The sequence below is a fragment of the Aeromonas sp. 130281 genome (assembly GCF_056642115.1).
Genome location: NZ_JBWVQS010000006.1, coordinates 115,344 through 171,215, shown reverse-complemented (window position 1 = coordinate 171,215; position 55,872 = coordinate 115,344). Strand labels below are relative to the sequence as shown.

Below are 55,872 nucleotides of genomic sequence, written 5' to 3'. Positions count from 1 at the left end.
TCGGCATGATCATCGCCCTGCCGGCGGATCAGCTGGACAAGGCGCTGGCCCTGCTCAAGGCCGAAGGCGAGAACGCCTGGCACATAGGCCACATCGCCAAGGCGGCCGATGGCGAAGAGCAAGTCATCATAAAATGACCTCCCCCATGAAACGGATCCTGGTGCTGATCTCCGGCAACGGCAGCAACCTGCAGACCATTCTCGACCACTGCGCCAGCGGCAAGGTTGCCGGTGAGGTGGTCGGCGTCATCAGCAACAGGGCCGATGCCTATGGTCTGGTTCGCGCCAAAGAAGCCGGAGTGGCCACCGCCATCCTGGCCCAACAGCAGTTTGCCAGCCGGGAGGAGTATGACGTCGCCCTGCTCGCCCTGATGGCGGACTATCAGCCGGATCTGGTGGTGCTGGCCGGCTTTATGCGGATCCTGAGCGCCGATCTGGTGCGTCACTTCGCCGGGCGGATGATCAACATCCACCCCTCGTTGCTGCCGAAATACCAGGGGCTGCACACCCACCAGCGCGCCATCGACGATGGAGAGCGCGAGCACGGTGCCAGCGTCCACTTCGTCACCGAGGAGCTGGACGGCGGCCCTGTGATCCTCCAGGCTCGCGTCCCCATCTTCGAAGGGGACAGTGCCGACGAGGTGGCTGCCCGGGTCCAGGTTCAGGAGCACAGCATCTACCCCCTGGTGGTGCAGTGGTTCTGCGAGGGACGGCTCAAGATGCAGGAGGGCGCAGCCCTGCTGGATGACGTCCTGCTCGGCCCCGCGGGCTATGCCAGCGAGTAAGCAGACGTCTTGTCGAGATGTGAAAAAGGAGGCCGATGGCCTCCTTTTTGTTTCCTGAATTTTCCTACCACAAGCACAGGCTTAAACCTGTTCACGACCTGCAGCGAGAAACCGTCAACACGGTTACAAGCCGCCCAGGAACCGGAGTGTATGTGAATACATGAGCACTCTTTCCTGCACATAAGCGAGCAGCACATGAGCCTTGATCACGGTTTCGTAGCCAGATCGTGGACAGGTTTAGACCGGATTGTCGATATCGATAAAGGTCACCTCCAGCCCGTGCACGGTGGCAAGCCACTCCCCCAGCGCCTTGACGCCGTAACGTTCGGTGGCGTGGTGACCTGCTGCGTAGAAGTGCATCCCCATCTCGCGGGCGGTGTGGATGGTCTGCTCTGAAGCCTCACCGGAGATGAAGGCATCGATCCCCTGCTCCGCCGCCTGGTTGATATAGCTCTGGCCGCCGCCGGTGCACCAGGCCACTGAGCTGATGAGCTCGGGGCCGCTGTCTCCGCAATGGAGCGGCTCACGGCCGAGACGCTCGGCAATCAGTTTGGCAAAGTCGGCTCCGCTCATGGGGGTTTCCAGCTTGCCCACCATGGCCACGCTCTTGCTGTTCCAGGGTTCGAGACCACGGCGCACCTTGATGCCGAGCAGCCTGGCGAGCTGGGCGTTGTTACCCACCTCGGGGTGCACGTCCAGCGGCAGGTGGTAGGCAAACAGGTTGATGTCGTGGGTCAGCAAGGTCTTGAGGCGGCGCTGCTTCATGCCGGTGATCTGGGGTGGTTCCCCGCTCCAGAAGTAGCCGTGATGGACCAGGATGGCATCGGCATCCAGGGCCACAGCCGCATCGATCAGGGCCTGGCTGGCGGTGACGCCGGTGACCACCCGGCGAATGCGCTCGCGCCCCTCCACCTGCAGCCCGTTGGGACAGTAGTCCTTGATGGCGTGAGGCTCGAGCAGGTGGTTGAGCACGGTTTCCAGTTTGCGATGAGAGATCATAGGAGTCCCTTGTAAAGGCGCTGCTCCCCCTTGTCTGCGATCAGGCTCTTGTCTGCAGTCACAACGGGGCCCAGGCTCATGATGCCGAGGGTCCCATGATAATCGAGCCGGGCCGGCAAGGCCATGACACCGGCAATGGTGCTAGGCGGGCAGCTCTATGCCGGCGTCACGCATCTGGGCCAGCTTGTAGCGCAGGGTGCGCGGGCTGATGCCGAGCTTGTCGGCCACCTCCTTGCGGCTGCCGTTGCACTCCTGCAAGGTGTCCAGGATGATCTGGTGCTCCTGCTGCTTGAGCTCGCCGCCGAGCCCCTCCCCCGACAGACGCTCGAGGGGGCGCACCAGCTCCTCGTCCGTCTCCTCCAGGATCAGATGCTCGCAGCCGATGAGCCCCTCGGGGCAGAGGATCAGGGCCCGCTGCACCACGTTGTCCAGCTCGCGCACGTTGCCGGGCCAGGGGTGGGCCAGCAGGCGCTCGCGCGCCGCATCGGCCAGCTGCGGTGTCGGCAGCCCCTGCTGACTGGCATGGAGCGCCAGCAGGTGCTCCGCCAGGGGCAGTATGTCGCCGGGCCGCTCCCAGAGGGAGGTCCAGCGCAGGGGGAAGACGTTGAGACGGTAGTAGAGATCCTCGCGAAACAGGCCGTCCTGCACCGCTTTTTTCAGATCCCGGTTGCTGGTGGCGATGACCCGCACGTCCAGCGGGATCATCTTGCGGCTGCCGAGCCGCTCCACCTCTTTCTCCTGCAGCACCCGCAGCAGCTTGGCCTGCAGGCCGAGATCCATCTCGGTGATCTCGTCGAGCAGCAGGGTTCCTCCCTGGGCCTGCTCGAATTTGCCCGGGCACCCCTGCACGGCGCCGGTGAAGGCCCCCTTCTCGTAGCCGAACAGGGTCGCCTCCAGCATGTTCTCCGGAATGGCGGCGCAGTTGATGGCGACGAAGGCCTGCTCGGCCCGGCTGGAGTTGTCGTGGATGTAGCGGGCCAGCACCTCTTTGCCCGTCCCGCTCGGGCCTGTCACCATGACGGTGGCTTCGCTTCTGGCCACCCTAGTCGCCAGCTGGAACAGCTCGGCAGTCCTGGGATCGCCATAGACCACGGCGCGCTTCTCCACCTTCTGGGCCGGCACGTAACGGCTGACCTGGTTGAGCAGCACCTCGGGGGAGAAGGGCTTGGCCAGATAGTCGATGGCCCCCTCCCGCATGGCGCGCACGGCACCGTCGATGTTGGCGTAGGCGGTCATCAGGAGCACAGGCACCTGGGGATACTGCTGGCGGATGTTGGCCAGCAGGGTGAGGCCGTCCATGCCCCCCATCTGGATGTCGGAGATCACCATGTCGAAGCGCTGGCGAGAGAGCGCCAGCAGGGCCCGCTCGCCGCTGTCCACCTCGCGGCACTCGTAGCCGCCGAGCAGCAGGGTATCCACCAGCGCCTCGCGCAGGCCGTTGTCGTCTTCCACCACCAGAATACGGGCCTGGGTCATGCCACACCTCCAACCACGGGCCCGCAGGCCTGGCACCACAGGGACAAGATGGGATTCATGCTACACCTCCAAGCTGCACCGCTTGCTGATGCAGAGGGAACGACAAGGTAAAACAGGTCCCTTCTCCGGGCACCGAGGCCACGCTGACCTCCCCCTGATGGGCGCGCACCACGGATTGCACCACGGCAAGCCCGAGGCCCGTGCCCTGGGAGCGGGTGGTGAAGAAGGGTTCGAAGATCTGGTTGAGCAGCTGGGCAGGCATCCCCTTGCCATTGTCGAGGACGCGCATCTCCACCCGGTTGCCACTGCGCACCGCGCTCACCAGGAGCGAATCGGCCCCGGCCTGTCTGGCGTTGGCGATCAGGTTGTTGATGGCCCCGGCCAGGGCACTGCTGTTGGCGAGCAGGCAGAGATCCGGCTCCGGCGCCTCCATGTGCAGCGCGCAGCCCTGCTGCTGGCAGAAGGCCTCGGCACCGGCCTGCACCTCCGCCAGCAGCCCCTGTACCGAGACGGGGGCCACCACCTGGTTGTCGCCGTTGCGGGCAAACAGCAGTATGTCGTTTATCTGCTTCTCGAGATCCTGCAGCCGGGCCATCAACTTTTGCTGGAACTGGGTGCGGGATTCCGGTTTCAGGGTGCGGTTCGCGAGGTTGGCCGCATAGAGCATGGCGGCGGAGAGGGGGGTGCGGATCTGGTGTGCCAGAGAGGCCGCCATGTTGCCCAGGGCCGACAACCGCTTCATGTGGTTGACCCTGTCCTGCAACTGGCGGGTCTCGGTGAGATCCGTGATGAACACCAGCTGGCCGGGCTGATCCGGCAGCGGCTGGGTGGAGAGTTGCACCCGGCGACCGTCCCGCAGGGAGATCTCGTGACCATCGTCTTCTCTGGGCTGGAAACAGCGGGCGATGATCTGGCGCCAGGCCTGCCCCTCCAGCGGCTCCCCCAGCAGGGTCAGGGCGGCCGGGTTGGCGCGGGTGATCCGCCCCTCCCCATCGAGCAGCAGCACGCCGGTCGGCAGTGCCGTGAAGATGGCATAAAGCTGACTCACTTCGTGTGACTGGAGCGGATTGTCCTGCTGCGAGATTGTCATAAAGCTGACCTCAAACTGGCGATTGGGTCAGCTTATTCAATTTCCATGCCAGTAAATTATTTGTTATATATCAATGCCTTGGCTTTGGCCGTCAAAGCATTGACCTCAGTTGTCCTTGCTCATGCCGTATTTTTTCATCTTCTCCACCAGGGTGGTGCGGCGCATGCTCAGCAGGTCGGCGGCGCGGGCCACCACCCCGTCCTGGGACTCCAGCGCCTGACGGATCAGCTCCACCTCGAGATCCGCCAGCATCTCCTTGAGATTGAGCCCCTCCTGGGGCAGCTGCATGGGCAGCGGCGCAACAAGGCCCGGATCCAGCGCAGGAGGCGTCTGGAACACGGCGGCCAGGGCATCCCGCTCGTCCATCTCGGTGAGCCGCTCGTCCCTCGGCTCGCTTGGCAGCAGACGGTAGCGACCGGGCAAGTCCTCCACGTCGATGATCTGGTTCGGGTAGAGGATCAGCAGCCGCTCGATGAGGTTCGACAACTCCCGCACGTTGCCAGGCCAGGGGTACTGCATCAGGGACTCCATGGCCCGCTGGGTCAGGCGGATGATCCCCCTGTGCTGCTCCCCGTGGCGGTTGAGCAGCTCCTGCAGCAGCAAGGGGATGTCGTCGCAGCGCTCGCGCAGGGGCGGCGTCTCTATGGGGAAGACGTTGAGGCGATAGTAGAGATCCTCGCGAAAACCCTGGGTGCGGATCATCGCCTCCAGATCCCTGTGGGTCGCCGCTATGATGCGCACATCGGCCTGGATGGGCTTGCCGCCACCGACCCTGTCGAACAGCCGCTCCTGCAGCACCCGCAGCAGCTTGACCTGCATCGGCAGCGGCATGTCGCCGATCTCGTCGAGGAACAGGGTGCCCCCCTGGGCCAGCTCGAAGCGGCCGCGACGGGCGGCGATGGCGCCGGTGAAGGCCCCCTTCTCGTGGCCGAACAGCTCGCTCTCCAGGAGCTCAGCCGGAATGGCGCCGCAGTTGATGGGCACGAAGGGGCCCGAGCTTCGGGCAGAGAGCTCGTGAATGGCGCGGGCCACCACCTCCTTGCCGGTCCCGGACTCCCCCAGGATCAGCACGTTGGCGTCAGTCTGTGCTACCTGGCCTATGAGGCGGCGCACCTCCTGGATCCCCCGCCCCTTGCCCACCAGCAGTCGCAACAGGGTCTGGCCCTTGTCATGCACCTGCTGGCGGGGATGGAGGGAGATGAAGGCCTGACAGAAGTGCAGGTGGCGCGTCAGGGACTCATAGGTATAGGGCTCGTCGCTGCCACCGATGAAGTTGCTGTTGGGGTGATCGGCCTGCATCAGGGAGAGGAAGGGGATGCGGGGGAAGGCGGCCAGCAGCTCGCCGAGGGAGCGCTCCAGCAGCTTGCCCGTCAGTATCCCTTGCAGCGGGCCGGAAGATTCGATAGCCACATCCAGATCGGCTTCCACCACCTCCTGCCAGGGGATCCCCATGAAGGAGAGCACGGTCCCCAGTTGCTGACGCCGCTGTTCATCGGCATCAACGATCAACACCCCCATAGCCATCATATTTATCTTCCTTACACACCTGACGCCAAGTTATTGTTTTTTAAGTGCTTATGATAATGAGCCATGCACTGTGTTGTAGGGTGCACAAAGTGCCAAAATTCTGGCGGTTTGTCAAAACTTGTCGCGCTCGGCGCGGTCCGGGCGGGATGGGGATCACACTCGGACAGCCGCTGTCGGCCAGGCGCCCGGGGTGGAACGCGGTGCAGGAGAGGCAAGGCGCCGACCGCAGCCGGCGCCAGCGCGGGGATCAGTGCCTGGCCTGCTCCTGGGGGGCGGCGTAACGGCACTCGGGGAAACGGCTGCAGGCCAGGAACAGACGGCCGGCATGGGGACCCTTCTTCGCTTCCCGGGCCACCAGGGGCGCCGCGCAGCGGGGGCAATGGGGCACCGAGGCGGACGCTTCCTCCTCCTCTTCGTCCGGGCCGATGAAGGGGTTGTCCATCAGCACCGGCCCCTGCTCGTCAGGCTGAGGCGACTCGGCCTGTGGCGCCCTGGGCATGCGCCCCCCGTGGTGGGATGCACTCAAATCCACACCATCGAGCAGCAAGGGGTTGAAGGTCGGCTCGCGGCGCTCCCCCGGCAACAGATCCTCCACCGGGAGGCTCGTCTTGACCAGCAGGGGCAGCAACAGCTCGCGCAGCTCGTCGACCTGGTAATGGCTGCTGGCCGGGATCTGCAGCAGCGGCAGGCCGGCGCTGTCACAGGCGGACTTCAGGAAGAGATCCCGCACCTTGCGCTTCTGGTGGCGATGGGCGCTGTCATCGAGTTCCACGGCGCACAGGAAGGAGAGATCCGCCGGGTGGCAGAGCAGGTAGTCGAAGCGCTTGGTGCTGATCATGTCGAACGCCTGCTGCCACTTGCCCTTGCCCAGGCGCGCCTGCGGGGTCAGCACATCCGCCACCCTGACCTTGGCAAAGACCCGGGCCTGGTCGCCCACCGCTAAGTCCAGCACCCCGAGGAAGGCGCGCTCGGCGGGGCTGAACAGGGTCTCCTGCAGCTCATAGGGCTCGGCCTTGCCCCTCTTGCTCCTGCGCCAGAGGATCACCAGCAGGAGCAGCACCAACAACACGGATCCCGACACGACAAGGCTATTCATAAACACATACCCCGTTCACAAGACATATCCAGTTCATCAAACACGAAGGGGCAACACTCTACCACGGGGGAACCCCGGCAGGCAGAGCTGAAATCAACGCCGCTCCGGCATTCGCGTTTTTTCACTAAATTTGCGTGAGGCGGGCTTCATATGGCCTGTCGCAGCAGGCACAATGCTAGAGCCTATGGACGTTTCGGCGCACAGAGTCGCGGCCAGACGTCAATGACCCCACGCAGTCCCATTCAAGGAGAGCAGGATGCAAAAGCAATTGGTCGTCACCGTGATCGGCGCAGACAAGCCCGGCATCGTCGAGAGCCTGGCCGACACCATCACCCGGCAGCAGGGCAACTGGCTGGCCAGCTCCATGAGCGAACTGGCGGGGCAGTTTGCCGGCATTTTGCACGTCGCCGTGCCGGACGAACACTACCGCAGCCTGTGCGAGGCACTGGTGATGCTGCCGGGTCTCACCGTGAGCTTCGCCGAAGGCCAGCTCAGCCCCGAGCCCGCCAACCAGCTGATGCTGAGCGTCACCGGCAACGACAGGCCCGGCATAGTCCACGAGGTGGCCAGCATACTGCGCCAGCTCAACATCAACGTCGCCGACCTCACCACGGGGTGCGAGCCGGCCCCCCACTCCGGGGCCCCGCTCTTCTATGCCCATGCCCTGGTGGCCCTGCCGCCCCAGCTCGAACTCGACGATCTGATCACGGCGCTGGAGTCCCTCTCCGACGATCTGGTGGTCGACATCGATCACGATCTGACCGAATAACGCGGGTTGTCATAAATTTGTCATGGTTTGACGCCATAACTTCCGCGCAGACGCAACCTGAGTACAGAGGCACCAGATGAGCACCGACAGGCAGTATGAAGAGAAAGAGCTTAGCTGGCTCTCATTCAATGAACGGGTGTTGCAAGAGGCAATGGACAAGACGGTCCCCCTCATCGAGCGGGTCCGTTTTCTGGGGATCTTCTCCTCCAACCAGGATGAATTTTTCAAGGTACGGGTCTCGGACGTCAAGCGCCGCATCCTCATCAACGAGGTGCACGGTGGCGATGACGAGGCCAAGGTGTTGCTGCGCGCCATCCAGCAGAAGGTGATGGCGCTCGGCGAGGCGTTTGACAACACCTACAAGGAGTTGCTGATCGCCCTGGCCCGCCACAACATCTTCCTGGTCAACGAGAACCAGCTCTCAGAGGCGATCCAGCAGTGGCTGCGGGTCTTCTTCAAGGAGAAGGTGCTGCGTCACATCATCCCCATCCTCCTCAACAAGGAGGTCAACCCGGTCAAGTTCCTCAAAGACGAGCACACCTATCTCGCCATCGAGATGAAGAAGAACGGCCAGGTGATCCAGTACGCCCTGGTGGAGGTGCCGACCGACGATCTGCCCCGCTTCTTCCAGCTGCCGCCGGAGGGGACCCGCCGCAAGAAACAGATCATCATCCTGGACAACGTCATCCGCTTCTGTCTGGACGAGATCTTCAAGGGCTTCTTCGACTACGACGAGATAGCGGCCTATGCGGTCAAGCTGACCCGGGATGCGGAGTACGATCTCTCCGATCAGCTGGATCTGAGCCTGGTGGACAAGATGAGTGACGGCTTGAAGCAGCGCCTCACCGCCATGCCGGTGCGCTTCGTCTACGAGCGGGAGATGCCTGCCGCCATGATAAGCTTCCTGAAGCTCAAGCTGCAGATCAGCTCCTACGACGCCATCATGCCGGGCGGGCGCTATCACAACTTCAAGGATTTCATCGGCTTCCCCAACGTGGGGCGGGACTATCTGGAAAACCCCAAGCTGCCGGCCCTCGATTGCCGCGATTTCGATGGCTTCGTCAACGCCTTCGACGCCATCACCAAGCAGGACATACTGCTCTACTACCCCTATCACAAGTTCCACCACTTCACCGAGCTGGTGCGCCAGGCGGCGTTCGATCCGGCGGTCAGCGCCATTCGCATCAATATCTACCGGGTCGCCAAGAAGTCACGGATCATCCACTCCCTCATCGACGCCGCCAACAACGGCAAGAAGGTGACCGTAGTGGTGGAGCTGCGCGCCCGCTTCGACGAGGCGGCCAACATCGACTGGGCCAACATCCTGACCGATGCCGGGGTCAAGGTGGTGTTCGGGGTGCCCAGCCTCAAGATCCACTCCAAGCTCTGCCTCATCACCCGCCACGAAAATGGCGAGGCGGTGCGCTACGCCCATATCGGCACTGGCAACTTCAACGAGAAGACCGCCAAGATCTACACCGACTTCTCCCTGTTGACCCGCCACCCGGACATCACCGCCGAGGTGGAGGGGGTGTTCGAATACATCGAGTACCCCTATAAACGCTACAAATTCAACCACCTGCTGGTCTCCCCCATCAACAGCCGCCGCCAGCTCTATCGCCTCATCGACAACGAGCTGGCCAACGCCAAGGCGGGCCAGCCAAGCGGCATCACCCTCAAGATCAACAACCTGGTGGACAGAGACCTCATCAACCGCCTCTATGCCGCCGGTCAGGCCGGGGTGCCCATCCAGATGATCATCCGCGGCATGTGCGCCTTGCGTCCCGGGGTGCCGGATCTCAGCGACAACATCCAGGTCATCAGCATCATAGACCGCTTCCTCGAGCACCCACGGGTCATGGTGTTCCACAACAAGGGCAACCCCCAGCTGTTCATCTCCAGCGCCGACTGGATGAGCCGCAACATCGACGGCCGGATCGAGGTGGGCACCCCCATCTACGACGAGCGGCTGAAACAACGCATCCTGGACATCCTCGAGCTGCAGCTGAGCGACACCTGCAAGGCGCGGGTCATCGATGCCGATCAGAAGAACGAATACGTGAAGCGGGGCAACCGCCGCAAGGTTCGCTCCCAAGTTGCGATTTACGACTATCTCAAACGTATCGAGTCAAACAATGGACAATAGTCTGTACGCCGCTGTCGATCTGGGGTCGAACAGCTTCCACATGGTCATCGCCCGCCTCAACGAGGGGCGGATGCAGATCGTCGATCGCATCAAGGAGCGGGTTCGCCTCGCCGAGGGGATGGATGAGCAGCGCCGCATGTCGGCGGAGGCCATGGCCCGGGGGCTCGACTGCCTCGCCCTGTTCGCCGAGCGCCTCACCAACATCAAGCCGGATCAGATCCGCATCGCCGGCACCTACACCCTTCGCCGCGCCAGCAACGCCCGGGATTTCGTGCGCGAGGCGGCCGAGGTGCTCAACCACCCCATCGAGATCATCAGCGGCCAGGAAGAGGCGCGCCTCATCTATCAGGGGGTCGCCCATACCCAGCACATCGAAGGCCAGGTGCTGGTGGTGGACATCGGCGGCGGCAGCACCGAGCTGATTATTGGCGAGGGCTTCGAACACAAGGCCCTCACCAGCCGCAAGATGGGCTGCGTCAGCTTCACCCAGAGCTTCTTTGCCAACGGCAAGCTGAGCGAGAAGGCCTTCAACAGCGCCGTGCTGGAGGCGCAGCACCAGCTCGCCCCCATCATCAACCAGTACCGCAAGCTGGGCTGGCAGAGCTGCCTCGGCAGCTCGGGCTCCATTCGCACCGTGCGCGACGTCTTGCAGGGGGAGGAGTGGACGGATGGCGCCATCACCCTGACGGGTCTGGAGCGGCTGAAAGAAGAGATGCTCAGGCACAAGCGGGTCGACCAGCTCAAACTCGCCGGCCTCACCGAGGAGCGCCAGGGAGTCTTTGCCGCCGCCGTGGCCATACTGCTCGGGCTCTTCACCTCATTGCCCATCGAGCGGATGGAGTACTCCGACGGCGCCCTGCGCGAGGGGCTGCTCTACGAGTTCGAGGAGCGGCTGCAGCACCACGACATTCGCGAGCGCACCGCGCTGGCCCTCAGCTCCCACTACCACATCGACAAGCGCCAGGCCACCCGGGTGGAGCGGAGCGTCCTCGATCTGTTCGATGCCCTGAGCGACCCCTGGGAGATGCCCATCGAGCCCTATCGCGCCATTCTCGGCTGGGCGGCGCGGCTGCACGAAATCGGTCTGGCCATCAACTACAGCGGCATCCATCGCCACTCCGCCTACATCCTGCAGAACACGGATCTGCCCGGTTTCAACCAGGACGATCAGGCCCTGCTGGCGGCCCTGGTGCGCTTCCAGCGCAAGGGGCTCAAGCTCTCCGAGCTGCCCGCCCTGCCCAACCACGACGAGCAGACGGTGCTGCGCTGCATCCGCATCCTGCGCCTCGCGGTGGCGGCCCACCACAGGCGCCAGGACAACCTGTTGCCGGAGTGGCGGGTGCAGGCCGCCGGGGATCAGCTGGTGGTCACCCTGCCCACCGACTGGTGCGAGGAGAACCGCCTGCTGATCCAGAACCTGGAGAAGGAGCACCGCTATTGCCAGGAGCAGGGCTGGCCCCTGCTGTTCCAGCTCGGGTGATCGTTCACCTCAAACGAAAGAAGGCAGCCGATGGCTGCCTTCTTGCTTTCTGTCGTTGTCACTGCAGCTCGGGCAGCAGCCACTTGGCGATTTCGAAATAGATGATGAGGCCGGTACCATCCACCAGGGTGGAGATGAAGGGGGCAGAGACCACGGCCGGATCGATGCGCAGGCGACGCAGCACCATGGGGATGATGGAGGCGACCGCGGCGCTCCAGAGCACGATGGCAATGATGGTCAGGGTGACCACCATGCCGATCTGGGGACCCACCCCCAGGCTCCAGGCCCGTACCCAGGCGGCCAACGCAATGGCGGCCGAGATAAGCAGACCGGTGGAGAGCTCCTTTCTCAGCACCGTGCCGAGGTTCTTCAGGCTCACCTCCCCCACCGCCATGGCCCGCACTATGGTGGTGGTGATCTGGGTGCCGCTGTTGCCGCCAGTGCCGATGAGCAGGGGGATGAAGAAGGCCAGGGCGATGGCCGCCTCCAGCTGCTCCTCGAAGGCCCGCAGCACTGTCCCCGTGTAGGCCTCCGCCACGAACAGGATCAGCAGCCAGCCCACCCGCTTGCGCCACAGCTGCCAGGGAGTGGCCTGCAGATAGGGGGTATCCAGGGGGGATGAGCCCCCCTGCAACTCCGCATCCTCGGTGGATTCGAGCTCCAGGATGTCGGCGGCGTCATCCACGTGGAAGACCCCCACCAGGCGCCCCTGATCCTCCACCGGCAGGGTCGAGATGTCGCGATCGATCAGCAGGCGGGCGGCCAGCTCCTGATCCGCCCGGGCGTTGATCCGCACCGCCTCCCGCTCCATCAGCTCGCTCACCGGTCGCAGGGGATCGGCGATGAGCAGGGACTTGAGGGAGACGCTGCCGAGCAGGCGCCGCTCGCCGTCGACCACATAGAGGTGCTGAAACAGCTGGGCCTTGTCCCAGGCGTCGTGGATCCGCCGCTTGGCGCTCTCCACCGTGGTGCCCTGGTCGACGGCCAGGTATTCGTGGCGCATGTTGGCACCGACCGACTCGCTCGGCCAATCGAGCAGGGCATCGTAGATGGCCTGCGCCTGGGTCGGGAAGCGGGCCAGCAGCCTGGTGCGATCCTGGGCACCCAGCTTGCGCAGGATGGCCACCATATCGCGCCGGGGAATGGCCTCCTGCAGCACGCCCACTATGCTGCCATGCAGGCGCAGCAGCAGCTGGCCCGCGCTCTCCGCCGACAGGGAGGCGAGCAGGGCGGCTCCTCGCGGCGCAGGGAGAGTATCGAAGACGCAGTTGAGCTCTTCCGGGCGCAGGGTCAGCAGTTGATCGGCCCGCTGCACCGGGTCCAGGTTGTGGTCGAGCCAGCCCTGCAGGGCGGCGAGATCGAGCAGTTGATGACGGTTGAGCAGGGTGTGTGTTTTCTTCATCACAGATATCCTCATGTGATTTCAGGCAGGGCCTGAAGGCAACCGGCTCGCACCGGTCGCTGTCGACAAGAAAACAGCAATTTGATTGACGAGTAACAGGCAGGAAATGACGCCGTCCGGCGTGTTTTCATCCCCACGTACCAGCTTTAGCACTGCATAACGTATCCGGCATGCCGGAAGCCACTTGGGTTGACACCTTAATCCGATGAAAACTGTCCTGATCTTGGGCGTCTCTGGACGTCGTGAGATCAGTGGCCTGTGTTTATGCAGGAGCCTCGCCTAACGAGATGCTGCGAAAAATGCGCGCCACCTGGGTGGTGCGGGCGGCATCATCTGTCCGGGGCCTCCCCGAGTCAAGGCCATTGGGCTCCTGGCAACGGGTTGTTACAAATTGGGCGGGAAGCGGGCCGCCCATGAAAAGAACGCTCCCCCGGGCCTGGGCCACGGGGGAGCGGGCGATCAACGGGTAGATATCAGCGGATATAGTCGAACAGGGTCAGCTTGCTTATCTTGCTGAAGGCGAGCTGGGAGGCGCTCATGGCCGCGTCCTCCTTGGAGAGCGCCGCAATCACCTCGTACATGTCCGCCTCGGAGACCTTGGCCCTCGCCTGCTGGTTCAGGGTGCTGAGCCCGTCGTTCGACCCCATCACCTGCTCCAGGCTGTTCATCCGGCCACCCAGCTCGCCGAGCCCCCTGTCTATCTTGGTCCTGGCGTTGTTCATGTGGGTGGTGGCATCCGCCACCGCCAGCTGGAAGCCGTCAGCCGAGAGGCTGGGGTCGCGCAGGGCGGTGAGGAAGTCGGACATGCCGTTGAGCACGCTGTCGTTCTTCGGCTTGTCCAGCACGAAGGTCTGATCCGCCCCCCCTGCCGGCAGGTCCAGGGTCAGCTCCAGCCCGTTGAAGGTGATCTTGTTGCCCGCGCTGTAACCCCCGTTTTGCACGACTGTGCCGCCGCTGTCCGTGATCTCATAAGTATCCGGCGGGCCCACCTGAGTGCTCACGGTGAACGAATTGCTGGCAAGAGACGAGTCGTAGTTGTTGCGATAGAAGCTCTCGAAGTTCCCCTGATCCCCCACCCCCACCTTGATGTTGGCGCTGGTGCCACTGGCGGTGCGCCGGGTCGCCACCATCTCGAACAGATCGAAACCGGAGTCATTGGCCGGGATCTGCACCGTGGAGGAGACCTGGATGCTGCGCTGCCCGGTGTCCCCCTGGAATACATAGTTGCCGCTCGCATCTTTCACGAAGGGCTGGGTCTTGCTCTGGTTGCCGCCGAAGATGAACTCCCCCTGGGAGTTCTTGCTGTTCATCAGATCGAACATCTGCTTCTGCAGCCCCTCCAGTTCGCTCGCGATGGCGTTGCGCTCCTCCGAGCCCATGGCCGAGCTGTTGGCCTTCTGGATCAGGGTCTGGGCGCTCAGCATGGCGTTGTTGAGGGAGGTGAGCACAGTCTCCTCGTGACCCAGGCTGTTCTCCAGCAGGCTGCCGTTGACGCCGTACTGCTTGAAGAGATCGATCTCCTTGGTCAGCGCCAGCTTCTGGCTCATGCCGGAGGGGTCCTCCCCCGCCCGGGAGAACTTGTCCCCCGAGATCAGCTGCTCATAGGCGGTATTCTGGCGCTCGCTCACCTTGCTCATGGAGGACAGGTTGCGGTCATAGATCATGTTGGTGGTGATGCGCATGACTTACCTCACGGAAGACAACAGGGTATCGAAGATGGTCTTGGCGGTATTGACTATCTGGGCCGAGGCGGCATAGGACTGCTGGAAGCGGATGAGGTTGGCCGCTTCCTCCTCCAGATTGACCCCGGAGACGCTCTCGAAGATGGCGGTGCTCTGGGTCAGCTTGGCCTCATTGGCCTGCAGCAGCGTCTTGGCCTGGCTGGCCTTGTTGCCCACCCCGGTCACCAGGGCGCTGTAGGCGTCGTTGAAGGTCATCTTGTCGTTGCTGGTGGCGGCGTTGTTGTTCTTGCGCACCAGCTCCTTGTTCTGCAGCTCCGCCAGCGCCAGCCCGTTGCCGTTGTCGGCAAAGCCGTCCTTGTTGTAGCTCAGGGTGAAGCTGTCGCTGGCCTCCACCTTGCCGGTGATGCTGAAGTCGTAGCCCGGGGTCAGGGCCGGTACTATGGGTGTGCCCAGCGGCAGCTCGAGGGCGGACATCAGGTTCTGCCCCTTGGTGGAGGCGGGGGCCACCCCGAGCAGGTTGTTGTTCTTGTCATAGACCTCGTAGTTGCCGCTGCCGTCGATCTTGATGACCTGGGGAGCGCTCGGGTCCAGGGTATTGGTGCCAAAGCCCGACCCCGTGCCTGTGTTGTAGACGCTGTTGACCTTGATCTCGCCCGAGCCCAGGTTCTGGGAATGCTTGTCCGCCTTGATGGGGGATGCCAGCGCAATGTCTTCCGGCCTGGTGGCGGCCTGCGCCATGCCTGCGGCGGCGTGCTTGGTGGGTTGCAGCACTATCTTGTCGCCCCCGACCGGGGTGCCGGACAGGTCGATCTCGATGCCGTGCCCGGCCACCTCGAACTTGGCGGGGGGCGTGGCGCCGGTCGCCACCGAAGTCCGCTGGCCTGAGCCGTCGATGGAGAAGACCTCATAATCGGTGCCGTTGTTGAACTGCACTTCGTAATCGAAGGTGGTCACTTCCGAGCCCTTGCCGGGCACGAAGTTGACGCTGGCCGCCCCGCTGCCCTGGTTGCCGGCATAGGGGAGCCCCTGGCTCCCCTTGAGGGAGAAGAGATCCCCTCCCAGCTCGTTGTCCAGATCCATGCCGAGGCGGTTCTGCTGGTTCATGGCATCGGCCATGGCGACTGCCAGCTGGCCCAGCTCCCGCTTGGCGGGCTCCAGATCGTTGCGCGCCGTGAAGAGGCCGCCGATGGCGCCCCCCAGATCCTTGTCATTGATGTTGGCCTGGTTGGCCCCCAGGGTGAGCTGCAGCCTCGCATCCCGGGAGTCCGGGCTGCCCGGCACCACCTTGAACTGGGCCACGCCGCCGTCCAGCACCAGGGAGTGCCCCGTGCTCATGTTGACCAGCATGCTGCCGTTGGGCTGGGTCACGGTGCGGATCTCCATCTTCTCGGAGAGCTGGCGGATCGCCTCGTCACGCTGATCGAACAGCATCAGGTTCTCTTCCGGCGAGCCCTGGGTGCGCACTATGGCCTGGTTCAGATCGTTGATGCTGTTGAGCAAGCTGTTCACCCTGTCCGTCTCGTCCCCTATGGTGGCGTTGATGGTGTCGCTCTGCTTGTCGAGCTGGGCGGAGAGGGTGTGGAAGCGATCCACCATGCCGCTGAGCTCGCTCAGGGTGGTCTTGCGCCCCCCCACTTCCGCCGGCGATTCGTTGGCGGTGTGGAAGGCCTTGAAGTAGGAGGTGATGGTGGTGCCCACGCTGTTGCTGGCATCCCCCAGCAGGCTGTCGAGCTGGAACAGCTGATCGTAGCGCGAGCCTGCGGCATGGTAGGCGGAGGTATCCCGGCGCACCTCAGCCTGGGCGTAGGCGTTGATGACCCGCTCGCTCACCATGTCGCCCGTGCCCAATCCGACGGAATTGGTGTATATCAGGGTGCGTTCACGTACATAGCCCTGGCTGTTGACGTTCACTATGTTGTTACTGGTGGTCTGCAGCAGTCGCTGCTGGGCCAATACACCCGAAGTCCCGATTCCAAGCAGATCGCTTGCCATAGCTTACAGCTCCATCTCTGTGTTCCTGGTCGCAGCGTTGCCGGGCATCGAGTAGCCGGCGATGGCATCACTGCGCAACACTTGTTTAAGTTTGCTGGCGTACTGGGGATCGGTGGCATAACCGGCCTGCTGCAGCGCCTCGAAATAGCGATCCGGGCTGTCCACCTTGGCCAGCGCCCCCTTGTAGCGACTCCCCGAGGTCAGGAAGTCCACATAGTCGTTGAAGCTCTCTTCAAACGACTCGTAGGAGCGGAACGCCGCCTTCTGGCGCGACGCCACCCCTTGCTCGTACTCCAGGGTGCTCACCACGGCCTTGGGTCCTTCCCAGCGGGGATCGGCCTTGATGCCGAACAGGTTGTGGCTCATCTGCCCCTCCCCGTCCTTGATCACCCGCTTGCCCCAGCCGCTCTCAAGGGCGGCCTGGGCCACCAGCACCGCCGGGCTCAGTCCCAGCTTGTCCGCCGCCTTCTTGGCCAGCGGCATCAGGCGCTCGACGAACTCCTCCGGACTGTCGAACACCTTGGCGCTCTCATCCAGGGCCGAGGCCCGCGGGCTGCTGCCCATGGGCGGCACGGTGCGATGGGGGCGTCTGGGCAGGTTCAACGGAGACTCGGCCCCATTCAGTCCACCCTTCATCTCGCTCTTCATTTCGTTATCAGCAAAATCTTTGCCAACTTTGGAAGCGGCGATCAGATCGTTGGAGGCGCTGGGGGCTTCATAGGGCTTGTAGACCCGCTCGGTGCGCTGGGGCAGCTTGAGCACCCGCCCGTCGTTATGGGTGAAGGTCTTCTCGGGGGAGAACTGCTTGGCCACCATCTCGGCGATGCCAAGGCCCCCCTTGCTCGACATGTCGGAGACCCGCTGCTCGTCCAGCATCCCCTCGTAGAACTGGGTGTAACTGCTGTTCATAGGGTTATCTTGGGTCAGCACCGAGTTGGCCTGGCGCATGCCCTTGAACAGGGTCTGGGTGAAGATGGACTCGAACTGGCGGGCTGCCGCCATCAGCGCCTCTTGCTTCCCTTCCTTGCTGTGGCTCATCTGGCGCAGCTTGTCCAGATTCTGAACGTCCTGCACCATGCCAAGATTGATACCACTCTGGGTGTCGAACTCTGCCATAACCTTCCTCTTTGCCGCCCGTGGCAACCTCTTGCCGCTCAAGAAATGACTGTTTTACCTGTTGGCTCTCCGGGCTGGCTGCTGCGCCAGCCCGGAGATTCGCCGAGACAGCCCGTTACAAGATGACCAGCTGCCCCTGAATGGCGCCCGCCTGCTGCAGGGCCTCCAGGATCGCCATCAGATCCCCCGGCGCTATCCCCACCTGATTCACCGCCCGCACCAGGTCATCCAGGGTCGCCCCGGTGTCGAGCTTGAACATACGCCCCGGATCCTGCTGCACGTTGATGGTGGAGTTGTTGGTGACCGCGGTCTCGCCCCCCGCCAGCGGATTGGGCTGGGAGACCTGCTGATTCTCGGCGATGGTGACCGTCAGGCCCCCATGGCTGATGGCGGCGGGCCTCAGCTTGACCTCGCTGCCGATGACGATGGTGCCGGTGCGCGAGTTGACGATGATCTTGGCGGACTCGGTGGCCGGATCCACTTCCAGGTTTTCGATGGTCGCAAGGTAGGCGACCCGCTGACTCGGATCCCGCGGCGCGAATACCTTGATGGAGGTGGCGTCCAGGGCCTGGGCCGTGTTGGGGCCCACCAGATCATTGACCACGTCTGCCACCCGGCGGGCCGTGGTGAAGTCGGGCCGGTTCAGGTTGAAGGTGATGGTGTCCCCCTGGGAGAAGGAGTTCGGCACTTCACGCTCCACGGTCGCCCCGTTGGCGATGCGCCCCACTGTGGGGGTATTGACCACCACCTTGGAGCCATCCGCCCCCTCGGCCCCGAGACCACCGACCACCAGGCTGCCCTGGGCCACCGCATAGACGCGGCCATCCAGCCCCTTGAGGAAGGTCTGGAGCAGGGTGCCGCCCCGCAGGCTCTTCGCCTCGCCGATGGCGGAGACGGTGACGTCTATGGTCTGGCCCGGCTTGGAGAAGGGGGGCAGATCGGCGTGGATGGCCACGGGCGCCACGTCCTTGATCTTGGGCTTGATGTTGTCCGGCACCTTGATGCCGAAGTTGTTGAGCATGGTCCTGAAGGTCTGCTCGGTGAAGGCGTTGTTCTTCTCGCCCGTCCCGGGCAGGCCCACCACCAGACCGTAGCCGATCAACTGGTTGCTGCGCACCCCTTCCACCGAGCTGAGATCCTTGATGCGGGAGGCGTGCGCCAGCCCGAGCGGCAAGATACAGCACAGCAGGCCAAGCAAACGGAGTCGGTTCATGACATCTCCTGACTAAACCATTCCGGCCCCGGGTCGTCACTGACGACCCGGGGCCCGAGTATTAAATGGGCCACCAGGGGCCGTTGAAGAAGCTGGTCAGCCACCCCTGTTCCTGGGTGTTGGCCAGATCGCCGGTGCCGCCGTAATGGATGCGCGCATTGGCGACCCGCTGGGACGAGACGCTGTTCTCCGAACTCACGTCCTCCGGGCGCACCAGGCCGGTGATGCGAATGTATTCGTTGCCGTTGTTGAGCATGATCCACTTCTCGCCGCGCACCAGCAGGTTGCCATTCGGCAATACCTTGACCACGCTGACCGAGATGTTGCCCTGCAGGCTGTTGCTCTGATCCGCCTTGGCCTGGCCCTTGAACGCACTGCTCTGGCCGATGGAGGCCGACAAGTCATAGGGGCTCGCCGTCACCGGCACCCCGCCCAGGGTCACGGGCTCCAGCTCCATCTTGTTGTCCTTGCCGCTCTGGGTATTGGCCTTCTTCGACGCCGAGGTCGACTCCGCCAGCTCTATGGTGATGATGTCACCCACTCGATGGGCCTTGATGTCCGAGTAGATGCCGTTGACCTGCTCGGGCTGGAAGATGGCCCCGGTCGGGCGCACCGACACCGGCTCCGACTCGCCATACACGGGGGCAAATTCGGGGTCGTCGGGTCTGGCGGTATTGGGGGTGCTGGTACAGCCTGCCAGTGTCAGCAGGCCCAGCATCCATAGGGCTTTCATCATGGCTCTCCTTTCATCAGGTCCGCTGGGTCAGGAAGGACATCATGGAGTCTACTGCCGAGATGACCTTGGAGTTCATCTCGTAGACCCGCTGGGCCTGGATCAGATTCACCAGCTCCTCGGTCACGTTGACGTTGGAGGTCTCCAGCATGCCCTGCTTGATCACCCCCAGTCCGTCCGCACCTGCCGTCCCCTGGATGGGGGCGCCGCTCGACTGGGTCTCGAGGAACAAGTTCTCCCCCATGGGTTGCAGGCCGGTCGGGTTGACGAAGTCGGTGGTGTTGATCTGGCCCACCACCTGGGACTGGCCATCCCCCTTGAGCTGAACGGAGACCTGACCATCCTCCCCCACGGTCACGCTCTGGGCGTTCTCGGGGATCTGGATCTCCGGCTGCAGCGGGTAGCCGTTGCCCGGGGTGACTATGGTGCCCTCGTCATTGAGGGTGAACTGGCCGTTGCGGGTGTAAGCCGCGCTGCCGTCCGGCAGCTGGATCTCGAAGTAGCCGCGGCCGCTTATCATCAAGTCTAGGGAGTTGTCCGTGGTCTGGACGTTGCCCTGGCTGTGGTTTTTCTGGGTGGCGACCACCTTGGCCCCCGCCCCCAGCATCAGGCCGGAGGGCAGCTCGGTATCCGCCGAGGAGCGGCCACCTGGCTGGTTGATGTTCTGATAGAGCAGATCCTCGAAGATGGCGCGGGCCTTCTTGTAGCCTACGGTGCTGGCGTTCGCCAGGTTGTTCGAGGTGACCGAAATGTTGGTCTGCTGGGCATCGAGGCCGGTCTTGCTGATCCAGAGTGCAGGATTCATTTAATACTCCTTGATTAGCTGATACGCAGCAGCTGGGTTTGGGCCTCGTCATTCTCCTCGGCGGTCTTCATGATCTTGACCTGAGTTTCGAACTGACGCTGCAAACGAATAAGGTTGGTCATCTCGTCGACCACATTGACGTTGCTCCCCTCGAGGGAGCCAGCCAGCAGGCCGACCTCGGCAGAGGCGGCTTCCTGCTGGCCATCCTTGCGGCGAAACAGGCCATCCTGCCCCTTCTCCACCGCATCGCTCGGGGGATTGACCAGCTTGATGCGCTGGAAATCCTCTGGCAGGTTGGCGGCGGCTCCCTCGGGACGGCCGCTGATGGTGCCATCCCGGTTGATCTCTATCTTCTCCATGGGCAGGGGCAGCACTATGGGCTGGCCTGCGTCATCCACCACGTTGAGCCCGGTGGAGGTCTGCAGATTGCCGGTGGCATTGAGCTGCAGGTTGCCCATGCGGGTATAGGCCTCTGCCCCATTGGGATCCTGCACCGCAATCCAGCCCGGGCCGTCGACGGCGACGTCAAGATCCCGCCCCGTGGTCTGCAGCAGACCGTGCTGCAGGTTCTGACCCGGCCGCTCCGTCATGGCAAACACCCGGGACGGCAGCCCTTCGCCAAACGCCTGCATGCTGCGCGCCTGCTCGAAGTCAGACTTGAAGCCGATGGTGTTGGCGTTGGCCAGGTTGTTGCCACGCACAGCCAAGCTGTTCATGTTCTCCTTGGCCCCGGACATGGCGATATAAAGCAGGTGATCCATGGGATCCTCCGTCAAACAGATGACTCTCGCAGGACAACTGCAAATTGAGTGCCAAGAGATATGGGAAGGGTGAAACAGCGGAGGAAAAAGCGACACATCGGAAACGACAAGGGGCGCATGAGCGCCCCTTGTCACCGCGATAATCCTTAGCGGATCTGCAGTATGTTCTGCTGCAGTGAGCTGTTCACTTCCAGGGAGCGGGAGTTCGCCTGGAAGTTGCGCTGGGCGGTGATGAGGTCCACCAGCTCTGTGGTCAAGTCCACGTTGGACTGCTCCAGGGCCGACGACTTGATGGAGCCGAAGGTGCCGGAGTTCGGAGTGCCCGGCAGGGCATCGCCGGAGAGCAGGGACTGGCGCCAGGAGGTGTCCCCCACCTGGGTCAGACCCTGGGAGTTGGCGAACTTGGCCATGGCCACCATGGCCACCTTGACGGTGGTGGCGTTGCTGTAGGTCGCCGAGACTATGCCGTCCGCCCCGATCTCGACCTTGGTCAACCGGCCGACGGTAGAGCCATCCTGGGTCAATTTGTTGACCTCGAACGGCGAGGCGTACTGGGTCACTGTGCCGAGCTTGAGCTCGATCTCCTGGGTGCCATCGGCGCCATTGGTGATGATACCGGCGCCCGGGGTGCCCAGCGGCTCGGTCTTGATGATGGCCGGCGTGGTGGGGGTCTGCATCTTGCCGGAGGCATCGAAGGTGACGCGGGCGCTCAGGGGGGCCTGGCTGACGCCGGTCGCCATGGTGGTGGCAGTGCCGCCCACGACGTCGATGGGCTTGTCCCCTTCATACATGTACATGCGCCAGGCCGTCGGGCTCGCAGGCTGGGTCAGGTTCGCGGGATCCGCCTCCTTGACGAAGTACTGGGTGATGGTGTGCGGCTCCCCCAGGGAGTCGTAGACCACGACGGAAGTAGAGGAGGAGTAGGTGCTCGAATCCTTGGGATCGAACTTGGAGGCATCGGCGGCGCCATTGCCCGCCGCCAGCGGCGAGGCGGTGGACGGCAGGTTGAAGCTGGCCTCTATCTTGGAGGTCTGGACCGGCTCGCCGGCCCTGTCCGGGATCTGGATGGGCTTGGTGGCGTTGATGCTCACCGCCTTGGGGGTGCCGTCGGCGTTGATCTCGTACCCCTGCAGGTAACCGCCGGAGTTGCTGACCATGTAGCTGCTTTCGTTGAGCTTGAAGGCGCCTGAGCGGGTGTAGCTGCGATCCAGGTTGGTCAGGCCATCGGAAGTCACGAAGAAGCCGTTGCCCTGGATGGCGAGATCCAGCGCGTTGTTGGTGAATTGCAGCGCCCCCTGGTGGAACTGCTGCGCCACCGCCCCCGTCGCCACCCCGTTGCCGACCTGGGTCTTGGCGTTGACGAAGATGGAGTTGGCGTAGACGTCGGCGAACTCGGCGCGAGACTCCTTGAAGCCGGTGGTGTTGACGTTGGCAATGTTGTTCGCGGTGACGTTCAGGTCTTTTTGAGCCGCATTGATGCCGCTGAGGGCATTGTTGAATGACATGTCTTTCTCCTTAGATCACTGCGTTAGAGGTCGAGGTCGGCGTCGTGGTCGACTTGCCGTTCGTCCCGCCAATTTCCAATACATCGGTCAGATAGATGCCACCCAGTCCCTTGAGCTTGAGGGTGCTGGGGTTGGTGCTGGTACCCAGCGTGACGCTCTCCACCTTGGCATAGGTGAGGGCCGGCACGCTCTCGGACTTGCCATTGACGGTGGCGTGCGCCTCTATCGAATACTTCCCGCTCTTGGCGGCATTGCCCGACTTGTCCTTGCCATCCCACTCGAAGGCCACGTTCCCCTTCTGATCCCCTTCGATGGAGAACTCCTTGATCACCTGACCGCTTTCGTCCTTCACCGTCACCTTGACGTTGCTGCCACCGTCCCCGGTGGCGATGACGCCGGAGAGGGTGCTCCCCTTCTCCAGATAACCGGTGTTGGAGGGAATGAGCACGTTCTGGCCCACCAGGGCCGAGGCCTGCAGCGCCTGGCTGGAAGTCATCAGGCTGTTGAGGCTCTCCATCTGGGTGGAGAGGCTGCTGATCCCCTGGGACGTCGACATCGAGGTCATCTGGGAGAGCATCTGGGCGTTGTCCACCGGCTTGAACGGATCCTGGTAGGAGAGCTGCATGGTCAGCAGCTTCAGGAAGGACTCCTGATCCAGCTCCTTCTTCTGGGTCGTGGTGTTGGTGGTATTGGTCTGGGCGGACGACGTCCGGTTGACCCCCAGCAGGCTGTCATAGGTATCTGCCACTTAGGATTCCCCCTCTGTCCGGGTTTGCCGGGCGCCGTACGGGTCGAACCCATGGTCGCGGCCATGCAGGCCGTCACTGATCACTGTCATCCGGGTTCACCTCTATCAGGACTTGCCGAGGCCGAGCGTCTGCTGCAGCATCTTCTTCGCCGCATCCGCCACCTGGACGTTGGTCTGGTAACTGCGCGACGCCGCTATCATGTCCGCCATCTCCTCCACCATGTTGACGTTGGGCTTGAAGATGAAGCCATCCTTGTCCGCCATGGGGTGGTTGGGGTTGTACTCCTTGAGCAGCGGCGCATCGCTCTCGACTATGCCCTTCACATCCACCCCCACCGAGGCCTGCTTGTCCGACATGGCCTGATCCAGCTGGGCGGCAAAGACTGGCCGCCTGGCATGGTAAGTTTTTTCCACGCTGGAGCTGACGCTGTCGGCGTTGGCCATGTTGCTGGCCACCGTATTGAGGCGGACGGACTGCGCGCTCATGGCAGAGCCTGCAATGTCAAAGACCTTGAACAAACTCATTACTGATCTCCTTTCAACGCCTTGAGCAGGCCGCTTATCTTGCCATTCATGAATTCGAGGGAGGCCTGGTACTCGAGGCTGTTGCGCAGGAACTCGCTGCGCTCCTGCTGCACATCCACCGTATTGCCGTCACCTGTATCCGGTTGCAGGGGGTTGCGATACTGGGTCGACCCGGGGGCATCCATCTGCAAGGCGAAATGCTTCTCGCTGGTGGTGGACAGCCCGAACCCTTGCTGGCTCTGGGCATCCTGCAACGCCTGGGAGAAGTTGATGTCACGGGCCTTGAAGCCCGGCGTATCCGCGTTGGCGATGTTGCTCGATAGCACCTCCGCACGCTTGGCGCGAACGCTCAGCGTGTACTGGTGAACACCGAATGCCTTGTCGAATGAAATTGCCATAGCGCACCTCCTGCTTCACGAATGTTTAGCAAGAGGTGTGCCAAAGAGGGACGAGGGGAGAGTTATTTGACCTTGTAGACGATGCCGGGGTTGCAGCGGATCATCTCGAACTTGTCGGTGAGGCCCGCCAGGGACTCCGAGGCCCCCAGCATCAGATAGCCGCCAGGATTGAGGCTGCTGGCAAACTGGTTGAGGATCTTGGACTTCACCTCTGGCGCAAAGTAGATGAGCACGTTGCGACAGAAGATGATGTCAAACTTGCCGAGCAGGCTGTAGCTCTCCAGCAGGTTCAGGGGCCGGAAGCTGGTCAATTTTCTGACACGCTCCGATACCCGCATCTTGTTGTCGCCGCAGGGCTCAAAGAACAGCCGCTTGCGCTCGGGTGACAGGCCGCGAGCCAGTGCCAAGCTGTCATAGACCCCCTCCTTGCACTGGTTGAGCATGGTGCTGGAGATGTCGGTCCCCACTATCTGCACCCCGCCCGGCAAGGTGCCGGGGCGTTTGACCTGCTGCTCCAGCGCCGTCATGGCGATGGAGTAAGGCTCCTGCCCGGAGGAGGAGGCAGCAGACCAGATCTTGATGGGACGACCACTCTTGCCGAGCTCCGGGAAGATCTTGTCACTCAGCAGCTGGAACGGGTAGGTATCGCGAAACCACAGGGTTTCATTGGTGGTCATGGCATCGACCACGGCCATCTTGAGCTCCCGCTCGCGCACGTTCATCGCCCGGGTCACCAGTTCAGACAGACTCTCGATACCAAACTGAGTCATCAAGGGCGACAGACGGCTCTTGACCAGATACTGTTTGTTGTCACCCAGCACTATGCCGCTCTGCTGCGCCAGAAAATTGCTGAATTGCCTGTATAAGTCGTCCGAAAGTGTCTTCATGCAGTTGTTCTTCTTTATTAGAGGGCGCCTTGTACGGCCTTGGCCAACTCATCAGGCTGGAATTTGGCTATGAAGTTGTTCGCACCAACTTTCTGCACCATGGCCTGATTGAACACCCCACTGAGGGATGTGTGCAGGATAACATGCAAATCCTTGAGGTTGGGATTGTTGCGGATCTCGGCGGTGAAGGTGTAGCCATCCATCTCCGGCATCTCGATGTCGGAGATGACCAGGGCAATCTGATCGAGGATGGGGCCCTGCTTGGCCATCTCCAGCAACATGTTGAGGGCCTCCCGTCCATCCTTGGCCAGCACGCACTGCACCCCGATGGCCTCCAGCGCCCGCTGTACCTGCTTGCGCGCCACCGAAGAGTCGTCGGCGACCAGCACAGGACGGCCGTGGGGGTTGCGCTCCACGCTGGCTTCCACCAGCTCGGCACTCACCTCGGTGGAGACCGGCGAGATCTCGTTGAGAATGCGCTCCACGTCCAGGATCTCCACCAGCTCGCCATCCACCTCGGTCACCGCCGTCATGTAGTTGATGCGACCGGCGCCCTTGGGGGGTGGCAGGATGGACTCCCAGTTCATGTTGATGATGCGCTCGACCGAATGGACCAGGAACCCCTGAACGGATCTGTTGTACTCGGAGATGATGATGAAGCACTTGGAGATGTCCTGGATGGGGCGCTTGCCCATCGCCATGCTGAGATCGATCACCGAGATGGTCTGGCCGCGAATGTGCGCCACACCGCGAATGCAGGAGTTGAGCTTGGGCATGACGGTCAAGGGAGGGCACTGCAGCACCTCACGTACCTTGAATACGTTGATGCCAAATCTTTGACGTCCGTTGAGACGAAACAGCAGCAGCTCCAACCGGTTTTGTCCCACCAGCTGGGTCCGTTGGTTGACCGAGTCCAGAATACTCGCCATAAACACTCCCTAAAAAACGCTTGGCACTGATCGTGCATGTTGTGTGTGCATGCACATTGGCTTGCATCAGACTATCGATGTCTCGACAACCGAAATCTGCAGCAAGCATAGTTAACTGCGATGGTGTACGTGAACAACTTATCGACCGGTAAGCAAAAATGATTAATAGACTTTTCCTCATCTTACTGCCGTTTTGCAGCCTCTCTCACGCCATGGCATCCGAGGTGACCGACTATCTGCAGGAGCAGGCACAGACATTCGTCCTCGACCAGCTGGATGTCCCCCTCGATGCCCAGGCCGAGGTGACCGCCGGTACCATAGATGAGCGCCTCCCCCTGAATCACTGCGAAGAGGGGCTGACTATCTCCCTCCCGGCCAAGATGGAGATACGCCGCAACACCACCGTCTACCTCAAGTGCGAGGGAGACAAACCCTGGGATCTCTATCTCCCGGTGCGGGTCAGCATCCAGAAACCCTATGTGACCGTCGCGGCTCCCGTGGCCAAGGGGGACATACTGAGCGAGTCCATGCTGACCCTGGCCTACCAGGATCAGACCCTGATCCGCGGTGACTATCTCACCGACCCCGCCGCCCTCATCGGGGTGCGCAGCAAGCGTGAACTCAAGCCGGGCCAGCCAATCAGGCTGACTCAGGTCTGCGTGGTCTGCAAGGGGGACCAGGTCACTCTGAGTGCGGAAAACAGCAGCATGCAGATCAAAACCATGGCCCGAGCCTTGCAAGATGGCAGCTTCGGAGACATGATCAGGCTCGTCAACATTCGTTCGGGCAGAGCGGTGCAGGGCCAGGTGAGTGCCGTCGGCTCTGTGGTGGTCACATTCTGACTGTTTTATTAATGCAGCAATTTTTTTCTAAAGTTCTGACCGCCGTCACCGATAAACAGGTAAGCGAACAGCAAAGCAGACGAAGGTAAACCGTATGGCTATCAACAATATCAACAACTTGGCAAACAGCCGGTTGCAAAACAGTGGGACCAGTCAAGGTGTAGCCACCAAGTCCGCGACCTCTGCCGAGAGCAATCGTGCGGCGACCGTCAAGACCGACTCTGTCTCCTTGACCAGTGAGGCGCAGCAATTGCAACAGATGCAGAAGACCCTCAACACCGCCTCCACCGGTAACGAGAGCCGCGTCGAAAGCCTGAAGAAGGCCGTGGCCAGTGGGGAATACAAGGTCAACAGCGAAGCCGTGGCCAGGAAGATGTTCAGCTTCGAAGCGGATCTGGACAAACGGCTGGGATGATGGAACTGCCTTCGCTGCTGCACGCCCAGGACGACAACCTCTCCCAGATGCAAGGTTTGCTGGCAGAGGAGTTTGACCTGCTCAAGGCACACCGGGCCCTGGCCTTGCCGGCGCTGGCCGAGCGCAAGCAGCAACTGCTTGAGGCCATCGAGACCCTGGACAAGACATTGGCCGAGCTGCCCGATCTGCAGCAACAACTCGGCGCCTTCCCGACCCAGGTACAGGCCCTGCAAGCCAAGCTGGAAGCCTGTCAGGAGCAGAACAACCTCAATGGTCGGCTGCTCGAGCTCAGCATCATCTCCAATCGCCGCCTGGCGAGCTTTCTCAGCAAGCTCAGAGACAGCAACTCCCTGACCTATGACGCCAAGGGCAATACCCGCTCCGGCACCCGCTCCCTGGGTATCAAGGCCTAATCCTCTCTCCTTCCTTCTCTTGATGCCCGGCAGTCAGAGCACCAGTTCCATCAGCCTTGCCCCGTCGCGGCAGGCATGAATGCTCATGACGCCATCCTCATACCGGCCATAGCTGGCCGCCCATTCTCCCCTCGGAAAACAGATGGAGCCCGGGTTCACCAGCACCAGTTCCCCTTCTTGCCGCGCTTCTCGTCGCAATACGGGCAGATGGGTATGGCCGCTGATGAAGAGGCTGCCCGCCGGCAAGGGCACCGCCTCGGGATCATAGAGATGACCATGGCTGACGAACCAGCGCCGCCCGTCCACCAGCAACTGATTGTAGGGGGCCGTGATGGGGAAGTGCAGCAGCATCTGATCCACCTCGGAATCGCAGTTGCCCCGCACCGCCATGATCCGGGGGGCCAGCTGGTTGAGCCGCGCCGCCACGGCGGCAGGCTCATAACCCGCCGGCACCGGATTGCGCGGGCCGTGGTTGAGCAGATCCCCCAGCAACAGATAGTGATCCGGCTGCCAGGGGGCAAGCTGCGCCAGCACCTGCTCCAGGGCAGGCAGGCTGCCGTGCAGATCGGAAATGATGGCTATCTTCATCGCACACTCCTCATGGCTGGCTGAAGTAGAGATCCTTGGTGGCGATGGCCCCCTTCAGGTTGCTGCTCGGCAGACCGCGCAGGGCGGGGTCCACCAGCCTCATCTGGTTGTAGTGATAGACGGGGATGACGGGCATCTCCTCCATCAGCAGTTGCTCGGCCTTGCGGTAGAGCCCGGTTCGGGCGGCGCCATCCAGAGAGTCAGCGGCCTGTTGCAACAGGCCGTCGAAGGCCGGGTTGCAGTAGCCGCTCTCGTTCTGGGGATCCTGACAGCGGAAACTGCCCAGCATGGACGAGGGCTCGACATAGTCACCAAACAAGAAGGAGCGGGCCAGCATGAAGTCACCGCTGTCCTTGGCCACCTGATAGGCATTCCACTCCATGTTGTTGAGGGTGACCTCCACCCCCAGCGGCTTCCACATGGCCGCGACCGCCAGGGCCAGCTTCTTGTGGTTCTCAGAGGTGTTGTAGGTCAGCGTCAGCTTGAGGGGGTGGGCACTGTTGTAGCCCGCCTCCGTCAGCAGGGCGGCGGCCCTGGCCAGACGGGTCGGCATGTCCTCCAGGGCCAGCGCAGAGCCCAGCTCTTCGTAATCCGGCATGCCGGGCAGCAGGGACCAGGCCGGCCGCTCCCCCTGGCCGCTCACCTTCTCGGTCAGCAGGCGGCGATCCATGGCCATGGAGAGCGCCTGACGCACCCGCACATCCTGCAGCTCGGGACGGCGCAGGTTGAAGGTATAGAGGTAGGTCCCCAGCAGCGGCAGGCCCCAGATCCGCTCCGGGGTCTCTTCCATGGTCTTCTGGTAATACTCCAGCGCCACCTTGTTGGTGAGCTGGATCTCCCCCGCCTCGTAGCGCAGCCGCTCCGCGTGCTGGGAAGCCAGGGGCAGATAGGTTACCCGCTGGATCCGGGTGTGGGCATCATCCCAGTACTGGGGGTTGCGCTCGGCTTCGATGCGCTCGTTCGGCACCCAGTTCACCAGCCGGTAGGGGCCGTTGCTGACCAGCTTGCCAGGCTGGGTCCACTGCTTGCCAAACTGGGTGATGGCCCGCTCGTTGACCGGCACGAAGGGGCGCTGGCTGATGAGCTGCAGGAAGTAGGGCACGGGCCGCTCCAGGGTCACCTTGAGGATCTGATCGCTCTCGGCCTCCACCCCCAGGGCATCGAGATCGAGGGCACCGGCATAGATGGACTGGGCATTGTTGATGCCGGTCGCCAGCAAGAGACCGGCGGAGGGCGAGGCCTGCGCCGGGCTCAGCAGACGCCGCCAGGCGTAGACGAAATCCCGCGCGGTGAGTGGCTCGCCGTTGGACCACTTGAGCTGCGGACGCAGGAAGAAGCGCCACACCAGGCCATCCTCGCGCGTTTCCCAGCGCTGGGCCTGGGCCGGCACTATCCTGCCCTGCCCATCCTCGCTGACCAGCCCCTCGAACAAGTCCACCAGTACCACCTCCCCCGGGAAACCGGAGCGGATCTGGGCAGGGTCGAGGGACTCGGGTTCGGCGCCGTTGCCCTTGACCAGGGTCTGTCTGTCAGAGAGCGCAGGCTGCTGCACCACTGTGGTCGCCTGCAACGGCGGCGCCAGCATCAGTCCGAGCAGCATGGGAGAGAGCCAGCGACGGGCTGGCCGGGCGGCGAAACGGTAAAGCATGAGATCAACCTCGTTCAATTCACTTTATTTCAAGAAGGGGGAAGGCCGGCGGCGCGCCTTAAAACGAATGCATGATGCCGCGCTTGTTATCCCCGAAGACGCCCCGTATTGTATCGGGCTTGCCCGGCAGATGGAGTCTTTCGGGCTATTTTTTTCAGGGGATTTTTCCCAACTGTCAGCCATGAGTGCGCAAGACCGCCTGACGGTCCCCTCGACTCGCCTCGCATGAAGGTCAGTCAGGGCGCCATGGCGCTCGATGCAGGCATCAGCCCGGCTGATTTCTACCGTTTCAGGGGTCTTTATGGGGTATGAGTGGCTGGCGCTGGCTGCCGCCAGTTTATGGGCCGTCGCCGCCCTGATTTCCGTCAAACCGGCACGCCATCTGGGGGCCTTTGCCTACAGCCGCTGGCGGATGTTTCTGGTCAGCCTGATGCTGGCCAGCGCCAGCCTGGTCACGGGGGGCTGGCAGAGCCTCACCCAGAGCGCCCTGCCACTGCTGACGTTGTCGGGGCTCATCGGCATCTTCGTCGGTGACACCGCGCTATTTGCCTGCATGAACCGGCTGGGGCCCAGGCGCAGCGGCTTGCTGTTCTCCTGCCACGCGCTCTTCTCCGCCCTGCTCGGGCTCTGGCTGTTTGGCGAACAACTCGGTGGCTGGCGTCTGGTGGGGGCCTTGCTGGTACTGGCGGGGGTCATGCTCGCCATCCTGTTCGGCCGCCGTGGCAACCCGCAGCAGGCGCAACAGCACAACGAGTGGGAACAGGTGCGCGGCCACCTCGGAGTCGGCATCGCGCTCGGCCTGACCGCGGCCCTGTGTCAGAGCCTGGGAGCCATCATCGCCAAGCCGGTGATGATGGCTGGCAACGTGGACGCGGTGAGCGCCTCCGGCATCCGCATGGGGAGCGCCCTGCTGGCGCACTGTGCCCTGCGGGTGCTGAGGGTGCCCCTGGCCATGCCGCACAACCCCATCAATCGCCAGGTGCTTGGCATGATAGGCATCAACGGCTTCCTGGCGATGGCCCTGGGGATGACGCTCATCCTGGTGGCCCTGCGCCAGGGGGACGTGGGCATGGTGGCCATCCTCTCCTCCACCACCCCGGTCATACTGCTGCCCCTGCTGTGGTGGCACTCGGGGGTGCGCCCTGCCCTGCCCGCCTGGGCCGGCGCCCTGCTGGCCACCCTGGGCACGGCCCTGGTACTGGGAGCGGGGTCAGTCGGGGGTTGATGCTGGGCTTCGCTCAGCGCCAACCTGCGCCCAATCCTCAGGATCGTCCGAATACGCTTCGCTATTCGAACCTACCAAATTCAATTGGTTCTGCCGGTTCGATTAGCCGCGTCGCGGCGTAATCGGACGCGGTAACCTCATTGCGAACCTTCGCCGTCGGATGGCGTGATTAAAACTGGGCCACTTCCTCGGCGGTCAGCTCCCGGTATTCCCCCGGTGCCAGCTCGTCGTCCAGGCCGAGCGCCCCGATCCGCTCCCGATGCAGCCCTATCACCTTGTTGCCGATGGCGGCAAACATCCGCTTCACCTGGTGGTACTTGCCCTCGTGAATGGTCAACCTGGCCTCGCACTCCCCCAGGATCTCCAGCTGGGCGGGACGGGTCTTGTCGGTCTCGTTGCGCAGGTAGACACCGTCTTCAAACAGCGAGATGGCATCCTCGCTCACGGGGTCGGCCAGCCAGACATGATAGGTCTTGGCACACTCGTGCCGCGGCGAGGTGATGCGGTGGGACCACTTGCCGTCGTCGGTGATCAGCACCAGGCCTGTGGTGTCGAGATCGAGCCGGCCCACCACGTGCAGCTTGCCCATGGCGGGCTCATCCAGCAGGTGGAAGACGGTAGCGTGATCGGGATCCTCGTTGGAGCAGACGTAGCCTTCCGGCTTGTGCAGCATGAAGTAGCGATTCTGCTGATTCAGGGTCAAAGTCACGCCATCAAACTCGATCAGGCTCTGCTCATTGATGTGGAAGGCGGGCTGCTTGACCAGGATACCGTCCACCATCACCTCCCCCTGACGGATCAGCTTGCCCGCCTGGGAACGGGTCAAATCGGAGCAATCGCAAAGAAATTTATCGAGCCGCATGCACAAAACCTCGGAATCCAACGTTATCAAGGGGCGTCATTATATAGGCCGGCCCCCACAACGCCAGCACTAAGGGAGAAGTTAGGCAGATGGCGCCTGACGCCATGATGTGCCAGTGATAGACTGCCGACAGAGCGCCGACAACACGCATAATAATAATCCCAGGAAGCCACCATGAAGCCGACTCAGCCTCATCCCGTCATCCCCGTCAACCAGTTGCAACCTGGCATGTACGTGATAGCCATCGCCAGCCAGACCGGCGCCATGGAAATCGCCCAGACGGGGCTGGTGACCAACCGTCAGCAGGTGGATGCGCTGATCCGGCGCGGCGTGCTGACGGTGCGGGTGGATCTCGCCCGCAGCAAACTGCCCGGGATCGAGCAGGTCGTCTCCCCGAGCCCAGCCCAAAGCGCCGGCTCGGCGCGTCCCGCAGGCAGTGGCGAAGGGCGCGAGCTCAAGATCCGCCGTCTCTATCAGGAGGCGCGCGAGCTGCAGGGCAAGTTCATTCGCCACCTCAAGGCCGGGGAACCCATCGACATCACCCCGCTGGCGGCGGTCGCCGAGGAGATGGTGGACACCATGTTCACCCATGGCGACGCCATGCTCTGTCTGGCGCGGATCCGGGCCAAGGATGCCTACCTGATGGAACACTCCATGAACGTGGCCATACTGCTCGCCAACTTCGGCCGTTATCTGGGGCTTGAGCGCAGCGTGCTCAAGGAGCTGACCCTGGGTGGCCTGCTCCACGACGTGGGCAAGATCATGACCCCGGACGAGGTGCTCAACAAGCCGGGCAAGCTGACCGACGAGGAGTTTGGCGTGATGCGCCAGCACGTGGTGCACAGCTACGACATCCTCAGCAATACCGCCGGCATCACCCCCACCATGCTGGAGGTGGCCGCCAACCACCACGAGCGCCTCGATGGCACCGGCTATCCGCAGCGGCTCAAGGGGGATCAGCTCTCCCTCTACACCCGCATGAGTGGCATCGTCGATGTCTACGATGCGGTGACGGCAGACAGGGTCTACAAGCAGGGGATGCAGCCGACCCAGGCGTTTCGCATCCTGCTCAAAGGCATCAACCAGCACTTTGATGCCGAGCTGGTCACCAAGTTCATCAAGTGCATGGGGGTCTATCCGGTGGGCACCCTGGTGCAGCTCTCCAACCAGCGGCTGGCGGTCGTGATGCAGCGCAACGAACAGCAGCCGCTCAAGCCGCTGGTCAAGGTGATCTATCACGCCACCCAGCGCCACTACCTCGAGGTACAGTGGCTGGATCTAGCCAGAAACGGGGGGCAGGAGAGCATAGAGAGCACGGTCGATCCCAAGGAGTTTGGCATCAACCTGGCCAACTTCGTCTAGCGAACCTGGGACTCCGGTGCCTGCTCGCGGCAATAACGGAGGAGGAACTCCTCATCCAGCGGGGAGAGATCGAAGCGGACGCAGGCCTCCTCGATGGCCCGGATGTCGTGTTCATGGTGTTCGCTGAGCCAGCGTACGGCGCGGCGCAGATCCTCACCATGGGGCAGCAGGGTATGGTCGCTCATGGGATACCTCCGGTAGACAGCAAGGCGGCCAGCGAAGGTGGCCACCTCTTCCAAGTCTAGTCGGTCAATCCCCATCACCCGCGCCTCTTCACCCTCCCCCATGTATCACTACGGTAAGGCAATCAGCGGCCGAAGGCGCGCTGCCAATCCTGATCAAACTTCACCAGCGCCGCATCCACCGCAGGCACGTTCAGCAGCTGCTCCGCCACATCGAGCGGTAGGGTGATGGATTGACAACCGGCCAGCAGGCAGTCAAGGGCCTGACGGGGAGTGCGGAATGACGCCGCCAGCACCTTGCTGTTCGGTGCATGCAGCTCAAGCAGCTGTTGCAGCTCCTGCACGGTGGCAATGCCATCACCCCCCTGGGCATCCAGCCGGTTCACATAGGGAGCGACATATTCTACGCCCGCCACCGCCGCCAGCCAGCCTTGCAACGGGGTATAGACAGCTGTCCCCAGGGTCGGCACGCCGTTGGCGGTCAGGCTCTTGATGGCTGCCAGCCCCTCTGCGCATACCGGGATCTTGATCACCAGATCCGGGTCCAGCTCACGCAGGGCAAATGCCTCGCGCACCATCTCGGTTTCGGTTTTGGCCATCACCTGGGCAAACAGTCGCGCCTTGGGTCCCAGCACGTCGCGCAGGGCGGGCAGCAGCTCGTAGAGCGGCAATCCCCCGGCGGCAGTAATGGAAGGATTGGTGGTAACACCGGCCAACGGCAGGATCCGTGACCAGCGACGCACTGCCGCCACATCGGCGGTATCGAGATACAGCTCCATCTCTAACTCCTTAATGGGATGTTCAATATGTCGCCATTCTAGCGATAAAACATCTGCAAATTACTTGATCGAAATCAAACCAACATTCGAATGAAAGCAAATAGAATGAAAAACAAAAGGAGGCGGTATGATTTTCGACCTGCAACGATATTCAACTCACGATGGCCCCGGCATTCGCACCCTGGTATTTCTCAAGGGGTGTTCGCTGGCCTGTCTGTGGTGTCAAAACCCGGAGAGCCGCTCTCCCAAGCCGGACATCTTACTCGACCGGCGCCAATGCATTGAGGGATGCCAGCTCTGCAGCCAGACCTGTCCGGCAATCTTGCGTGACAGCGAGGGGATCCAGCTCACCCGTTCAGCCCTCAAGGCCGAAGATATGGAACGGCTGCGCGGTCTCTGCCCGAGCGAAGCGCTGCAGGTGTGCGGCCGGGATGAAACCCTGGATACCCTGATGGACACCATACTGCGGGATCGCCCCTTCTTCGAGCGCAGCGGCGGTGGCGTCACCCTCTCCGGTGGCGAGCCGTTTATGCAGCCCGACTTTGCCGCCGCCCTGCTGGCCCGCTGCAAGGCACAAGGGCTGCACACCGCGGTCGAGAGCTGCCTCCATGTGCCCTGGCACCAGATTGAGTCAAGCCTCCCCTCACTGGATCTGGTACTGGCGGATCTCAAACACGTGGATAAAGAGCGTTTCTTCCACTGGACCCGCGGCAAGGTGGAGCTGCCCATCGCGAACCTCAAACGCCTCGCCGAGCACGGCGTGCCGATGCAGATCCGGGTGCCGCTCATTCCCGGCTTCAATGCCGACCGCGAATCGATCGAAGCCATCACCGACACCGCCGCCAGCCTCGGCACTGTGCAGGAGATCCACTTCCTCCCCTACCACACCTTGGGGATGGGCAAATATGCCCTGCTGGATCTGCCCTATCAGGCGCCGGACACACCGCTCGACGACCCCGATTTACTCCGCTTTGCCCACGCATACGCCCAACGTCAGGGGCTGACCCCTGTGACCAGAGGATAAGATCATGACCCAGCTCGACCTCAATACCCTCAGCCCGCGGATCCGCGCCCATAAAGAGAGCCTGATCCACATCGTTCAGCCACCGGTTTGCACCGAGCGTGCCCGCCACTACACCGAGGCCTATCAGGCTCATCTCGCCCGCCCGCTACCGGTGCGCCGCGCCCTGGCACTGGCTCATCACCTCAAGCAGCGCACCATCTGGATCAAGCACGACGAGCTTATCGTCGGCAATCAGGCCAGTCAGGTGCGGGCGGCACCGCTGTTTCCCGAATACACGGTGAGCTGGATTGAGAAGGAGATCGACGAGCTGGCAGACCGCCCCGGTGCCGGTTTTGCGATCAGCGAAACCGACAAGGAGGTCATCCACGCCCTCACCCCCTTCTGGCGCGGCCAGACGGTGCAGGATCGCTGCTTCGGCCTCTTTACCGATGAGCAGAAAGCACTGCTGGAGAGCGGCATTATCAAGGCAGAGGGCAACATGACCTCGGGGGATGCCCACCTCGCGGTCAACTATGAGGAGCTGCTCACGCTGGGTCTCGATGGCTTCAAGGCCAAGGTGGCCGAGCGGCGCAGTCGGCTGGATCTGGCGGACTGGGCCGATCTGCAGCGCGAGCAGTTCCTGCACGCCGTCGCCATCACCCTGGAGGCGGTCAGCGATCACATCGGGCGCTACGCCACTCTCGCCAGCAATATGGCCCGTGACATGGCCACGCAGGAGTCGCGCCCCGAGCGCCAAAGCGAGCTTGAAACCATCGCACTCAACTGCGCCCACATCGCCCACCAGCCCCCCGAGACCTTCTGGCAGGCGCTGCAACTCTGCTACTTTATCCAGCTCATTCTGCAGATCGAATCCAACGGCCACTCGGTGTCGTTTGGCCGGATGGATCAATATCTCTACCCCTGGTATCGCCGCGAGGTGGAGCTGTCGGAATCTCTGCCTCGGACGCGCGCCATCGAACTGTTGCAAGGGTGCTGGCTCAAGCTGCTGGAGGTGAACAAGATCCGCTCCGGCACCCACTCCAAGGCCTCAGCCGGCAGCCCGCTCTATCAAAACGTCACCATTGGCGGCCAGAACTGGCGGGATGGCAAGGCCCATGACGCGGTCAACGGCCTCTCCTACGCGATTCTGGAGTCCTGCGGCCAGCTGTGCTCTACCCAGCCCAACCTCTCGGTGCGCTACCACGCCGGGATGAGCGAGGATTTCCTCGACGCCTGCATTCAGGTGATCCGCTGCGGCTTTGGCATGCCCGCCTTCAACAACGACGAGGTGGTGATCCCCGAGTTCATCAAGCTCGGGGTGAGCGTGGAGGATGCCCACCACTACGCCGCCATCGGTTGCATCGAGACCGCCGTGCCCGGCAAGTGGGGCTACCGCTGCACCGGCATGAGCTTTATCAACTTCGCCCGCATCCTGCTGGCCTCCCTCGATGGCGGCCGCGATGCCACCACCGGCAAGGTGTTCCTGCCCCAGCCCCAATCGCTGCGAGACGGGAGCTTTGGCAACTTTGACGAGGTGATGGCCCGCTGGGATGAGCAGGTGCGCTACTTCACCCGCAAATCCATCGAAATCGACTGCGTGGTCGACAGCGTGCTGGAGGCGCAGGCCCACGACATCCTCTGCAGCACTCTGGTAGATGACTGCATCGAGCGCGGCAAGACCATCAAGGAGGGGGGCGCCGTCTATGACTGGGTCTCCGGTCTGCAGGTGGGGATCGCCAACCTGGGCAACAGTCTGGCTGCCCTGAAGAAACTGGTGTTCGAACAGGGTGCGGTGGATCAGCACGAGCTGGCCGCCGCCCTGGAGCAAGACTTTGCCGGGCTGGCGGGGGAGCAGCTACGTCAGCGCCTCACCAACGCCGCCCCCAAATATGGCAACGATCTGGACGAGGTAGATATGCTGCTGGTGCAGGCCTACCAGAGCTACATCGACGAGCTCAAGGGGCTGCACAACACCCGCTTCGGGCGCGGCCCCATCGGCGGTACCTACTATGCCGGCACCTCCTCCATCTCAGCCAACGTGCCGTTCGGTGCCGCCACCATGGCCACCCCGGATGGTCGCCGTGCCCGCACGCCGCTGGCGGAAGGGGCCAGCCCCTCCTCGGGGTCGGATCGTCTCGGCCCAACGGCGGTGTTCAACTCCATCGGCAAGCTGCCCACGGCGGCGATCCTCGGCGGGGTGCTGCTCAACCAGAAGCTGAGTCCGGCCAGCCTTGAGAACGAGCGGGACAAAACCAAGCTGATGAGCCTGCTGCGCACCTTCTTCGAGGTGCACAAGGGGTGGCACGTCCAGTACAACATCGTCTCGCGCGAAACCCTGCTGGCGGCCAAGGCCAATCCGGATCAGTACCGGGATCTGGTGGTACGGGTGGCCGGCTATTCGGCCTTCTTCACCGCCTTATCCCCGGATGCGCAAGATGATATCATCGCCCGCACCGAGCACAGTCTCTGACGGGGCGCGCCCCATGGCGCCCGTGACGTCATATGATTGGCAAGCCACCCCACGGGTGGCTTGCCGCTATCCACCACCTTGCATGCGAGCACACCATGAATCCACGCCACCAACTGATCCTCACCCTGGTCCATCAGGCCCGCAAGATGAGCGTGGCCGAGCTGTCACGGCACACAGGGGTGTCAGAGGTGACGGTGCGCAACGACCTCACCGCGCTGGAGAAACAGGGGCTGCTCAGACGGGTGCACGGCTCGGCCATGGCGCTGGAGACCGATGATCCGGATGCCCGGATGAACATCAACTACCTGCTCAAGGAGCGCCTCGCCGAGCGGGCCGCCCAGCTGGTGGAAGATGGCGAGACTGTCTTTATCGAAGGGGGCAGCGCCAACGCCATGCTGGCGCGCCACCTCGCCCTGCACAAGCGGGTCACCATCATCACCATCAGCAGCTATATCGCCCATCTGCTCAAGGACACCCCGGCCCAGGTGGTGCTGCTCGGCGGCCTGTTCCAGCATCAGAGCGAAAGCGTGGTGGGGCCGCTGACGCGCCTCTGTATCGAGCAGGTGCACTTCTCCAAGGCCTTCATCGGGGTCGACGGTTTTCACCCCGAGGTGGGCTTTACCGGCCGCGACATGATGCGGGCCGACGTGGTCAACAGCGTGCTGGCCAAGGGGGTGACCAATGTGGTCATCACCGACAGCAGCAAATTTGGCGCCATCCACCCCAGCCAGCTGGGTGCCCCGGGCCAGATCGGCGTGCTGGTCACCGACGATGCCCTGCCCGCCCCCATGCGGGCAGCTATCGCGGCCAAGGGGATCACCCTGCACTGCGTTGCAGCCTGAACCTGTCATTGCGGCTCGCCGCCTGGACCCGCCCCAGCCTCCCCCCGCTTGCGACTTGACGCCAGCCACCCTGTCGAGGGTATGCTCGTTTCCTTCCGGCGCCATCTCATGGCCCTGCCTCTCACACAAGGACGCTGTATGCAAGCCAAGGACAAGTGTCTGGCCGCCCTGGTCATTCTCTGCTGGGGACTCAACTTCGTGGCGATCAAGTGGGGGCTGGAGGGCATACCGCCGCTGCTGCTGGGGGCGCTGCGCTTCGTCGGCGTTGTCTTCCCCGCCATCTTGCTGGTGCCCAGGCCCGCCATGCCCTGGCGCTGGCTGCTGGCCTATGGCGGCGCCATCAGCCTGGGGCAGTTCGCCTTCCTGTTCTGCGCCATGAAGTTCGGCATGCCGGCGGGCATGGCCTCCCTGGTGCTGCAATCCCAGGTGGTGTTCACCCTGCTGTTCGCCATGATCTGGCTGGGGGAGCGCTGGCAGCCCCACCACTGGGTAGCGCTGCCGCTGGCGGGGGCCGGCCTCTATCTCATCGCCACCCATGGCGAAGGCAACCTGACCCTGCTCGGCTTCGTGCTGACCCTGTGCGCCGCCGCCTGCTGGGGCCTTGGCAACGTCATCAATCGCCAGATTGGGCTGCGTTACCAGACCGCTCTGCCGAGCCTTATCGCCTGGGGCGGCCTGGTGCCCATACTGCCCTTCTTCGCGCTCTCCTGGTTGTTCGAGGGGCCCGATGTCATTGCCACCAGCCTGCTCAACTTCAGCTGGCAGGGGCTCTTGTGCGTGCTCTATCTCTCGCTGGTCGCCACCTGGCTTGGCTATGGCCTCTGGGGACGGCTGCTGATGCGCTATCCGGTGGCCCAGGTGGCGCCACTCTCCCTGCTGGTGCCCTGCGTCGGCATGGTGGCGGCCGCCCTGCTGCTCGATGAGCACCCCACGTCCCTGCAGTGGCTGGGATCCGGCCTGGTGCTGCTCGGCTTCGTGGTCCATCTGCTGGGCGGAAAAATGAGGCTGTTCAAGGCACAAGCCGAGCATTGACCTCGATGGGGAAACTTCCCATGATGAGACAGGCCCTCACGGGCCCCACAGCTTGACCCGGCAGGACGCCAACCATCAGGAGAGCAAGGACATGCTGCACAGTTCACCCTCGGTCATCCCCGCTTTGCCCCGTGTCATGCGAGCCGCGGCCATGATGCTCCCCCTCTGCTGGAGCGCCTTCGGCTGGAGCGCCACCCTGCCGGCAGATCTCAAGTGGGAGAGCAACGACACAGACCCCGTCTATGCCGATCCAGAGGCCAAACGGGGCGGCACCTTCCGTGACTTCATGTCGAGCTTCCCGCTCACCTTGCGCAAGTACGGGCCCGACTCCAACGGCGGCTTCGCCGGTTACGTCCGTGAAACCAATCTGCCCCTGCTCGCCACCCATCCGGTGACCGGCAATCCCATTCCCATGCTGGCCAGCGCATGGGCCTTCGGCGCCGATCACAAGACCCTCTATTTTCGCCTCAACCCCAAGGCGCGCTGGTCGGACGGCCAGCCCGTCACCGCCGATGACTGGCTCTTTACCCTCAAGATGATGCGCAGCAAGGAGATCAATGATCCCTGGTACAACAACTACTACAGCACCCAGATAAGCGAGGTGACCAGGTTCGACGATCACACCCTCGCCATCACCAGCGGCACCGAGAAGAGCCGGGAGGATTTGCTGGAATCCCTGCCGTTCAGCCCGGAGCCGAGCCATGCCATCAAGCTCACGGCCAACTGGGTCAAGGAGTACAACTGGAAGGTGCTGCCGGTCACCGGCGCCTACCAGATTGGCGAGCTGAAGAAGGGCAAGTCGGTCACCTTCAACCGGGTCAAGGATTGGTGGGGTGACGGGGAGCGCTATTTCCAGCACCGCTTCAACCCGGACCGGATAGAGATCAAGGTGCTCAGGGATCAGAACATCGCCTGGCAGCACTTCCTGCGCGGCGATCTCGACACCTTCCCGCTGGTCATGCCCAACTGGTGGCATGACAAGAGCAAGACAGCCGAGTTCGAGAAGGGCTATATCGAGCGGCTCTGGTTCTACAACCAGACCCCGCAGTCCCCCATGGGGCTTTACCTCAACACCGCAGACCCGCTGCTCAAGGATATCAATGTGCGGCTCGGCATCCAGTACGCCCTCGCCCTCGACAAGATGATCGCCACCCTGCTGCGGGGGGACTACCAGCGCCTCAACAGCTACGGCTCGGGCCAGGGGGCCTTTACCAACACCGACATCAAGGCACGCCCCTTCGATCCCAGGCTCGCACGGGACTACTTCGCCAAGGCGGGCTTCACCAAGACGGGGCCGGATGGCATCTTGCAAAACGACAAGGGCCAGCCCCTTTCCCTCAGCATCACCTACACCACGGCCGAGCATGCCCAGCGCCTGACCCTGCTGCGGGAAGAGGCGAAGAAGGCGGGTCTCAATCTGGAGCTGAACCTGATGGATGCCTCAGCCGGCTTCAAATCCATGCTGGAGAAGAAGCACCAGAGCGCCTGGATGGCCTGGAGCAGTGGCCGCTATCCGGCCTACTGGGAGCACTTCCACAAGGTCAACGCCAACAAGCCCCAGACCAACAACATCATGAACCTCGATGACGACGCCATCTCGGCCCTGGTGGAGCAATACGACAAGGCCTTCGACTTCGGCAAGAAGGCCGAGCTCTCACGGCAGATCCAGCAGCGGCTCTATGAGCTGGCCAGCTTCGTCCCCGCCTATCAGGTCCCCTATACCCGGGCAGGTGCCTGGCGCTGGATTAAACTGCCCAAGACGCCGGCAACCCCCCAGAGCGATCTGCTCTACTGGCCCCTGGATGGCGCCAACTCGGGCTACAGCTTCGGCGGCCTGCTCTGGATTGACGAGCAGCTGAAAGCGGAGACGAAAGCCGCCATCAAGCAGGGCAAGACCTTCCCTCCCGTCACCCTGATCGACACCCGCTATCAACAGCCCTGAGCTCTCTCCACGCTCTGGCTCGGCGCAAACAAAAGACCCCGCACTGTGGCGGGGTCTTTTTTGTGGCAGTAGCGCCTGGACGGGACTTAGCCGCGCTTGGCCTGCTTTTGCGCGATGGCGTCGGCCACGTCGGCCGGATCCAGCACTATGCCTTCCTGCTCCGGAGTCGGGAACACGGCCACGCAGAGCTCGTCCTGCTCCATGCCATCGACCCAGCGATCCAGCCACACCTTGAGGGTGATGGACTGCGGCTTGCAGTCTGCCCACTCGCCTTCGGCCCAGGCCTTGGCGTATTCCGGATGCGGCCAGACCGGGATGCAGTCTTCGTCTTCGGTGGTCAGCATCATGACGCCGTGCTCGTCGGTCAGAACAAACAGCTCTTCGTGCTCGACCAGCTTGCTGATGAAGTGATCAAAGCGGTAGTCGGCGTTCAGTTGCAGCGCGGCATTGCGCTCGGTGTCGCTAAGTTCATAGCTCATTGGTCAAGTCTCTCATTCAATAAAGGGCGACATGTTCACATCTTGCTGGCGCCTTGTCCAGCAAGAGTGCTCGGTCGCCCCTGTTTCGGCGATCTCAGCCCAGCGCCGGGGTCACCAGGGTGATCTCCGCCGTCTCGCAGAAACGCTGGCGCAGCCAGTAGGCGGACTCCACCTCGACGAAACAGAGCTGATCCCGCCCGGCCTGCACACCTTGCATGATCTGCTCGAAGCGCGCCTGTTGCTGCTGCTGCCAGGCGGTCGCCAGCCCGGTGCCATGGGCTTCATCCACCACCTCGCGACGCAGCTCGAACAGGTTATCGGTGATCGGGCTGTTGATCTTGCCAGGGCTGTGCCAGTACATCAGCAGGTTGTCCAGCATCTCTTCGTCATAACTCGCCAGTGCATCCAGCTCGGGAGTATCCCCCTCGCCGCCGGTCCCGAAGTCGCACCACCCCGCCGCCAGAGGGGCCAGGGTCTGTGCCCCGCCCCCCTTGGCATGCTGGCGCAGGGCGGCAACATCCGCCCCCTTGATGGAAGGCAGCCAGAGATCCCCCTGATGCTCATCGAGCAAGGGGAGCAACAAGGACGGAGCATAAACAGGAAAGCGGGGACCTAGGGTGTGCAGCAGAGATACCAGTGTGACAGTGATCATGAGACGCGCCTTGAGCTGGAAGACCTGGGTTCATACCTGGCCAGGGGGACAAAAGAGGGACCATTCTACCATGTTTAGCGGCACGCGGACTCTGCTCGTCCAGCCAGCCGGGGCGTGATGCCTTCGGCCAAAAAAGCAGCGTTCGGGCACAGCCAGTCCAGACAAAGCCCAATACTTTGAGCCAGCGCCCACTAAAGTCAAACCGGGAATGCTAGTTTGCATACATCTTTAGCGTAAGGAGTGCATCCATGAGTGGGATCGACCAGGTTTCTGACGATTTTGTGAATGAGCTGAAAATACTGGCATGCTTTGATCCGGCGAACATGAGTCTGGGGATCAAGTTACGCAGCGACATGTCTGAAGAGCTGTGCCTCGCGGCGCAGCGCCTGCACAGCCAAGGCTTGATCAGTGCCGTCGATGGCGGCTATCTGACCCCCTTCGGCATGACCATGCTGGAGCATCTTCAACACCTGCTGGTGGCACTCAAGCCGAATTGAGTTCCTGCGGCGCCCAGAGCGAGAAGTTGAGCAATTCCCAGCGCTTTCCCTGCCGCAGCAGACAAGCAAACAACAAAGGACCTTCGGGTCCTTTTACCTTGCCATCGATCAGCCACTCCCCTGCCCGCTTCGGGACAGGCTGCGCCTTGATCTCCACGGGCTGCTCTGCCTTGCCCAAACGCACCTGCACGAATTGCTGGCACACGGTCACGGCCTCGCTGGCCGCGGGATCCGGCACGGGAGTATTGGCAAGCACCACGGTCAACAAGAGTGATGGGAGCATGATGATGGTCATTGGCAAAGGTGGTTTATGAATATGCCATAAAACAAAAAGCCGTGGCACCAGAGGTACCACGGCTTTCTTAAATTCTGTAAGAATTACAGAGCAGTTACGTTCTCAGCCTGCGGGCCTTTCTGACCTTGGGTCACAGAGAACTGTACGCGCTGACCTTCAGCCAGGGTACGGAAACCGTTACCGCTGATAGCGCTGAAGTGAACGAAAACGTCCGGGCCGTTTTCTTGCTGGATGAAGCCAAAACCTTTGGTTTCGTTGAAAAACTTAACGGTACCGGTGATCATGTTAGACATATCTTTAACCTGTATTCAAAATAATTACTTATGCTTTTCAGCGGATAAAGCTCAAAAACGGGATTAACTTATGAACAACAGGAAAAGATGCAAAACATCATATTCATTGACATAACTAACGCCCTTTCAAGCTGGTTTAGATTATACGTGCCTTTGTCGATTACGCAACCAAATTTGCACCCCGCCAAGGGCAGGGTGCAATCACTTACGCATCCGCCGCTTCCAGTGCCTGAACCAGGGCTTTGAGGAAGCGCGCCGCCTCCCCGCCGGTACAGGCTCTGTGGTCAAATGTCATCGACAAGGGCAGTGCCCGCACCGGCCGCGCCTCCCCATGGATGAAGACCACTTTTTCGAACAATTTGCCTGCCCCTATGATGGCCACCTGGGGTGGCGTGACGATAGGGCTGGCATAGCGGCCTGCGATGGCGCCGAAGTTGGTGAGGGTGATGGTCGCCCCCTGCAACATCTCTCGCGGCACGGCGCGCGCCTTCACATCGGCGATCATCCGATCCAGTCCGTGCCTTATGTCCGCCCGCTCCCGCTCGGCCACGTTCTCCATCACCGGCACATAGAGCCCGTGCTTGGAGTCGACGGCGATGGCCACGTTGACCTCCCTGAACAGCCGCCTGGACAGGGTATCCCCGTCAAACCAGGCATTCATGGAGGGCTCGGCACGACACGCCACCCCGATGGCCTTGATGAGGCGCACCGTCACGTCTTCGTCTGCCCGCCAGTGACGCAGGTCCACCTCGTCGGTGATGCTGACCGGCACCACTGTCTGATGGGAGTGCTCCATCGCCTTGGCCATGGCCCGGCGCGAGCCCTTGAGGAACTCGTTGCCGCTGCTCTGCAGCGCTTCGAAGGCGCTCTGCACGTCCTGCTCGGTCACCATGCCGGCGCTGCCAGTGCCCTTGAGCCTGTCGATGTCCAGCCCCAGTTTTTGCGCCAGCAGACGTACCGCCGGCATGGCCTGCACCAGGGCGCCACCGGGTGCCATGGCTCCCACCACGAAGTGATCCTCGATGTGCCGTTGATGGGCGCTGACCTTGCCCACCACAGTACCGTCGTCTTCACCTCCTTCGAACTCCACCAGGGGAGCACCGATGTGGAGTATGTCTCCCTCCTGGCCGCACAGCCTGGCGATCACTCCCGCCACCGGCGAGGGCACATCCACCAGCGCCTTGGCAGTTTCCACCGACAGCAGCACCTGATCGACACTCACGGTATCGCCGGCACTGACCTTCCATTCGACTATCTCGGCCTCGGCCAAACCTTCGCCCAGATCCGGTAATTTGAAAAATTTCATGACCAGTTCTCCATCCGCGGGAACATCACCAAAGATTGACCGACTTCATGGCTCTTCCTTGCTCGGGCGCCTGGGCGCCAACAGTTGAGAGACGTCATAGCCACTTGTTCTCCATCAGTTGGTGAGCCGCATCCGCAATATCCTGCTCGGTGATGAGGTAATACTCCTCGTTGCGATAGTAAGGGACGGCGGCATCCACCCCGGTGAGGCGCTTTGGCGGCGCCTTGAGGGAGGTCAACGCCTCCTCGGTGACCCGCGCCACGATTTCGGCACCGACCCCGAAGCTGCCGCACGCCTCGTGCACCACCAGCAGACGCCCGGTCTTGCGCACCGAGGCCAGGATGCTCTCCATGTCCAGGGGCTTGATGGTGGCGAGATCCAGCACCTCGCACTGGATGTCCTGCTCCGCCAGCAGGGCGGCGGCTCGCATCACCTCCTGGATGCAGGCCCCCCACGCAACCACGGTGAGATCCCGTCCGGGCCTCAGGGTGAAGCAGACATCCAGCGGCAGGCCGACGCCGTCATCCACCACGTCCGACTTCATGGAGCGGTAGATGCGATCCGGCTCGAAGAACATCACGGGATCCGGGTCGCGAATGGCCGACAGCAACAGGCCATATGCCCGTCTCGGGCTGGAGGGGATGACGACCCTCAGACCCGGAATATGGGCAAACAGGGCTTCGACACTCTCGCTGTGGTGTTCGGGCGAATGGATGCCGGCGCCATAGGGGGAGCGGTAGACGATGGGACAGGAGAGCCGGCCACGGGTGCGGTTACGCATCCGCGCCGCCTGGCAGATGATCTGCTCCATGCCGGGGAAGATGAAGCCCTGGAACTGGAATTCGGCCACGGGTTTGAGTCCCTGGGTCGCCATGCCGACCGCCACCCCGGCGATCAACCCCTCCGCCAGCGGTGTGTCTATCACCCGCTTGAAGCCGAATTTGTCGCGCAGCCCCACGGTGGCGCGAAACACCCCGCCGTTGACCCCCACATCCTCACCCAGCACCACCACATCGGGGTCGTGCTCCATCTCATGGTGCAACGCCAGATTGATGGCTTCGAGCAGTGTCATGTCACTCATGGTGTGTCTCCCCGCCGCGCTGCTGCATGCCCTTGGCGATGATGCGCTGACGCTGGGCACGGTACTCCCGCGGCAGCTCGGCAAACTGGTAATCGAGCAGGGTTTCCGGCGCCTGCGGCGCCATGCCTTCATAGGCGGCGACGGCACGCTCGACCTCCCGGCCCGCCTCCGCCAGCAGCGCCTGCTCCTGGTGCTCGTCCCACCAGCCCTGCTCAAACATGAACTGGCGCAGCCGCTTGACCGGCTCCTTGGCCCAGGCGGCTTCCACCTCGGCGGCCTCGCGATAGCGGGTCGCGTCGTCGGCCGTGGTGTGATCCCCGAGCCGGTAGCTGACGGCTTCGATCAGCGTCGGCCCCTTGCCGCTGCGGGCCCGCTCCATGGCGGCGCGGGTCGCCTCATAGACGGCCACCACGTCGTTGCCGTCGACCTGCAGGCTGCGCACCCCGGCCCCTATGCCCTTCTGGGCCAGGGTTGGCGCGCTCGACTGCAGCTTGCGTGGCACCGAGATGGCCCACTGGTTGTTGTTGATGATCATCACCATGGGGAGGTGCCAGACGCCGGCACAGTTGAGCCCCTCGAGAAAATCCCCCTTGGAGGTGCCGCCATCCCCTATGGTCACCACGGCGACCCTGGGCTGGTTGCGCAGCTTGAAGGCGGCCGCTATGCCGGCGGCATGGGTGATCTGGGTGGCGATGGGGACGCAGATGGGCAAGTCTTCCGACAACTCGCCATCGGCCTTGTAGAAGACACTGCCCCTTTCATCTCCGCCCCAATATTGCAGGTTCTGCTCCATGGGCACGCCCCGCACATAGAGGGTGGGCATGTCCCGGTAATAGGGCACATAGACATCCTCCGGCCGCATGGCGAGACCAACCCCGATCCCCACCGCTTCCGCCCCCAGGTGGGAGGGAAAGGTGCCGAGCTTGCCGGTTCGCTGCAGTGCTATCGCTTTCTTGTCGTAACTGCGCACCATCACCATGTTGCGGTAGAAGGTGTGCAGCATCGCCTTGTCCAGCCAGGTCGGCAGTGTCGCGACCGGGCGCCCCTCCTCATCGAGGTAACGAAGGAAGGGGATGTCGACATGGGTCATAACTGGCTCCTTGCCGTTGTCAGCGTCACCACCATGAGGTGACCCTTAGAATGTAAATAAGATGTTAAGCAAAGGGCAACGTGATTCATTCAGGTAAGACCAGTAGAAACTTCTTTAATTTCAGAAAGAAGATGAGATTTTCGGCGAGCAGAAACGAAGAAGGGAGCCCTTTTGGGCTCCCTGTCAGGGCGAGTTCGGGATCACGACCATCCTGGCCACGCCGCCAGGGGCACAGGGTTGGTGTGAAAAGAGGGGCTCAGATCACGACCACAGGCGGGTTGGCACCACCAGCAGCATGGTCCGCTGGCCGATGGCCACGTTGGCATTGGGGAAGACCACCGCCTCCCGCGCTTTCTCTACCCTGTACTGGCGATCCCCGTCTTCCGCCAGCACAAACCCCTGGGGAAATTCGGTGAAATTGTCCACGTCGCTGGCAAACAGGAAACGAAACGCGGCCGTTTGCTTGTTGATCACCCGATCGATGGCAAAAATCGTGAAGTCATCCGCCCGCCAGGGCTCGAGCGCCACCTCATCCTGGGTCACCAGCGCCTGCAGCGCCTGACGCGCCTCGATGAAGCGGGTCATGTCGTTCTCGCCGAAGGGGCGCACCTTGCCAAGCTCCACCGTGAAGGCATGGGCGCCATGCTGGTGCGAGCTGTAATAGCTGAAGGTGGTGGTCGGGCCGCTCGAGAGCAGTATGGTGCGCACTCCGCAGGCCCCGAGGAACTGCACCTGCTCCTTGCAGTGGGGGCGCTCGTGGGGGAAGGGATAGACCGCAAACTTCTCGTGACGGGAGCCGCGAATGGCGGTGTGCAGATCGTAGTGATAGCGGGGCCGAGCGGGATCGGCAAAGAAGCGGCTCACATACTGCTCCAGGCGCATGGCGCGAATGCGTTCCCGGTTGCACAGCCCCTCCCCCTTGCTGTGGGCGCCACTGAAGAGCCGGTTCATGTTCTCCTCCACCTCGCGCGCCCCCTGGTTCATGGCGGCAGGGTTGCCAAAGAGGAACAGCACCCGGTGGCGGGCCTGAAGCTCCCCGCTGAGCAGCCGGGTCAGCAGCTGGTTGCAGATCTCGATGGGGGCAGTCTCGTTACCGTGAATGCCGCAGGAGAGCACTATGTCCTTGCGCCCGCCAGGCGACTCAGGCGCAGGCTCCAGGCAGAGCACGCCGGTGTCCCACACGCTCACCCGGGTGCCGTTGGCCAGGTCGAAGGCAAAGGGCTCGAGCTGCCACTCGTGGCGGCGGGTCAGGGCCAAAAAGTCATGCTGGGGAATCATCCATCTCACCCTCTTGTCTGGAATGCCATGGCCGGATTATACGCAAGGCAGCCGGGCTTAAAATCAGTTTTTAAACAAATTCAAACAGTAAGGATACAAAGTTGGCGAGGGATAATGACAATTCATGCCACTGGGGGCAAACAGAAGGAAAAACAGACAAGGGGGAAAACAGGAAGCGGCAACAGGGGAAAAATCAGGCCCGTCTGGGGGCGAAGAGCATCAGGCAGAGTCGTACAGATCAACAAGAAAACGAGGCATCCATGCCCGGCTGATCAACCACGCCAGAACGGCTTGGTGGTCTCTTGATAGCGGTCAGCTTCGTTCAGACCGATGTCCTTGAGCAGGTAGGCGGGCAGCTCGGAGAGCTGGCGACGGCTGCGGCTGCGTTCCAGCCAGGTCAGGACGGTCATCTTGACGCGAGCAACCAGATTCGATTCGCTGGAATCCTGGTAACCGGCTTCGGTATAAGTCATGTTGGCCATGATATGGCTCCTCTCTCTAGTTCTGCGCAAGGCTCGGATTTGATGCGCAAAGCTTAGTCAGGGCGAGGAGGTGCCTCAATTGACGAATTTTGATACATGGGATTAGTAAAAGTAATGGCTGATCTCGCCATGGGGTTAATCACAAAACATTGATTTATATGTAAAATATTAGCCAGACATTCCCTCCCTCTGCCCAACAGCATTTTCTCCTGCATCATCTGCTTCTAACTATGCAGTTTCCCACGTTAGCTATGCAGAGCCCGAGTGCCAGGCAGGACGCGGCTACCTCGGCCCAGGCGCCAATTGTTAATCATTGGATCACTTAAAGATCGTTATTTAACAGGATGATACAGACAGGCAACCCTCGGAAGGCGACTTGGGCTGCCACCCCCGGACGGCGCTTGAAAGGCGGCACTTGGCGCCTTCCCGTCATACTGGTATGGTTATTTATACAGTGCTTTAATCATGCCCCCTGATCGTCACCTTTAGGGCGACGAATTGGGGAAACAGACAGGATATGCCGATGGATACCTTTACCCCCACCGCCGCCCTGCGTCAACAGATGGACGAACTGGAAGACACCCTTGCCCGTCTCGCCAGACAGCTCGGCCAGCTCGAGTTGCTGGAGGCCCATGTCTATCCCCTGCCCGCCGTGCCGCAAGGGGAAGAGCACGATCCCATCGAGGCCATAGAGGTAGGCTATCTCTCGGGGGAGGAGGCGCTGGCCGCCACCCTGACCGCCTATCAGGATCACAGTGCCCGCCCCGGCTGCTCCACCAAGGCGACTCACCGCCTGCCTGGCTGGTTGCGCTTCCCCGCCGCCAGCGCCCCCCTGTTGCAGCCGCTGCTCGACGAGATCAACGGCCACAAGCTCGCCTTCAAGGCGCTGGTGCAGGCCGCCGGCGGGCGGGACGAGAAGTTTGAACTGGTGCACGGTGCACTGCCCGGGGTTATCACCCTGCAGGTCTATCGCAAGCTGACCCTGCTCACCGGAAAGCTGCATTCCCTCGGCTTCACCTGGGCCGACAAGCAGAGCATCAGCCGCCTCAGTCGCGAGCAGGTGCTGGAGATGCTGGAGCGCAGCCGCCGCTATGTGCCGGCGCTCTCCAGCAACGAGGAGTGGAGCAAGATGGTGGATCAGGAGGTGTACGACATCCGTCGCCTGCCAGCGGATGCGCAGCTGCGCATCCGCCGGCCGGTCAAGACCCATCCCATGATCAACCTGCTCTGGCTGGACAGGGAGCCGCGCAAGCAGCAGCTCAAGGCGAGCCTGCCCCTGCTGCTCTGCTCGGATACCCAACCCGCCGTCACCCACCTCGGCCACTATCCGCCCAAGCTGCGCCAGGCCCGGCGGGATCGCAAGATTGGCGGCGAAGCCATCATAGAGCGGCTGCACCTCTACCGTTATCAGGACTAGCGCCTCCTGGCCAGAGCCGGATCATGAGTCCCTGAAGCAGAGAGGGGGATGGCCACCAGGACCATCCCCCTCTCGCACCCAGGCAGGCAGAGCCGCGCCTAGCCCATCAGCAGCGCCCGCAGGCTCTCCACGTCCAGGCCGCGCACCTCGGACTGGCCGCTCAAGAGGCCATCGGCCAGGGCCCGCTTCTCGTCGTGCAGCGCCACTATCTTCTCCTCCACCGTCTGCTCGCACACCAGTCGATAGACGGTCACCGGCTGGGTCTGGCCCATGCGGTGGGCCCGATCGCTCGCCTGATCCTCCACCGCCGGGTTCCACCAGGGATCCAGGTGCAGCACGGTATCGGCCTGGGTCAGGTTGAGGCCTGTGCCCCCTGCCTTGAGGCTGATGAGAAACAGGGGAACCGGTTCATGACGAAAACGCAGTATGGACTCCTGACGGGACTTGGCGGAGCAGCCGCCGTCCAGGTAGCAGTAGTCCCATTGCCGCTGCTCGATGCGGGCTCGCAGCAGGCTCAGCAGATCGACGAACTGGCTGAACACCAGCACCCGGTGCCCGCCATCGATGGCTTCTTCCAGCAGCGCCATGGCCTCGTCCAGCTTGCTGCTGGTCTGGGACCACTCCGGCATCACCAGCTCGGGGGAGCAGCAGAGCCGCCGCAAGCGGGTCAGGCCACTCAGCACGTGCATCAGGGCGCGACCATCGGCGCTCTGCACCTGCTGCACCACCTCGCGCCTGGTCGCCTCGTAGAGCTGACGCTCCTCGGGGGAGAGGCTGATGTGGTGGATGATTTCGGTCTTGTCCGGCAGCTCGGTCAACACCTGCTGCTTGAGGCGGCGCAGGATGAAGGGGCTGATCACCGCCCGCAGCAGCGCCATGTGCTGGGGATCCTTCACCGCCTTGCCGAAACGGCGCTTGAACTCGCCTAGGCTGCCGAGCAGGCCCGGATTGATGAAGGTGAACAGGCTCCACAGCTCACCCAGGTGGTTCTCGATGGGGGTGCCGGAGAGGGCAAGGCGAAAATCCCCCTCGAGCTGGAACAGCAGCTTGGCACGCTGGGTGCCGGCATTCTTGATCTGCTGCGCCTCGTCCAGCACCATGCTCGCCCAGCGACGGGACTTGAGGGACTGGGCCAGGCTGCCGAGCATGCCGTAGTTGACCAGGATGATCTGGCCCGCTTTGGCCTCCTGGATCAGGGTCTCCCGCTCCGCGGGATTCTCGAACACCACCACCTCCAGCTCGGGGGCGAACCGCGTCACCTCCTCCTGCCAGTTGGTGACCACGGACTTGGGCACCACCACCAGGGCGGGGCCGAGGTGCTGGCGCATGCGCAGCACCATGAGCGCCTGCAGCGTCTTGCCAAGGCCCATGTCATCGGCGAGACAGGCACCGAAGCCATGGTGGGCCAGGGTCGCCATCCAGCGTACCCCCTCCTTCTGATAGTCCCGCAGCGCCGTCAGGAGCTCGGGGGCACACTTCACCTCCTGCTGCCACTCCTGCTGCAGGGAGTGCCAGGCATCATCCCCGGCCGTGGTCACCGCCGACAGCAGGCGGGCCAGGGGGTAGGCCAGCTTGTTGTTGATGCGCTGTTCGGTATCCAGCATGGCCCCCAGCATGGTGAGGCGCTCCACCAGCTTGTCGCTCAGCATCAGACTGGTCTTCTCGTCGAGCTGAACGGTGCGCTGACCCGGGGTCAGCTGGCGCAGGATGAGGCGCAAGTCGAGGATCTGGTGCTCGTCCAGCGCCAGCGCCCCCTCCACCTGGAACCAGTCCTGGCGACGCTCGATGCGCAGGCTCAGGGCCGCCTCGTCGAGGCTCTTGAGACGGGCGCTGTCCTGATGCCAGTGAACGACCACTCCGGCGTCCACCAGCTCGGGCAGCGCATTGACCAGGGTCAGTGCCTGCTCACCGTCCAGCTTCCATTCGTTGCCCGGCAGGCCGATGGGCAGCTGGTTGCGCAGCAACTGGGCCTCGGCCTTCTCGGCGGCCAGATCCCGTTGCCAGTAGTGATAGTCCCTGACGCCCTGGCGCACTATGGCCTCCCCCTTGCCAAGGGGCAACGGCGGCAGCTCCCCCTCCCGGGTCACCAGCTGGACCACCAGCTGACCATCCTGCCAGTCCAGCTGGACCGAGGGCACCCCGGGCCAGGGGGTCAGCTCGGCATTGCCACTAAGCCCCTCGACCTGGCTGTGCCAGGGCAGCTCGGGAATGGCGTCCAGGGTGCGTTGCAGCTCGGCGAGCCCGTCCGCCGGCAGCAGCGGAATGGATTCCAGCGCAGGCAGTCTGTCCAGCAGGGTCTGCGGGGTCAGGATGAGTTGCCACAGATCCTGGGCCAGGGGCACTATGTGCGCCCCGCGCGCCGCGGCGGCCGGGCTCAAGACGGCGCTCATGCCCTGCTCGGTGGCGACCACCTGCAGCAAGGGGGCGCTGATGGCCAGTTGCAGCTTCTGCCCCTTGGCGTTGAACAGGCGCGGATGGCTGGCCAGGGGGGCCCAGGCCTCACGGGGCAGCTTGCTCATGCCCCGTGGCAGGGTGCGCACCAGGGCCCAGTCCGCCTCGTCGAGCAGGGCGGCATACTGGGTGGAGAGCAGGGCAGGATCGACCCGGCGCCCGGCGGTCCACTCCCCCTTGGTGCTCTGCTTCTGGATCTTGCACTCAAGCTCGGGCCCTTCCGCATGGAGCAGCCATACCAGCCGCTCCTGCGCCTTGCGCACGCCGCTGGAGCGCCCCAGCCCCTGCAACCAGTTGAGCCAGCTGGCCGAGGCGGGGGTCTTGTCCTCATCCTCGGCGTCGCTGGCCGCCTCGGGAGCCGCGGTGGCACGCAGTTGCTGCAACGGGGGGCGCTCGGCCCCCTCCCCCAGCAAGAGACGCAACAGATCCTGACAGAAGGCCATGAGGCGATGGCGGGGCTCGGCCTCCAGCACATGGGAGAGATCCCACTTGTGCAGTATGGCCACCTGGGGGCTCTGCTCGCCGTGGCGCGCGAGGGCGCAGAGATCCAGCCAGAGGTAGCCCCAGTGGAGCTCCTCCAGCGGCAGTTGCAGGGTATCGAACAGGCCTATCGCCTGACCGTGGCGATCACCGGCCCACTGTCCCAGCAGATCCGAAAGCAGGGGGAAATGGTTGCCAAGGCTGCGCTGCCACTTCTTGCGCTGCTCGCTGGCGAGCACGGGATCGGCCTGCTGCAGCCAGCCAAGCCAGAGCAGGGCGCTGAACATCCTGGGCCAGGGCTCGTGCGCCGCCGCGGCCTGCCACTGCCCCAGCGCGCCGAGCAACCGCTCCGCCAGGGGCTGCTCATCTCCCTGCTCCGCCAGTTGTTGCAGGGCCGGCCAGTGAGTGGTCACCTCGCCGGCCAGCGGGCCGCAGAGCCAGTCCCACTCGCTGGCCAGCGCCTCGAGGCGGCTTGCCAGCGCAGGGGCGCAGGCCACGGTCACGGACGCCAGCGGCCAGCACGCGTCAGACTCGGCATCGAGCAGGGTCTGCAGGGCGAAATGTTCCAGCAGCAGCTGTTGCCAGGCAGGGCTTGAGCCCGGCAGCAGGCGGTGGGCATCGGGCAGGTCCAGCAGGCTCAAGAGATCCGCGCTCTGGTAGTAGGCGGGGATCTGCCCCGCCTCCCCCAGGCAGAGTTCGCGCACCACTCCTTGTGCCATCTCCTGACCGGTGACCGAGGGGACCCGCGTCCAGTCCGGCATGGGGCAGGCCCCTCCCCGCACCGCCAGGATCAGGGTCAGGGTGCCCTCCGCCGTCAGACTCCACTGCTGCTCGGTGCGCAGCCGTATCAGCCCTTGCTGCTGCAACTGGTTCAGCATCTCCGTCAGCGCCTGCCCGGGCGAGCGCTGCGGGTACAGCGTGTCTTGCAAATAACGGGTACTGGCGGCGCGCTGCAGTTGCAGCTCGCTGAGCAGGGCATGGCAATCCGAAGAGAGGGTGAAGGCTGACATCAGAACTCGCGGGCAGGTGCAAAGGCGGAATTTTAACGGGAAAGCGGCGGCGGCTCGACCCTTAACCGCGAATTAGTACAAAAAAAGCGGTCAGGCTCATAAAAGCGGAGGCTGGGGGCCTAGCGGGTCATCCTCTGCGAGGTGCCCGGCGGGCGGCCAGCAGGGCATGAAAAAAGGCGCCGCAGCGCCTCTTGATGAGATAAGCAAACTCGCCGGATTCAGCCTTCCAGGTGCGCCAGACGGGCTTCCAGAGCCTGCAACTGCGACTTGAGGCGCTCCACTTCCTCTTCCAGCTGGCTCAGGCGATCGGCGGCAGGAGAGGCATAGCTGCTGGCGGGAGCGGCCTCTGCCAGGGCTTCCAGATCGATTTCGCCGCCAAACAGGTGGGCATAGCGGGATTCCCGCTTGCCCGGCTCCCGGGGCATCTTGACCACATAGGGTCCCCGCTCGACCAGCGCGGCCAGCACCGCATCCACCTCGGCCACATCGTCGAAGCTGCACAGCCGGTTGGTGCGCGAACGCAGCTCACCCGGGGTCTGGGGGCCCCGCAGCAGAAGCTCGCAGATAATGCCGAGCTCCTGGGCGCTGAACTTCAGTTCGCCGAACTCGGTGTTGCAGAAACGGTGCTGGTAGCGGGGCACCCGGGCATTGAAGCCGGCGGTGTTGACCACCAGGCGGCGGCGGATCAGCTCGTCGATGACGGCGCGGATATCCAGCTCGGCGAGCTCGAGCACGGGTTCACGATTGCTCTTCTGGTTGCAGGCATTGACCAGTGCATTGAGAGAGAGAGGGTACTGATCCGGCGTGCAGATCTCTTTCTCTATCAGGCAGCCGATCACGCGAGCCTCTAATGGGCCTAGTACTATCTCCATTTCATACTCCCTTGCCAAACAAGACGTTAAGACGGTTATCTTAGCCAAGGCGCTCTCGCCGTCCAGCACGGAACCGCATTTTTGCGAGCCGATGAAACCCTTGATGAAACATCGTACAACCCGGACACGACCAGGGGGCAACACCATACCGCCTGGAAGCCAACACCAGGCAGCGTCTAGACGGACTTGTCGACCCGGGTATCCGTTCCCGTGGTCAGGATGCGCACCTTGTCCCCCTTGTTGAACGTGAGCGCGGGATCCTGAACCTGCACGACGCTGAGCAGTTTGCCTGCCTCGGTCTTGATCAGCAGCTCGACCGTCTGCTTGCCCTGCACGCTCTGCTGGTTGCCCTGACGGCGACGGGAGGCCTCGGCCCCCGCCACTGCCCCTACAGTGGTGGCGACGGTCTGGCCAGAGCCACCGCCAAATTGACTGCCGACGGCTGCCCCCAGGGCGGCGGCCCCTATGGTACGAAGTGGCCGGGTTCCGCCCTGCTGGGACGCCACCTCCTGGGTCAGGAT

General features: G+C 62.9%; 53 protein-coding genes and 1 riboswitch (2 of these 54 running past the window's edge). Of the genes, 17 read left to right on the top strand and 36 right to left on the bottom strand.

What is annotated here, in order from left to right; all coding sequences use genetic code 11:
- Positions 1–137, top strand: partial view of a phosphoribosylformylglycinamidine cyclo-ligase gene (purM, locus tag AC1IN8_RS16350; RefSeq protein WP_182788445.1) — the 3' portion only. 901 nt of this gene lie to the left of the window's left edge; the window shows 137 of its 1,038 coding nt (coding positions 902–1,038); the start codon falls outside the window, past its left edge; its stop codon occupies positions 135–137.
- Between the two features lie 8 nt (positions 138–145).
- On the top strand, positions 146–784 hold the full coding sequence (gene purN, locus AC1IN8_RS16345) for a phosphoribosylglycinamide formyltransferase (protein WP_371165631.1): 639 nt from the start codon (positions 146–148) through the stop codon (positions 782–784).
- Between the two features lie 237 nt (positions 785–1,021).
- On the opposite strand, the gene AC1IN8_RS16340 is transcribed toward purN, so the two are convergent.
- From AC1IN8_RS16340 to AC1IN8_RS16320, 5 genes are all read right to left on the bottom strand, one after another.
- The gene (locus AC1IN8_RS16340) at positions 1,022–1,783 is read right to left on the bottom strand and encodes a Nif3-like dinuclear metal center hexameric protein (protein WP_479759677.1); all 762 of its coding nucleotides are present in this window, start codon (positions 1,781–1,783) and stop codon (positions 1,022–1,024) included.
- A gap of 141 nt (positions 1,784–1,924) precedes the next feature.
- Positions 1,925–3,259 carry a sigma-54-dependent transcriptional regulator gene (locus AC1IN8_RS16335; RefSeq protein ID WP_202046119.1) on the bottom strand — a complete coding sequence of 445 codons (1,335 nt, stop codon included), beginning with the start codon at positions 3,257–3,259 and terminating at the stop codon, positions 1,925–1,927.
- A 55-nt stretch (positions 3,260–3,314) separates the two neighbouring features.
- The gene (locus AC1IN8_RS16330) at positions 3,315–4,349 is read right to left on the bottom strand and encodes a sensor histidine kinase (protein WP_043128822.1); all 1,035 of its coding nucleotides are present in this window, start codon (positions 4,347–4,349) and stop codon (positions 3,315–3,317) included.
- A gap of 105 nt (positions 4,350–4,454) precedes the next feature.
- A complete protein-coding gene (locus tag AC1IN8_RS16325) occupies positions 4,455–5,876 on the bottom strand; it encodes a sigma-54 dependent transcriptional regulator (RefSeq protein WP_479759674.1) in 1,422 nt (473 codons plus the stop codon).
- A gap of 247 nt (positions 5,877–6,123) precedes the next feature.
- Positions 6,124–6,972, bottom strand: a complete 849-nt coding sequence (locus AC1IN8_RS16320; protein WP_479759672.1) for a DUF2726 domain-containing protein — start codon at positions 6,970–6,972, stop codon at positions 6,124–6,126.
- A 256-nt stretch (positions 6,973–7,228) separates the two neighbouring features.
- On the opposite strand from AC1IN8_RS16320, the gene AC1IN8_RS16315 reads away from it, so the two are divergent.
- From AC1IN8_RS16315 to ppx, 3 genes are all read left to right on the top strand, one after another.
- Positions 7,229–7,741: a glycine cleavage system transcriptional repressor gene (locus AC1IN8_RS16315; protein WP_139434884.1), complete on the top strand. Its 513-nt coding sequence runs from the start codon at positions 7,229–7,231 to the stop codon at positions 7,739–7,741.
- A gap of 76 nt (positions 7,742–7,817) precedes the next feature.
- Positions 7,818–9,887 (top strand): polyphosphate kinase 1, encoded by a 2,070-nt coding sequence (gene ppk1, locus AC1IN8_RS16310; protein WP_139434882.1) that lies wholly within the window; start codon positions 7,818–7,820, stop codon positions 9,885–9,887.
- Positions 9,877–11,367 carry an exopolyphosphatase gene (gene ppx / locus AC1IN8_RS16305; protein WP_479759671.1) on the top strand — a complete coding sequence of 497 codons (1,491 nt, stop codon included), beginning with the start codon at positions 9,877–9,879 and terminating at the stop codon, positions 11,365–11,367. The genes ppk1 and ppx overlap by 11 nt, the downstream gene beginning before the upstream one ends.
- 58 nt (positions 11,368–11,425) lie before the next feature.
- Here the strand turns inward: ppx and mgtE are convergent, their stop codons facing one another.
- The 14 genes from mgtE to AC1IN8_RS16235 all read right to left on the bottom strand — a co-directional run bounded on the left by mgtE (position 11,426) and on the right by AC1IN8_RS16235 (position 26,063).
- Complete coding sequence (gene mgtE / locus AC1IN8_RS16300) at positions 11,426–12,769, bottom strand: magnesium transporter (RefSeq protein ID WP_202046125.1); 1,344 nt, start codon at positions 12,767–12,769, stop codon at positions 11,426–11,428.
- A 124-nt stretch (positions 12,770–12,893) separates the two neighbouring features.
- Positions 12,894–13,063: riboswitch (M-box (ykoK) riboswitch) on the bottom strand.
- Between the two features lie 179 nt (positions 13,064–13,242).
- Positions 13,243–14,451, bottom strand: a complete 1,209-nt coding sequence (gene flgL, locus AC1IN8_RS16295; RefSeq protein WP_479759670.1) for a flagellar hook-associated protein FlgL — start codon at positions 14,449–14,451, stop codon at positions 13,243–13,245.
- 3 nt (positions 14,452–14,454) lie between these two features.
- On the bottom strand, positions 14,455–16,443 hold the full coding sequence (locus AC1IN8_RS16290) for a FlgK family flagellar hook-associated protein (protein ID WP_479759669.1): 1,989 nt from the start codon (positions 16,441–16,443) through the stop codon (positions 14,455–14,457).
- Between the two features lie 3 nt (positions 16,444–16,446).
- Positions 16,447–17,559 (bottom strand): flagellar assembly peptidoglycan hydrolase FlgJ, encoded by a 1,113-nt coding sequence (flgJ, locus tag AC1IN8_RS16285; RefSeq protein WP_479759667.1) that lies wholly within the window; start codon positions 17,557–17,559, stop codon positions 16,447–16,449.
- Between the two features lie 115 nt (positions 17,560–17,674).
- Entirely contained in the window at positions 17,675–18,772 is a 1,098-nt protein-coding gene (locus AC1IN8_RS16280; protein WP_111910118.1) for a flagellar basal body P-ring protein FlgI, read from the bottom strand.
- A 61-nt stretch (positions 18,773–18,833) separates the two neighbouring features.
- Positions 18,834–19,505 (bottom strand): flagellar basal body L-ring protein FlgH, encoded by a 672-nt coding sequence (flgH, locus tag AC1IN8_RS16275; RefSeq protein ID WP_139434917.1) that lies wholly within the window; start codon positions 19,503–19,505, stop codon positions 18,834–18,836.
- A 16-nt stretch (positions 19,506–19,521) separates the two neighbouring features.
- Entirely contained in the window at positions 19,522–20,310 is a 789-nt protein-coding gene (gene flgG, locus AC1IN8_RS16270) for a flagellar basal-body rod protein FlgG (RefSeq protein ID WP_010675290.1), read from the bottom strand.
- 14 nt (positions 20,311–20,324) lie between these two features.
- Positions 20,325–21,071: a flagellar basal-body rod protein FlgF gene (gene flgF, locus AC1IN8_RS16265; RefSeq protein ID WP_247626572.1), complete on the bottom strand. Its 747-nt coding sequence runs from the start codon at positions 21,069–21,071 to the stop codon at positions 20,325–20,327.
- 146 nt (positions 21,072–21,217) lie between these two features.
- A complete protein-coding gene (gene flgE, locus AC1IN8_RS16260) occupies positions 21,218–22,576 on the bottom strand; it encodes a flagellar hook protein FlgE (protein ID WP_139434869.1) in 1,359 nt (452 codons plus the stop codon).
- Positions 22,577–22,586: 10 nt separating this feature from the next.
- Positions 22,587–23,324 carry a flagellar hook assembly protein FlgD gene (locus AC1IN8_RS16255; protein WP_265436679.1) on the bottom strand — a complete coding sequence of 246 codons (738 nt, stop codon included), beginning with the start codon at positions 23,322–23,324 and terminating at the stop codon, positions 22,587–22,589.
- Between the two features lie 105 nt (positions 23,325–23,429).
- Entirely contained in the window at positions 23,430–23,849 is a 420-nt protein-coding gene (gene flgC / locus AC1IN8_RS16250; RefSeq protein ID WP_005329775.1) for a flagellar basal body rod protein FlgC, read from the bottom strand.
- Positions 23,849–24,247: a flagellar basal body rod protein FlgB gene (gene flgB / locus AC1IN8_RS16245; protein ID WP_005329774.1), complete on the bottom strand. Its 399-nt coding sequence runs from the start codon at positions 24,245–24,247 to the stop codon at positions 23,849–23,851. Before flgB ends, flgC begins: the two co-directional genes overlap by 1 nt.
- A gap of 62 nt (positions 24,248–24,309) precedes the next feature.
- The gene (locus tag AC1IN8_RS16240) at positions 24,310–25,134 is read right to left on the bottom strand and encodes a CheR family methyltransferase (protein ID WP_005329773.1); all 825 of its coding nucleotides are present in this window, start codon (positions 25,132–25,134) and stop codon (positions 24,310–24,312) included.
- Positions 25,135–25,151: 17 nt separating this feature from the next.
- A complete protein-coding gene (locus tag AC1IN8_RS16235; protein ID WP_025327540.1) occupies positions 25,152–26,063 on the bottom strand; it encodes a chemotaxis protein CheV in 912 nt (303 codons plus the stop codon).
- 236 nt (positions 26,064–26,299) lie between these two features.
- On the opposite strand from AC1IN8_RS16235, the gene flgA reads away from it, so the two are divergent.
- From flgA to AC1IN8_RS16220, 3 genes are all read left to right on the top strand, one after another.
- Positions 26,300–26,905, top strand: coding sequence for a flagellar basal body P-ring formation chaperone FlgA (gene flgA, locus AC1IN8_RS16230; protein ID WP_310650727.1), 606 nt, complete (start codon positions 26,300–26,302; stop codon positions 26,903–26,905).
- A 94-nt stretch (positions 26,906–26,999) separates the two neighbouring features.
- Positions 27,000–27,320: a flagellar biosynthesis anti-sigma factor FlgM gene (gene flgM / locus AC1IN8_RS16225; RefSeq protein WP_025327542.1), complete on the top strand. Its 321-nt coding sequence runs from the start codon at positions 27,000–27,002 to the stop codon at positions 27,318–27,320.
- Entirely contained in the window at positions 27,317–27,733 is a 417-nt protein-coding gene (locus AC1IN8_RS16220; RefSeq protein ID WP_265436682.1) for a flagella synthesis protein FlgN, read from the top strand. The genes flgM and AC1IN8_RS16220 overlap by 4 nt, the downstream gene beginning before the upstream one ends.
- Positions 27,734–27,766: 33 nt before the next feature.
- Here AC1IN8_RS16220 and yfcE read toward each other — a convergent pair whose 3' ends face one another.
- Positions 27,767–28,321, bottom strand: a complete 555-nt coding sequence (gene yfcE, locus AC1IN8_RS16215; protein WP_139434863.1) for a phosphodiesterase — start codon at positions 28,319–28,321, stop codon at positions 27,767–27,769.
- 10 nt (positions 28,322–28,331) lie between these two features.
- Entirely contained in the window at positions 28,332–29,969 is a 1,638-nt protein-coding gene (locus AC1IN8_RS16210) for a peptide ABC transporter substrate-binding protein (RefSeq protein ID WP_139434861.1), read from the bottom strand.
- Between the two features lie 301 nt (positions 29,970–30,270).
- Here AC1IN8_RS16210 and AC1IN8_RS16205 point away from each other — a divergent pair, with 301 nt between their 5' ends.
- The gene (locus tag AC1IN8_RS16205; RefSeq protein WP_479759663.1) at positions 30,271–31,194 is read left to right on the top strand and encodes a DMT family transporter; all 924 of its coding nucleotides are present in this window, start codon (positions 30,271–30,273) and stop codon (positions 31,192–31,194) included.
- A 169-nt stretch (positions 31,195–31,363) separates the two neighbouring features.
- On the opposite strand, the gene rsuA is transcribed toward AC1IN8_RS16205, so the two are convergent.
- Complete coding sequence (gene rsuA / locus AC1IN8_RS16200; RefSeq protein WP_106886353.1) at positions 31,364–32,056, bottom strand: 16S rRNA pseudouridine(516) synthase RsuA; 693 nt, start codon at positions 32,054–32,056, stop codon at positions 31,364–31,366.
- 174 nt (positions 32,057–32,230) lie between these two features.
- On the opposite strand from rsuA, the gene AC1IN8_RS16195 reads away from it, so the two are divergent.
- The gene (locus AC1IN8_RS16195; RefSeq protein WP_139434857.1) at positions 32,231–33,418 is read left to right on the top strand and encodes an HD-GYP domain-containing protein; all 1,188 of its coding nucleotides are present in this window, start codon (positions 32,231–32,233) and stop codon (positions 33,416–33,418) included.
- On the opposite strand, the gene AC1IN8_RS16190 is transcribed toward AC1IN8_RS16195, so the two are convergent.
- A complete protein-coding gene (locus tag AC1IN8_RS16190; protein WP_139434855.1) occupies positions 33,415–33,603 on the bottom strand; it encodes a hypothetical protein in 189 nt (62 codons plus the stop codon). The two genes, AC1IN8_RS16195 and AC1IN8_RS16190, sit on opposite strands and share 4 nt — an antisense overlap.
- Positions 33,604–33,725: 122 nt before the next feature.
- Positions 33,726–34,379, bottom strand: coding sequence for a fructose-6-phosphate aldolase (fsa, locus tag AC1IN8_RS16185; protein WP_479759660.1), 654 nt, complete (start codon positions 34,377–34,379; stop codon positions 33,726–33,728).
- 127 nt (positions 34,380–34,506) lie between these two features.
- Between fsa and AC1IN8_RS16180 the strand changes: the two genes are divergently transcribed.
- The 5 genes from AC1IN8_RS16180 to AC1IN8_RS16160 all read left to right on the top strand — a co-directional run bounded on the left by AC1IN8_RS16180 (position 34,507) and on the right by AC1IN8_RS16160 (position 41,668).
- Complete coding sequence (locus tag AC1IN8_RS16180) at positions 34,507–35,403, top strand: glycyl-radical enzyme activating protein (RefSeq protein WP_479759658.1); 897 nt, start codon at positions 34,507–34,509, stop codon at positions 35,401–35,403.
- A 4-nt stretch (positions 35,404–35,407) separates the two neighbouring features.
- Positions 35,408–37,852 carry a formate C-acetyltransferase/glycerol dehydratase family glycyl radical enzyme gene (locus AC1IN8_RS16175; RefSeq protein WP_479759656.1) on the top strand — a complete coding sequence of 815 codons (2,445 nt, stop codon included), beginning with the start codon at positions 35,408–35,410 and terminating at the stop codon, positions 37,850–37,852.
- Positions 37,853–37,947: 95 nt separating this feature from the next.
- A complete protein-coding gene (locus AC1IN8_RS16170) occupies positions 37,948–38,694 on the top strand; it encodes a DeoR/GlpR family DNA-binding transcription regulator (RefSeq protein WP_139434846.1) in 747 nt (248 codons plus the stop codon).
- Between the two features lie 138 nt (positions 38,695–38,832).
- Positions 38,833–39,726 (top strand): EamA family transporter, encoded by an 894-nt coding sequence (locus AC1IN8_RS16165; protein WP_139434844.1) that lies wholly within the window; start codon positions 38,833–38,835, stop codon positions 39,724–39,726.
- A gap of 136 nt (positions 39,727–39,862) precedes the next feature.
- Complete coding sequence (locus AC1IN8_RS16160; RefSeq protein WP_479759753.1) at positions 39,863–41,668, top strand: extracellular solute-binding protein; 1,806 nt, start codon at positions 39,863–39,865, stop codon at positions 41,666–41,668.
- Between the two features lie 86 nt (positions 41,669–41,754).
- Here the strand turns inward: AC1IN8_RS16160 and AC1IN8_RS16155 are convergent, their stop codons facing one another.
- On the bottom strand, positions 41,755–42,147 hold the full coding sequence (locus AC1IN8_RS16155; RefSeq protein WP_005331447.1) for a DUF2750 domain-containing protein: 393 nt from the start codon (positions 42,145–42,147) through the stop codon (positions 41,755–41,757).
- 94 nt (positions 42,148–42,241) lie between these two features.
- Positions 42,242–42,799 (bottom strand): hypothetical protein, encoded by a 558-nt coding sequence (locus tag AC1IN8_RS16150; protein ID WP_479759654.1) that lies wholly within the window; start codon positions 42,797–42,799, stop codon positions 42,242–42,244.
- A gap of 248 nt (positions 42,800–43,047) precedes the next feature.
- On the opposite strand from AC1IN8_RS16150, the gene AC1IN8_RS16145 reads away from it, so the two are divergent.
- The gene (locus AC1IN8_RS16145; RefSeq protein WP_202046142.1) at positions 43,048–43,296 is read left to right on the top strand and encodes a TIGR02647 family protein; all 249 of its coding nucleotides are present in this window, start codon (positions 43,048–43,050) and stop codon (positions 43,294–43,296) included.
- Here the strand turns inward: AC1IN8_RS16145 and AC1IN8_RS16140 are convergent.
- The 7 genes from AC1IN8_RS16140 to AC1IN8_RS16110 all read right to left on the bottom strand — a co-directional run bounded on the left by AC1IN8_RS16140 (position 43,283) and on the right by AC1IN8_RS16110 (position 49,121).
- Positions 43,283–43,579: a hypothetical protein gene (locus tag AC1IN8_RS16140; protein ID WP_479759751.1), complete on the bottom strand. Its 297-nt coding sequence runs from the start codon at positions 43,577–43,579 to the stop codon at positions 43,283–43,285. The two genes, AC1IN8_RS16145 and AC1IN8_RS16140, sit on opposite strands and share 14 nt — an antisense overlap.
- Positions 43,580–43,674: 95 nt before the next feature.
- The gene (locus AC1IN8_RS16135) at positions 43,675–43,884 is read right to left on the bottom strand and encodes a cold-shock protein (RefSeq protein ID WP_005331438.1); all 210 of its coding nucleotides are present in this window, start codon (positions 43,882–43,884) and stop codon (positions 43,675–43,677) included.
- Between the two features lie 205 nt (positions 43,885–44,089).
- Positions 44,090–45,190: a dihydrolipoamide acetyltransferase family protein gene (locus tag AC1IN8_RS16130; RefSeq protein WP_202046143.1), complete on the bottom strand. Its 1,101-nt coding sequence runs from the start codon at positions 45,188–45,190 to the stop codon at positions 44,090–44,092.
- Positions 45,191–45,284: 94 nt separating this feature from the next.
- Positions 45,285–46,271 (bottom strand): alpha-ketoacid dehydrogenase subunit beta, encoded by a 987-nt coding sequence (locus AC1IN8_RS16125; RefSeq protein ID WP_202046144.1) that lies wholly within the window; start codon positions 46,269–46,271, stop codon positions 45,285–45,287.
- The gene (gene pdhA / locus AC1IN8_RS16120) at positions 46,264–47,361 is read right to left on the bottom strand and encodes a pyruvate dehydrogenase (acetyl-transferring) E1 component subunit alpha (RefSeq protein WP_139434832.1); all 1,098 of its coding nucleotides are present in this window, start codon (positions 47,359–47,361) and stop codon (positions 46,264–46,266) included. The genes AC1IN8_RS16125 and pdhA overlap by 8 nt, the downstream gene beginning before the upstream one ends.
- Positions 47,362–47,622: 261 nt before the next feature.
- Positions 47,623–48,639 (bottom strand): succinylglutamate desuccinylase, encoded by a 1,017-nt coding sequence (astE, locus tag AC1IN8_RS16115; RefSeq protein WP_479759651.1) that lies wholly within the window; start codon positions 48,637–48,639, stop codon positions 47,623–47,625.
- 272 nt (positions 48,640–48,911) lie between these two features.
- The gene (locus AC1IN8_RS16110; RefSeq protein WP_005331430.1) at positions 48,912–49,121 is read right to left on the bottom strand and encodes a DUF1127 domain-containing protein; all 210 of its coding nucleotides are present in this window, start codon (positions 49,119–49,121) and stop codon (positions 48,912–48,914) included.
- Positions 49,122–49,644: 523 nt separating this feature from the next.
- Between AC1IN8_RS16110 and AC1IN8_RS16105 the strand changes: the two genes are divergently transcribed.
- Entirely contained in the window at positions 49,645–50,538 is an 894-nt protein-coding gene (locus tag AC1IN8_RS16105) for a DNA replication terminus site-binding protein (RefSeq protein ID WP_479759649.1), read from the top strand.
- Positions 50,539–50,636: 98 nt separating this feature from the next.
- On the opposite strand, the gene AC1IN8_RS16100 is transcribed toward AC1IN8_RS16105, so the two are convergent.
- From AC1IN8_RS16100 to AC1IN8_RS16090, 3 genes are all read right to left on the bottom strand, one after another.
- Positions 50,637–54,479 carry an SNF2-related protein gene (locus AC1IN8_RS16100; protein WP_479759647.1) on the bottom strand — a complete coding sequence of 1,281 codons (3,843 nt, stop codon included), beginning with the start codon at positions 54,477–54,479 and terminating at the stop codon, positions 50,637–50,639.
- A gap of 218 nt (positions 54,480–54,697) precedes the next feature.
- Positions 54,698–55,351 carry a YceH family protein gene (locus tag AC1IN8_RS16095; protein WP_479759645.1) on the bottom strand — a complete coding sequence of 218 codons (654 nt, stop codon included), beginning with the start codon at positions 55,349–55,351 and terminating at the stop codon, positions 54,698–54,700.
- Between the two features lie 176 nt (positions 55,352–55,527).
- Positions 55,528–55,872: the 3' portion of a glycine zipper 2TM domain-containing protein gene (locus tag AC1IN8_RS16090; RefSeq protein WP_479759643.1), read on the bottom strand. Its footprint extends 108 nt past the window's final position; the window shows 345 of its 453 coding nt (coding positions 109–453); its start codon lies off the right edge, out of view — the gene reads right to left on this strand; it ends in the stop codon at positions 55,528–55,530.

Bases quoted from the DNA above. Each gene is read 5' to 3' on its own strand.
- AC1IN8_RS16315 (WP_139434884.1), top strand. From the start codon at position 7,229: ATGCAAAAGCAATTGGTCGTCACCGTGATCGGCGCAGACAAGCCCGGC.
- AC1IN8_RS16155 (WP_005331447.1), bottom strand. From the start codon at position 42,147: ATGAGCTATGAACTTAGCGACACCGAGCGCAATGCCGCGCTGCAACTG.
- fsa (WP_479759660.1), bottom strand. From the start codon at position 34,379: ATGGAGCTGTATCTCGATACCGCCGATGTGGCGGCAGTGCGTCGCTGG.
- AC1IN8_RS16205 (WP_479759663.1), top strand. From the start codon at position 30,271: ATGGGGTATGAGTGGCTGGCGCTGGCTGCCGCCAGTTTATGGGCCGTC.
- flgH (WP_139434917.1), bottom strand. From the start codon at position 19,505: ATGAAAGCCCTATGGATGCTGGGCCTGCTGACACTGGCAGGCTGTACC.
- flgG (WP_010675290.1), bottom strand. From the start codon at position 20,310: ATGAATCCTGCACTCTGGATCAGCAAGACCGGCCTCGATGCCCAGCAG.
- AC1IN8_RS16140 (WP_479759751.1), bottom strand. From the start codon at position 43,579: ATGCTCCCATCACTCTTGTTGACCGTGGTGCTTGCCAATACTCCCGTG.
- flgJ (WP_479759667.1), bottom strand. From the start codon at position 17,559: ATGGCAGAGTTCGACACCCAGAGTGGTATCAATCTTGGCATGGTGCAG.
- flgM (WP_025327542.1), top strand. From the start codon at position 27,000: ATGGCTATCAACAATATCAACAACTTGGCAAACAGCCGGTTGCAAAAC.
- flgC (WP_005329775.1), bottom strand. From the start codon at position 23,849: ATGAGTTTGTTCAAGGTCTTTGACATTGCAGGCTCTGCCATGAGCGCG.
- AC1IN8_RS16150 (WP_479759654.1), bottom strand. From the start codon at position 42,799: ATGATCACTGTCACACTGGTATCTCTGCTGCACACCCTAGGTCCCCGC.
- AC1IN8_RS16165 (WP_139434844.1), top strand. From the start codon at position 38,833: ATGCAAGCCAAGGACAAGTGTCTGGCCGCCCTGGTCATTCTCTGCTGG.
- AC1IN8_RS16325 (WP_479759674.1), bottom strand. From the start codon at position 5,876: ATGATGGCTATGGGGGTGTTGATCGTTGATGCCGATGAACAGCGGCGT.
- purN (WP_371165631.1), top strand. From the start codon at position 146: ATGAAACGGATCCTGGTGCTGATCTCCGGCAACGGCAGCAACCTGCAG.
- flgE (WP_139434869.1), bottom strand. From the start codon at position 22,576: ATGTCATTCAACAATGCCCTCAGCGGCATCAATGCGGCTCAAAAAGAC.
- AC1IN8_RS16170 (WP_139434846.1), top strand. From the start codon at position 37,948: ATGAATCCACGCCACCAACTGATCCTCACCCTGGTCCATCAGGCCCGC.
- AC1IN8_RS16220 (WP_265436682.1), top strand. From the start codon at position 27,317: ATGATGGAACTGCCTTCGCTGCTGCACGCCCAGGACGACAACCTCTCC.
- AC1IN8_RS16320 (WP_479759672.1), bottom strand. From the start codon at position 6,972: ATGAATAGCCTTGTCGTGTCGGGATCCGTGTTGTTGGTGCTGCTCCTG.
- AC1IN8_RS16125 (WP_202046144.1), bottom strand. From the start codon at position 46,271: ATGAGTGACATGACACTGCTCGAAGCCATCAATCTGGCGTTGCACCAT.
- yfcE (WP_139434863.1), bottom strand. From the start codon at position 28,321: ATGAAGATAGCCATCATTTCCGATCTGCACGGCAGCCTGCCTGCCCTG.
- rsuA (WP_106886353.1), bottom strand. From the start codon at position 32,056: ATGCGGCTCGATAAATTTCTTTGCGATTGCTCCGATTTGACCCGTTCC.
- AC1IN8_RS16180 (WP_479759658.1), top strand. From the start codon at position 34,507: ATGATTTTCGACCTGCAACGATATTCAACTCACGATGGCCCCGGCATT.
- astE (WP_479759651.1), bottom strand. From the start codon at position 48,639: ATGATTCCCCAGCATGACTTTTTGGCCCTGACCCGCCGCCACGAGTGG.
- AC1IN8_RS16335 (WP_202046119.1), bottom strand. From the start codon at position 3,259: ATGACCCAGGCCCGTATTCTGGTGGTGGAAGACGACAACGGCCTGCGC.
- AC1IN8_RS16105 (WP_479759649.1), top strand. From the start codon at position 49,645: ATGGATACCTTTACCCCCACCGCCGCCCTGCGTCAACAGATGGACGAA.
- AC1IN8_RS16175 (WP_479759656.1), top strand. From the start codon at position 35,408: ATGACCCAGCTCGACCTCAATACCCTCAGCCCGCGGATCCGCGCCCAT.
- flgL (WP_479759670.1), bottom strand. From the start codon at position 14,451: ATGCGCATCACCACCAACATGATCTATGACCGCAACCTGTCCTCCATG.
- AC1IN8_RS16290 (WP_479759669.1), bottom strand. From the start codon at position 16,443: ATGGCAAGCGATCTGCTTGGAATCGGGACTTCGGGTGTATTGGCCCAG.
- AC1IN8_RS16135 (WP_005331438.1), bottom strand. From the start codon at position 43,884: ATGTCTAACATGATCACCGGTACCGTTAAGTTTTTCAACGAAACCAAA.
- AC1IN8_RS16110 (WP_005331430.1), bottom strand. From the start codon at position 49,121: ATGGCCAACATGACTTATACCGAAGCCGGTTACCAGGATTCCAGCGAA.
- ppk1 (WP_139434882.1), top strand. From the start codon at position 7,818: ATGAGCACCGACAGGCAGTATGAAGAGAAAGAGCTTAGCTGGCTCTCA.
- AC1IN8_RS16330 (WP_043128822.1), bottom strand. From the start codon at position 4,349: ATGACAATCTCGCAGCAGGACAATCCGCTCCAGTCACACGAAGTGAGT.
- ppx (WP_479759671.1), top strand. From the start codon at position 9,877: ATGGACAATAGTCTGTACGCCGCTGTCGATCTGGGGTCGAACAGCTTC.
- AC1IN8_RS16340 (WP_479759677.1), bottom strand. From the start codon at position 1,783: ATGATCTCTCATCGCAAACTGGAAACCGTGCTCAACCACCTGCTCGAG.
- flgB (WP_005329774.1), bottom strand. From the start codon at position 24,247: ATGGCAATTTCATTCGACAAGGCATTCGGTGTTCACCAGTACACGCTG.
- mgtE (WP_202046125.1), bottom strand. From the start codon at position 12,769: ATGAAGAAAACACACACCCTGCTCAACCGTCATCAACTGCTCGATCTC.
- AC1IN8_RS16100 (WP_479759647.1), bottom strand. From the start codon at position 54,479: ATGTCAGCCTTCACCCTCTCTTCGGATTGCCATGCCCTGCTCAGCGAG.
- AC1IN8_RS16235 (WP_025327540.1), bottom strand. From the start codon at position 26,063: ATGGCGAGTATTCTGGACTCGGTCAACCAACGGACCCAGCTGGTGGGA.
- AC1IN8_RS16160 (WP_479759753.1), top strand. From the start codon at position 39,863: ATGCGAGCCGCGGCCATGATGCTCCCCCTCTGCTGGAGCGCCTTCGGC.
- AC1IN8_RS16280 (WP_111910118.1), bottom strand. From the start codon at position 18,772: ATGAACCGACTCCGTTTGCTTGGCCTGCTGTGCTGTATCTTGCCGCTC.
- AC1IN8_RS16145 (WP_202046142.1), top strand. From the start codon at position 43,048: ATGAGTGGGATCGACCAGGTTTCTGACGATTTTGTGAATGAGCTGAAA.
- pdhA (WP_139434832.1), bottom strand. From the start codon at position 47,361: ATGACCCATGTCGACATCCCCTTCCTTCGTTACCTCGATGAGGAGGGG.
- AC1IN8_RS16095 (WP_479759645.1), bottom strand. From the start codon at position 55,351: ATGGAGATAGTACTAGGCCCATTAGAGGCTCGCGTGATCGGCTGCCTG.
- AC1IN8_RS16190 (WP_139434855.1), bottom strand. From the start codon at position 33,603: ATGAGCGACCATACCCTGCTGCCCCATGGTGAGGATCTGCGCCGCGCC.
- AC1IN8_RS16240 (WP_005329773.1), bottom strand. From the start codon at position 25,134: ATGAAGACACTTTCGGACGACTTATACAGGCAATTCAGCAATTTTCTG.
- AC1IN8_RS16130 (WP_202046143.1), bottom strand. From the start codon at position 45,190: ATGAAATTTTTCAAATTACCGGATCTGGGCGAAGGTTTGGCCGAGGCC.
- flgF (WP_247626572.1), bottom strand. From the start codon at position 21,071: ATGGATCACCTGCTTTATATCGCCATGTCCGGGGCCAAGGAGAACATG.
- AC1IN8_RS16210 (WP_139434861.1), bottom strand. From the start codon at position 29,969: ATGCTTTACCGTTTCGCCGCCCGGCCAGCCCGTCGCTGGCTCTCTCCC.
- AC1IN8_RS16195 (WP_139434857.1), top strand. From the start codon at position 32,231: ATGAAGCCGACTCAGCCTCATCCCGTCATCCCCGTCAACCAGTTGCAA.